The 56815-nt window shown below is 72.0% G+C and carries 52 protein-coding genes and 5 tRNA genes (1 of these 57 cut by a window edge); 28 read left to right on the forward strand and 29 right to left on the reverse strand.

The annotated features are described in order from the left end of the window. Positions 1–295: 295 nt before the first annotated feature. Positions 296–1384, reverse strand: a complete 1089-nt coding sequence (locus tag BLT36_RS15650) for a glycosyltransferase family 9 protein (protein WP_092096596.1) — start codon at positions 1382–1384, stop codon at positions 296–298. Positions 1385–1560: 176 nt separating this feature from the next. Between BLT36_RS15650 and BLT36_RS15655 the strand changes: the two genes are divergently transcribed. From BLT36_RS15655 to BLT36_RS15680, 6 genes are all read left to right on the forward strand, one after another. Beyond that, entirely contained in the window at positions 1561–3084 is a 1524-nt protein-coding gene (locus BLT36_RS15655) for an aldehyde dehydrogenase family protein (RefSeq protein WP_092096598.1), read from the forward strand. Next, positions 3081–4577, forward strand: a complete 1497-nt coding sequence (gene rfaE2 / locus BLT36_RS15660; protein ID WP_092096600.1) for a D-glycero-beta-D-manno-heptose 1-phosphate adenylyltransferase — start codon at positions 3081–3083, stop codon at positions 4575–4577. The genes BLT36_RS15655 and rfaE2 overlap by 4 nt, the downstream gene beginning before the upstream one ends. Beyond that, a complete protein-coding gene (locus BLT36_RS15665; RefSeq protein WP_092096602.1) occupies positions 4574–5461 on the forward strand; it encodes a glycosyltransferase family 2 protein in 888 nt (295 codons plus the stop codon). Before rfaE2 ends, BLT36_RS15665 begins: the two co-directional genes overlap by 4 nt. A 92-nt stretch (positions 5462–5553) precedes the next feature. Next, positions 5554–6306 carry a DedA family protein gene (locus tag BLT36_RS15670; RefSeq protein WP_092097257.1) on the forward strand — a complete coding sequence of 251 codons (753 nt, stop codon included), beginning with the start codon at positions 5554–5556 and terminating at the stop codon, positions 6304–6306. After that, positions 6303–7550, forward strand: a complete 1248-nt coding sequence (locus BLT36_RS15675; protein ID WP_092096603.1) for a sensor histidine kinase — start codon at positions 6303–6305, stop codon at positions 7548–7550. The genes BLT36_RS15670 and BLT36_RS15675 overlap by 4 nt, the downstream gene beginning before the upstream one ends. Then, on the forward strand, positions 7547–8206 hold the full coding sequence (locus BLT36_RS15680) for a response regulator (protein WP_092096605.1): 660 nt from the start codon (positions 7547–7549) through the stop codon (positions 8204–8206). Before BLT36_RS15675 ends, BLT36_RS15680 begins: the two co-directional genes overlap by 4 nt. A gap of 34 nt (positions 8207–8240) precedes the next feature. Here the strand turns inward: BLT36_RS15680 and phoA are convergent, their stop codons facing one another. The 9 genes from phoA to BLT36_RS15725 all read right to left on the reverse strand — a co-directional run bounded on the left by phoA (position 8241) and on the right by BLT36_RS15725 (position 19480). Then, a complete protein-coding gene (phoA, locus tag BLT36_RS15685; protein ID WP_092096606.1) occupies positions 8241–9926 on the reverse strand; it encodes an alkaline phosphatase in 1686 nt (561 codons plus the stop codon). Positions 9927–10313: 387 nt separating this feature from the next. After that, complete coding sequence (locus BLT36_RS15690; RefSeq protein WP_175529686.1) at positions 10314–10826, reverse strand: Dps family protein; 513 nt, start codon at positions 10824–10826, stop codon at positions 10314–10316. 161 nt (positions 10827–10987) lie between these two features. Then, entirely contained in the window at positions 10988–11401 is a 414-nt protein-coding gene (locus tag BLT36_RS15695) for an SIP domain-containing protein (protein WP_092096608.1), read from the reverse strand. Positions 11402–11430: 29 nt separating this feature from the next. Continuing rightward, positions 11431–12030 carry a TetR/AcrR family transcriptional regulator gene (locus tag BLT36_RS15700; RefSeq protein ID WP_092096609.1) on the reverse strand — a complete coding sequence of 200 codons (600 nt, stop codon included), beginning with the start codon at positions 12028–12030 and terminating at the stop codon, positions 11431–11433. 152 nt (positions 12031–12182) lie between these two features. Then, on the reverse strand, positions 12183–14222 hold the full coding sequence (locus BLT36_RS15705; protein ID WP_092096611.1) for a CocE/NonD family hydrolase: 2040 nt from the start codon (positions 14220–14222) through the stop codon (positions 12183–12185). Then, positions 14219–15955, reverse strand: coding sequence for a dipeptide ABC transporter ATP-binding protein (locus tag BLT36_RS15710; RefSeq protein ID WP_092096613.1), 1737 nt, complete (start codon positions 15953–15955; stop codon positions 14219–14221). Before BLT36_RS15710 ends, BLT36_RS15705 begins: the two co-directional genes overlap by 4 nt. Further along, complete coding sequence (locus tag BLT36_RS15715) at positions 15952–16830, reverse strand: ABC transporter permease (protein WP_092096615.1); 879 nt, start codon at positions 16828–16830, stop codon at positions 15952–15954. The genes BLT36_RS15710 and BLT36_RS15715 overlap by 4 nt, the downstream gene beginning before the upstream one ends. Further along, the gene (locus tag BLT36_RS15720) at positions 16827–17882 is read right to left on the reverse strand and encodes an ABC transporter permease (RefSeq protein ID WP_092096617.1); all 1056 of its coding nucleotides are present in this window, start codon (positions 17880–17882) and stop codon (positions 16827–16829) included. The genes BLT36_RS15715 and BLT36_RS15720 overlap by 4 nt, the downstream gene beginning before the upstream one ends. Further along, positions 17879–19480 (reverse strand): ABC transporter substrate-binding protein, encoded by a 1602-nt coding sequence (locus BLT36_RS15725; protein WP_092096618.1) that lies wholly within the window; start codon positions 19478–19480, stop codon positions 17879–17881. The genes BLT36_RS15720 and BLT36_RS15725 overlap by 4 nt, the downstream gene beginning before the upstream one ends. Positions 19481–19691: 211 nt before the next feature. Here BLT36_RS15725 and BLT36_RS15730 point away from each other — a divergent pair, with 211 nt between their 5' ends. The 3 genes from BLT36_RS15730 to BLT36_RS15740 are packed head-to-tail and all read left to right on the forward strand — an operon-like array spanning position 19692 to position 21324. After that, a complete protein-coding gene (locus BLT36_RS15730; RefSeq protein ID WP_092096620.1) occupies positions 19692–20285 on the forward strand; it encodes a molybdopterin-dependent oxidoreductase in 594 nt (197 codons plus the stop codon). Continuing rightward, the gene (locus BLT36_RS15735) at positions 20282–21067 is read left to right on the forward strand and encodes an FAD-binding oxidoreductase (protein WP_092096621.1); all 786 of its coding nucleotides are present in this window, start codon (positions 20282–20284) and stop codon (positions 21065–21067) included. Before BLT36_RS15730 ends, BLT36_RS15735 begins: the two co-directional genes overlap by 4 nt. After that, positions 21067–21324, forward strand: a complete 258-nt coding sequence (locus BLT36_RS15740) for a DUF6510 family protein (RefSeq protein WP_254787697.1) — start codon at positions 21067–21069, stop codon at positions 21322–21324. The genes BLT36_RS15735 and BLT36_RS15740 overlap by 1 nt, the downstream gene beginning before the upstream one ends. Positions 21325–21640: 316 nt before the next feature. Here BLT36_RS15740 and BLT36_RS15745 read toward each other — a convergent pair. After that, positions 21641–21712 (reverse strand) — tRNA-Gly (locus tag BLT36_RS15745). An 89-nt stretch (positions 21713–21801) separates the two neighbouring features. Between BLT36_RS15745 and BLT36_RS15750 the strand changes: the two genes are divergently transcribed. From BLT36_RS15750 to BLT36_RS15760, 3 genes are all read left to right on the forward strand, one after another. Continuing rightward, on the forward strand, positions 21802–22050 hold the full coding sequence (locus BLT36_RS15750; protein ID WP_092096623.1) for a hypothetical protein: 249 nt from the start codon (positions 21802–21804) through the stop codon (positions 22048–22050). Continuing rightward, a complete protein-coding gene (locus BLT36_RS15755) occupies positions 22047–22763 on the forward strand; it encodes a GAF and ANTAR domain-containing protein (RefSeq protein ID WP_092096624.1) in 717 nt (238 codons plus the stop codon). The genes BLT36_RS15750 and BLT36_RS15755 overlap by 4 nt, the downstream gene beginning before the upstream one ends. Positions 22764–22881: 118 nt before the next feature. Then, positions 22882–23994 carry a fatty acid desaturase family protein gene (locus tag BLT36_RS15760; protein ID WP_092096626.1) on the forward strand — a complete coding sequence of 371 codons (1113 nt, stop codon included), beginning with the start codon at positions 22882–22884 and terminating at the stop codon, positions 23992–23994. Here BLT36_RS15760 and BLT36_RS15765 read toward each other — a convergent pair. Beyond that, the gene (locus BLT36_RS15765; protein ID WP_092096627.1) at positions 23925–25748 is read right to left on the reverse strand and encodes a 2-isopropylmalate synthase; all 1824 of its coding nucleotides are present in this window, start codon (positions 25746–25748) and stop codon (positions 23925–23927) included. The two genes, BLT36_RS15760 and BLT36_RS15765, sit on opposite strands and share 70 nt — an antisense overlap. A gap of 65 nt (positions 25749–25813) precedes the next feature. On the opposite strand from BLT36_RS15765, the gene BLT36_RS15770 reads away from it, so the two are divergent. Next, positions 25814–26491, forward strand: coding sequence for a FadR/GntR family transcriptional regulator (locus BLT36_RS15770; RefSeq protein ID WP_092096629.1), 678 nt, complete (start codon positions 25814–25816; stop codon positions 26489–26491). Positions 26492–26640: 149 nt separating this feature from the next. On the opposite strand, the gene BLT36_RS15775 is transcribed toward BLT36_RS15770, so the two are convergent. Continuing rightward, on the reverse strand, positions 26641–27324 hold the full coding sequence (locus BLT36_RS15775; RefSeq protein ID WP_092096630.1) for an SDR family NAD(P)-dependent oxidoreductase: 684 nt from the start codon (positions 27322–27324) through the stop codon (positions 26641–26643). Between the two features lie 58 nt (positions 27325–27382). On the opposite strand from BLT36_RS15775, the gene BLT36_RS15780 reads away from it, so the two are divergent. Beyond that, positions 27383–28291: a helix-turn-helix domain-containing protein gene (locus BLT36_RS15780; RefSeq protein ID WP_092096632.1), complete on the forward strand. Its 909-nt coding sequence runs from the start codon at positions 27383–27385 to the stop codon at positions 28289–28291. Between the two features lie 113 nt (positions 28292–28404). Beyond that, the gene (locus BLT36_RS15785) at positions 28405–28644 is read left to right on the forward strand and encodes a hypothetical protein (RefSeq protein ID WP_092096633.1); all 240 of its coding nucleotides are present in this window, start codon (positions 28405–28407) and stop codon (positions 28642–28644) included. A gap of 10 nt (positions 28645–28654) precedes the next feature. Here the strand turns inward: BLT36_RS15785 and BLT36_RS15790 are convergent, their stop codons facing one another. Further along, positions 28655–29176 (reverse strand): hypothetical protein, encoded by a 522-nt coding sequence (locus tag BLT36_RS15790; protein ID WP_092096635.1) that lies wholly within the window; start codon positions 29174–29176, stop codon positions 28655–28657. A 151-nt stretch (positions 29177–29327) separates the two neighbouring features. On the opposite strand from BLT36_RS15790, the gene BLT36_RS15795 reads away from it, so the two are divergent. After that, positions 29328–29972, forward strand: a complete 645-nt coding sequence (locus tag BLT36_RS15795) for a hypothetical protein (protein ID WP_092096636.1) — start codon at positions 29328–29330, stop codon at positions 29970–29972. Here BLT36_RS15795 and BLT36_RS15800 read toward each other — a convergent pair. Further along, a complete protein-coding gene (locus BLT36_RS15800; protein WP_092096637.1) occupies positions 29909–30733 on the reverse strand; it encodes a helix-turn-helix domain-containing protein in 825 nt (274 codons plus the stop codon). The two genes, BLT36_RS15795 and BLT36_RS15800, sit on opposite strands and share 64 nt — an antisense overlap. A 132-nt stretch (positions 30734–30865) precedes the next feature. Between BLT36_RS15800 and melA the strand changes: the two genes are divergently transcribed. The 4 genes from melA to BLT36_RS15820 all read left to right on the forward strand — a co-directional run bounded on the left by melA (position 30866) and on the right by BLT36_RS15820 (position 35530). After that, positions 30866–32290 (forward strand): alpha-galactosidase, encoded by a 1425-nt coding sequence (melA, locus tag BLT36_RS15805; protein ID WP_092096639.1) that lies wholly within the window; start codon positions 30866–30868, stop codon positions 32288–32290. 126 nt (positions 32291–32416) lie between these two features. Beyond that, the gene (locus tag BLT36_RS15810; protein WP_254787698.1) at positions 32417–33721 is read left to right on the forward strand and encodes an ABC transporter substrate-binding protein; all 1305 of its coding nucleotides are present in this window, start codon (positions 32417–32419) and stop codon (positions 33719–33721) included. Then, positions 33705–34664 (forward strand): carbohydrate ABC transporter permease, encoded by a 960-nt coding sequence (locus BLT36_RS15815; protein WP_092096640.1) that lies wholly within the window; start codon positions 33705–33707, stop codon positions 34662–34664. Before BLT36_RS15810 ends, BLT36_RS15815 begins: the two co-directional genes overlap by 17 nt. Continuing rightward, the gene (locus tag BLT36_RS15820; RefSeq protein ID WP_254787699.1) at positions 34664–35530 is read left to right on the forward strand and encodes a carbohydrate ABC transporter permease; all 867 of its coding nucleotides are present in this window, start codon (positions 34664–34666) and stop codon (positions 35528–35530) included. Before BLT36_RS15815 ends, BLT36_RS15820 begins: the two co-directional genes overlap by 1 nt. 712 nt (positions 35531–36242) lie before the next feature. Here BLT36_RS15820 and BLT36_RS15830 read toward each other — a convergent pair. The 3 genes from BLT36_RS15830 to BLT36_RS15840 form a co-directional block, all read right to left on the reverse strand. Next, a tRNA-Val gene (locus tag BLT36_RS15830) sits at positions 36243–36317 on the reverse strand. Between the two features lie 40 nt (positions 36318–36357). Further along, positions 36358–36428 (reverse strand) — tRNA-Cys (locus tag BLT36_RS15835). 82 nt (positions 36429–36510) lie between these two features. After that, positions 36511–36582 (reverse strand) — tRNA-Gly (locus tag BLT36_RS15840). 226 nt (positions 36583–36808) lie between these two features. On the opposite strand from BLT36_RS15840, the gene BLT36_RS15845 reads away from it, so the two are divergent. From BLT36_RS15845 to BLT36_RS15865, 5 genes are all read left to right on the forward strand, one after another. Then, positions 36809–36881, forward strand: a tRNA-Val gene (locus tag BLT36_RS15845). A 165-nt stretch (positions 36882–37046) separates the two neighbouring features. After that, positions 37047–38585, forward strand: coding sequence for a DUF3375 family protein (locus tag BLT36_RS15850; protein WP_092096643.1), 1539 nt, complete (start codon positions 37047–37049; stop codon positions 38583–38585). After that, positions 38582–39385: a DUF4194 domain-containing protein gene (locus tag BLT36_RS15855; RefSeq protein WP_217638324.1), complete on the forward strand. Its 804-nt coding sequence runs from the start codon at positions 38582–38584 to the stop codon at positions 39383–39385. The genes BLT36_RS15850 and BLT36_RS15855 overlap by 4 nt, the downstream gene beginning before the upstream one ends. Then, complete coding sequence (locus tag BLT36_RS15860; RefSeq protein ID WP_092096645.1) at positions 39382–42747, forward strand: ATP-binding protein; 3366 nt, start codon at positions 39382–39384, stop codon at positions 42745–42747. Before BLT36_RS15855 ends, BLT36_RS15860 begins: the two co-directional genes overlap by 4 nt. 399 nt (positions 42748–43146) lie before the next feature. Next, a complete protein-coding gene (locus BLT36_RS15865) occupies positions 43147–43443 on the forward strand; it encodes a hypothetical protein (RefSeq protein ID WP_092096646.1) in 297 nt (98 codons plus the stop codon). A gap of 185 nt (positions 43444–43628) precedes the next feature. On the opposite strand, the gene BLT36_RS15870 is transcribed toward BLT36_RS15865, so the two are convergent. Continuing rightward, positions 43629–45083 (reverse strand): peptide MFS transporter, encoded by a 1455-nt coding sequence (locus BLT36_RS15870; RefSeq protein ID WP_092096648.1) that lies wholly within the window; start codon positions 45081–45083, stop codon positions 43629–43631. A 214-nt stretch (positions 45084–45297) separates the two neighbouring features. Here BLT36_RS15870 and BLT36_RS15875 point away from each other — a divergent pair, with 214 nt between their 5' ends. The 3 genes from BLT36_RS15875 (at position 45298) to BLT36_RS15885 (ending at position 48636) form a co-directional block, all read left to right on the forward strand. Beyond that, positions 45298–47403, forward strand: coding sequence for an acyl-CoA dehydrogenase family protein (locus tag BLT36_RS15875; RefSeq protein ID WP_092096649.1), 2106 nt, complete (start codon positions 45298–45300; stop codon positions 47401–47403). A gap of 70 nt (positions 47404–47473) precedes the next feature. After that, positions 47474–48067, forward strand: a complete 594-nt coding sequence (locus tag BLT36_RS15880; RefSeq protein WP_175529687.1) for a DNA-binding protein — start codon at positions 47474–47476, stop codon at positions 48065–48067. 74 nt (positions 48068–48141) lie between these two features. Then, the gene (locus BLT36_RS15885) at positions 48142–48636 is read left to right on the forward strand and encodes a hypothetical protein (protein ID WP_254787700.1); all 495 of its coding nucleotides are present in this window, start codon (positions 48142–48144) and stop codon (positions 48634–48636) included. 8 nt (positions 48637–48644) lie between these two features. On the opposite strand, the gene csrA is transcribed toward BLT36_RS15885, so the two are convergent. The 10 genes in view from csrA to BLT36_RS15935 are tightly spaced (at most 10 nt apart) and all read right to left on the reverse strand, a layout consistent with a single transcriptional unit that may run on beyond the window. After that, positions 48645–48941, reverse strand: coding sequence for a carbon storage regulator CsrA (gene csrA, locus BLT36_RS19065; protein WP_254787701.1), 297 nt, complete (start codon positions 48939–48941; stop codon positions 48645–48647). A gap of 4 nt (positions 48942–48945) precedes the next feature. After that, on the reverse strand, positions 48946–49875 hold the full coding sequence (locus BLT36_RS15895; RefSeq protein WP_139166491.1) for a hypothetical protein: 930 nt from the start codon (positions 49873–49875) through the stop codon (positions 48946–48948). Next, entirely contained in the window at positions 49850–51904 is a 2055-nt protein-coding gene (locus BLT36_RS15900; protein WP_092096655.1) for a flagellar biosynthesis protein FlhA, read from the reverse strand. The genes BLT36_RS15895 and BLT36_RS15900 overlap by 26 nt, the downstream gene beginning before the upstream one ends. Further along, positions 51901–53094 (reverse strand): EscU/YscU/HrcU family type III secretion system export apparatus switch protein, encoded by a 1194-nt coding sequence (locus BLT36_RS15905; protein WP_092096657.1) that lies wholly within the window; start codon positions 53092–53094, stop codon positions 51901–51903. Before BLT36_RS15905 ends, BLT36_RS15900 begins: the two co-directional genes overlap by 4 nt. A 5-nt stretch (positions 53095–53099) precedes the next feature. Continuing rightward, positions 53100–53858 (reverse strand): flagellar biosynthetic protein FliR, encoded by a 759-nt coding sequence (locus BLT36_RS15910; RefSeq protein WP_254787703.1) that lies wholly within the window; start codon positions 53856–53858, stop codon positions 53100–53102. Positions 53859–53862: 4 nt separating this feature from the next. Next, positions 53863–54135, reverse strand: a complete 273-nt coding sequence (fliQ, locus tag BLT36_RS15915) for a flagellar biosynthesis protein FliQ (RefSeq protein ID WP_092096658.1) — start codon at positions 54133–54135, stop codon at positions 53863–53865. 9 nt (positions 54136–54144) lie between these two features. Further along, the gene (gene fliP, locus BLT36_RS15920; RefSeq protein WP_092096660.1) at positions 54145–54981 is read right to left on the reverse strand and encodes a flagellar type III secretion system pore protein FliP; all 837 of its coding nucleotides are present in this window, start codon (positions 54979–54981) and stop codon (positions 54145–54147) included. Beyond that, positions 54978–55526: a FliO/MopB family protein gene (locus BLT36_RS15925; RefSeq protein WP_092096661.1), complete on the reverse strand. Its 549-nt coding sequence runs from the start codon at positions 55524–55526 to the stop codon at positions 54978–54980. The genes fliP and BLT36_RS15925 overlap by 4 nt, the downstream gene beginning before the upstream one ends. A 10-nt stretch (positions 55527–55536) precedes the next feature. Next, positions 55537–56247 (reverse strand): flagellar motor switch protein FliN, encoded by a 711-nt coding sequence (gene fliN, locus BLT36_RS15930; protein ID WP_092096663.1) that lies wholly within the window; start codon positions 56245–56247, stop codon positions 55537–55539. Then, positions 56244–56815, reverse strand: the 3' portion of a protein-coding gene (locus BLT36_RS15935; RefSeq protein ID WP_092096664.1) for a flagellar motor switch protein FliM. Its footprint extends 307 nt past the window's final position; the window shows 572 of its 879 coding nt (coding positions 308–879); its start codon lies beyond the right edge, outside the window; it ends in the stop codon at positions 56244–56246. The genes fliN and BLT36_RS15935 overlap by 4 nt, the downstream gene beginning before the upstream one ends.

The raw sequence follows: 56815 nt of genomic DNA on the forward strand, positions 1-56815 counted from the left end.
GGCGCGGTGCCCGACCGCCACGAGCCTCCAGGCCGTCAGGTGCTCGCGCCCACTGCTGGTGCCGCACGGTGCGCGGATGGTCGGGTGGTGCGGCGTTGTAGCGCCGCACCACCCGTGGAACCGCGCACGGGCTCGCGACGCGTGCACGGTGCGGCCGGGAGGCGCGGTGCCGGGCCGCCACGCGCCTCCAGGCCATCAGGTGCTCGCGCCCACTGCGACCCGGCGCGCTCCCGTGCAGGGTCGGGACCCTCGCACCGGGTACGGAACGTCGCACCGGAAACCGCCCCCGCGCGCGTCAGGTCGTCGCGAGCAGGTCCGCGACGTCCGCCAGGACGGCCTCGGGGGTCACCTCGTCGACGTAGGACGGGTCGTGCTCGCAGCGCTCGGCCGACCAGCCGACCTGCGTGACGTCGATCCCGCACACCGGGCAGTGCGTCACGAACGACAAGTGCACGCGGTGCCGACCGCGGTCGAACGGTCCGGCGTTGATGACGTTCCCGAACCAGAACACGCCCACGGTGGGGGTCCCGACCGCGACGGCGAGGTGTCGCGGCCCGGAGTCGTCGCCGACCATGACGTCGGCGGCGGCGAGGACGGCGGGGAGCTCGGCGAGCGGCAGTGACCCGGTGAGGTCGTGGACGCGCTCCCGAAGCTCCAGCGGCAGCGACGCGACGATGGCAGACGACGCCGGCACGTCCGAGTCGTCACCCACGAGCACCACGTCGTCCGCCGCGACGAGCCGGGCACGGGCGACCTCGGCGAAGCGCGAGGGGCTCCAGCGCCGACGCGGGTCCGTCGCGCCGGGGTGCATGGCGACGAGGCGGCCGGTGACGCCGAGGCGTGCACGGACGGCGACGCGCTCGTCTTCGTCGACGTGCAGCTGCGGGTCGAGCGTGACGGGTGCTGCGCCGGCGAGCGAGACCACCTCGAGCGCCCGGACGACCTCGTGTTGGTAGTAGACGTAGCGGACCCAGCGCTCCAGGACCTCGGCGTCCTCGGTGGCGGTGCCGACGGTGTGCCGGGCACCGAGCCGGAGCAGGAACGGGTTCGAGTTGCGCCCGCCGCCGTGCACCTGGACGGCCAGGTCGAAGCGGCCGGTGAGCCGGGCGAAGAAGTCGTCGACGTCGGGTGCGTCGTCGCCGGACTCACGGACGCCGGGCGCGACGGGGAGCTCCTCGAAGGCGTGCACGGCCTCCGTCCGCCCCCGCAGCACGGCGGGCGCCGACGGGCTGCCGAGCAGGGTGATCCGGGCGTCCGGGTAGGCGGCAGCGAGGGCCTCGAACGCGGGGACCGCGAACATCAGGTCCCCCAGTCCCCCACCGCGGAGCACCGCGATCTCCCGGACGTCGTCGAAGGGTTCTCCACCGTTGCCGATCAGTTGCACCCCTCCCGTCTACCGGTCGGCGGCCCGTTCGCCACTCAGCAGGACGACCGGTTGGACGAGGAGCGCAGCCGTCCGGGCGTCGATCGGGCGGGGAAGGACGAGAAGCGCGAGTCCGAGTCCGCACCCAGCGTCCGACGAGCAGCGTTCGACTCCCGCCCGCCTCCCGGAAGGACCCCATGACGATCGCACCTCCCTCCACCGACGCCGCACGCCCGGACGCGGACGCCCTGGTCGTGACCGATCCGGTGAACGGTTCGGTCGCGTCCACCGTCACCCGCGCCACCGAGGAGGACGTCCGGAACGCGGTCGCCCGCGCCCGCGCGGCCGCCGGTACCTGGGCTCGGACGGCGCCGGCGGAGCGGGGTGCGCTGCTGCACCGCGCGGCCGAGCACGTCCGCGCGCACGCCGAGGAGCTGGCGGCACTGAACACCCGCGAGACCGGCAAGGTCCCGAGCGACGCGCTCGGCGGTGTCGAGGCCGGCGTGGGGACGCTCGTCCAGTACGCCGAGCTGGGCCCGGTGCACCGCGGCGAAGCCCTCCGCGGGCAGTTCGGTGCCGCGGACTGGTCGGTGCCGCACCCCCGCGGCGTGGTCCTCGCGCTGACGCCGTGGAACGACCCGGTCGCCGTCGCGTGCGGGATCCTGGGCGCCGCGATCGTCACCGGCAACACCGTCGTGCACAAGGGCAGCGAGCGGTGCCCGGCAACCATCGCCCGGCTCAACGCCCTCCTCGCCGAGGTCCTGCCGGACGGCGTCCTGGTCGGCGTCGACGGCGACCGGACCACCGGCGAGCAGCTCCTCGCCCAAGAGGGCATCGACGTCTACGCCCACGTCGGCTCGACCGCGACGGGTGACCGGCTCGCCGAGGTCGCCGCGACCACCCGTGCCCACGTCATCCGCGAGAACGGCGGCAACGACGCCGTCGTGGTGGACGCCGACGTCGACCCGACCTGGGCCGCGGCGCAGGTCGCCCTGGGGGCGTTCGCCAACACCGGGCAGATCTGCACGAGCGTCGAGCGGGTCTACGTCCACCGCGCGGTCGCCGAGCCGTTCGTCGCCGCCCTCGTCGCCGAGGCCGAGCGTCGCACCGCAGCCCCGGCAACCGAGTTCGGCCCGCTCGTCGACGACCGACTCCGGCAGACCGTGCAGGCCCACGTGGACGATGCCCTGGAGCGGGGGGCTTCGGCCCGGACCGGTGGCGTGATCCCGGACGGTGCGGGCGCGTTCTACCCCGCGACGGTCCTGACGGGCTGCACGGACGACATGCTGGTGATGACCGAGGAGACGTTCGGGCCGGTCGCCCCCGTCCGCGTCGTCGACGACTTCGACGAGGGGCTCCGGCTCGCCGCCGCGGACCGGTACGGTCTGGCCGCCACGGTCCTGACGAACGACACCGGGCACGCCCTCCGTGCCGCGGCCGAACTGCCCGTCGGCACCGTCAAGGTCAACGCCGTGTTCGGTGGTGCTCCCGGTGGGAGTGCCCAGCCCCGTGGTGCGTCCGGTGCCGGGTTCGGGTACGGTCCGCACCTGCTCGACGAGATGACGACCACGACGGTCGTGCACCTCGAACCGGCACCGCCGGCTCGAGCACAGGCCACGTCGCCGTCGCAGGCACAGCCGCAGTCGCAGACGCCCGGCGCGGCTGCCGGGGAAGCACCGGCGACCGCCGGCAGCGCCGACACCGTCGGGGGCGCACGATGACCGCCGATGTGCGCCTCGTCCGCGACCTCGTCGCCACCGTCGACGACCGCGAACCGCTCGTCGTCGTCATCGGCGACTGCATCCTGGACCGCTGGACCGTCGGCGAGGCCGAACGCGTCTCCCGCGAAGCCCCCGCCCCGGTCGTCCGGGTCACCGAGACCGTCGCGGTCCCGGGCGGCGCCGCGAACACCGCGGTCAACGCCCGCGCACTCGGCGCCCGTGTCCGCATGGTCGGACTCATCGGTGACGACGAGGCCGGCCGGACGCTCCGCGAACGGCTCGACGCGGCCGGCGTGGACACCTCGTACCTGGTCGTCGTCGAGGGCACCCGCACCACGACCAAGTCCCGTGTCGTCGGCGGCGACCGTGTCGTCGTCCGGGTGGACGAGCTCGCGGCGACCCCCACCGCCGACCACGGGGACCGCCTGGCGAAGGCCGTCGCACGTGCCGTCCGCTGCGCCGACGCGGCCATTGTCTGCGACTACGGACTCGGCGTGCAGGCCTCCGACATCGTGCCGATGCTCGATCGGGACCGCCCGGACGCCGTGGTGGTCGACGCGCACGACCTGACACGCTGGGCTGCGCTCCGGCCGGACCTCGTCACGCCGAACGCCGGCGAGGCCGCGGCGCTGCTCGGCCGCGAACTCGGCTCCGGCTCGGCTCGTGTCCCTGCGATCGTGGACGCCCGGCAGCAGGTCCTCGAGCGCACCGGCGCGCGGGCAGCCGTCGTCACGCTCGACCGCGACGGCACGGTCCTGCTGGAGCGCGACTCCGCGGACAGCGCCTTCCGCACGCGCGCCACCCCGGCATCCGAGCAGCAGGCGTCCGGCGCCGGCGACACCTTCTGCGCCGCCGCCGCCGTCGCCCTCGCCGTGCACGCCCCGCTCCGCGACGCCGTGTCGGTCGCCCAGGCCGCCGCCGACGTGGTCGTCCGCGAAGCCGGCACGTCGGTGTGCACCGCCGCCGCGCTCCTCGAGTCGGTCACGGCCCCGTCCGCGACGGTCGTCGACCACGACGAACTCGCCGATGCCGTGGACCGCGCACGCCGGGCCGGGCGCCGCGTGGTGTTCACGAACGGTTGCTTCGACGTCGTCCACCGCGGGCACACGACCTACCTCCGGCAGGCCCGCGACCTGGGCGACCTGCTCGTCGTCGCGCTGAACGACGACGACTCGGTCCGCCGCCTGAAGGGTCCGGAGCGGCCGATCAACCCGGCCGAGGACCGCGCCGGCGTCCTCGCCGCGCTCGCCTGCGTCGACCTCGTGACCGTCTTCGCGACGGACACCCCGATCCCGCTCATCGAGCGGCTCCGGCCCGAGGTCTACGTGAAGGGCGGCGACTACTCCCCCGAGATGCTCCGCGAGACCGAGGTGGTCCGGGGCTACGGCGGCGAGGTCGTGATGGTCGACTACGTCCCCGAGCACTCCACGACGGCCGTGGTCCGTCGCATCCGCGAAGCCGCATCCCGCCCCGAGCCGGACCCCGCACCGTGACCGCCCGCTGGTCCGGCTCCTGGGCGGCGGCGCCCGAACCGGCGGAGACCACCACCCCTGCGGACGTCGACGTCCTCATCCCGACCGTCGGCCGTCCGGCCGAACTCGCGACCACCCTGGCCGGGCTCGCCGCGCAGACCGACGTCGACCTGCGGCTCGTGTTGAGCGACCAGTCCCGGGACGGCGACGCCGCCACCGAGCCGGCGGTCGCCGCCATGGTCCGGGTCCTGGAGGCGCAGGGCCGCCCCGTCACACTCCTCACCCACCCGGAACGGCGTGGCCTGGCAGAGCACCGGCAGTTCCTCCTCGACCACGCCACCGCGCCCGCGGTGCTGTTCCTCGACGACGACGTCTGGCTCGAACCGGGCTCGATCGCCCGGATGGCGGACGCGCTGCACTCCCTGCGCTGCGGTTTCGTCGGCAGTCCCGTGCAGGGCCTGTCCTACCTGGCCGACCGCCGGCCCCAGGAGACGAGCGTCTTCGAGCGGTGGGACGGCCCGGTCGTGCCCGAGGTCGTCCGCCGCGGCACGTCGGCGTTCGACCGGTGGTCGCTCCACAACGCCGCGAACCCGACGCACCTCGCGGCCGAGCTCGACGTCGAGCCCGGCGGGTGGGTGCCGTACCGGGTCGCCTGGGTCGGTGCCTGCGTCCTGTACGACCGAGAGGCCCTCGAGACCGTCGGCGGCTTCGGCTTCTGGGAGTCGCTCCCGCCCGAGCACGCCGGCGAGGACGTGGTGGCCCAGTGGCGGGTGATGGAGCGGTTCGGCGGGGTCGGCATCCTGCCCTCCGGCGCCGTCCACCTCGAAGCGCCGACGACGGTCACGGACCGCCGGGTGGACGCCCCCGACGTCCTCTTCGACCAGGGAGAAGTCATACCGCGGTAGGGGGTGGTCGAGACCCCGGCGGGATGGCACCGGCTCCGGCGCTCCGTAGCGTCGTCCCCGTCGACGAGCTCCGTCGGCGGAGGGAGTCACCCGTGTTCGACCAGATCACCCCGCTCGTCGTCGAGCTGGCCGCGAGCCCGCTCGTCTACGTCGTCCTCGTCGCCCTGTGCTTCGTCGACGGGTTCTTCCCGCCGGTGCCGAGCGAGTCCGCGCTGGTGGCGATCGCCGCCGTCGCCGCGACGTCCGGGCAGCCCGTGCTCGCGGGCGTCCTCGTCGCAGCGGCCCTCGGGGCGATCGCCGGCGACTCGGTCGCGTACTGGATCGGGCGGCGGATCGGCCTCGCCCGGCTCGCCCGGTCGAAGCGCCCGCGGATCGCGGCCGCGTTCGGGTTCGCCGAGCGGCAGATGCAGCGCCGCTCGGCCAGCCTCATCCTGATCGGCCGGTACATCCCCGTCGGCCGCGTCGCCGTCAACATGACCGCGGGGGCGACCCGGCTCCCCTACCGCCGCTTCCTCGCGATCAGCTCGCTCGCCGGGCTGGCCTGGTCGGCGACGTCGATCGGGATCGCCCTGGCGGCGTCGAGCGTGCTGCACGAGCCGATCGTCGCCGCGCTCGTGTCGATGGTCGTCGCGGCCGGCCTCGGCATCGCGGTCGACCGGGTGATCGGTAGCATCAGCCGCAGGCGCGACGCGCGCGCAGCAGCAGCCGCCACCGCCGAAGCAGCACCAGCAGTCGTCGCACCCGCCACCACCGCGCCGCCGGCAGCAGTACCGACCGCAGCCCCCTCGACCACGACCCGCCCCGCACCCCGCTTGGCCCACACCGGAGAGACCGCCCGCCCGTGACCGCCGTCCTGAGACCGCCCCGGCCGACCTGGCTCCCGCTGGCGGGCCGGATCGGCCTCGTCGTCGTCGCGGTCTCCCTGTTCGCCGTCGCCGCTCCGGTCACCGCGGTGTTCTACCGCGTCCCGGTCCCGCTCGCGATGCTCGTCACCGCCGTGCTCTCGCTGAGCATCGGTCTCGCCCCGCTGTTCCCGCGGGCATCGTCGATCGCGCACCTCGCCGGCCTCGCCGCACTCGGGCTCCTCACCGCTCCGGGCACCGCCGCGCCGTGGCCGGTCTCCGTGACGAGCATGATCGGGCTCTGCGTGCTCCTCGTCGTCCTCGGGGTCCGGAGCACCTGGCGGCTGACCGCCGCGGTCTGGACCGCCGCCACGGTCCTCAGCCTCGTGCTCGTCGCGGTGTCGCCCGCCCGCTGGGCCCACCCGGACGTCTGGGCCACGAGCTTCGTGGTGAGCGCCGGCGACTCCCTCGTCCTCGCGGCGGCGGCGATCGTGATCGGGCAACGCCGGACGATCCGCCAGGAGCTGGCCGAGGCGCGCCGGGACGCCGAGCTCGAGCAGGCCCGACGGCGCTCGGTCGAGGAACGGTCCCGGATCGCCCGCGAACTGCACGACGTCGTCGCGCACAGCATGTCCGTCGTGCACATGCAGGCCGAGTCCGCCCCGTACCGCGTCGCCGACCTCCCTCCCGACGCCCGTGCCGAGTTCGCCGCCATCGCCGAGACGTCCCGCACCGCCCTCCGCGAGATGCGTCAGCTGCTCGGCACCCTGCGCGGCGACAGCGAGGCGGAGCGTGCCCCGCAGCCGCGGCTCGCCGACCTGCCCGGGCTGGTGCAGGCCACGCGGGCGGCCGGCATCCCGGTCGAGCTGCGGCTCGACACGACCGGTGGCGGTGACGACGACGCCGACCGGCTCGCCCAGCTCACCGTCTACCGGGTCGTGCAGGAAGCGCTCGGCAACGTGGCCCGGCACGCGCCGGGCGCGTCCACCGTCGTGACGGTCGGGAGCCGCGGGTCGGCCCTCGCTGTCGAGGTCGCCAACGCCGCCCCGCCCGCTGGTACCGTCCCTGCCGCACCCCCGGACGACGGCGGCTTCGGTCTCGCGGGCATGCGCGAACGGGTCGCTGCGCTCGGCGGCACGATCGACCACGGGCCGGACCCGGACGGCGGCTACCGTGTGACCGTCCGCCTGCCCACCCAGCCGGCACCGTCCAGGTCGGGACCGGCGGCCGACGGAGGACGCCGATGACGCGGGTGATGGTGGTCGACGACCAGCAGATGTTCCGCATGGGACTGCGGGCGATCCTCCAGGCCCAGGACGACATCGAGGTCGTCGGCGAGGCGGTCGACGGTGCCGACGCCGTCGCGCAGGCGGTCCGGCTGCAGCCGGACGTCATCCTGATGGACGTGCGGATGCCGGAGCTCGACGGGATCGAGGCGACCCGGCGGATCACCCGGGCACCCTCGGAACGCCCCGTCCGCGTGGTGATGCTGACGACGTTCGACATCGACGACTACGTGTTCGACGCGCTGCGCGCCGGGGCGAGCGGGTTCCTGCTCAAGGACGCGAGCGCGGACGAGCTCGTGCAGGCGGTGCGGACGGTGGCCACGGGCGACTCGCTGCTCGCGCCGCGCGTGACGCGGCGCCTCGTCGAGGCGTTCGTCGCCGCTCCCGCGCCGACGGCGCCGCGGACCGAGGTGCTCGACGTGCTGACCGAGCGGGAACGCGACGTGTTCCTGCTGATGGCGCGCGGACGGTCGAACGGCGAGATCGCGGCCGAGCTCTTCATCGCCGAGCAGACCGTGAAGACCCACGTCGGCCGGATCCTCGCGAAGCTGCAGCTGCGGGACCGGGTGCACGCGGTCGTGCTGGCGTACGAGACCGGCCTGGTCACACCGTCCTGAGACGGGGTGACCAGGCCGGTCGGGCCGATCAGGGTCAGCGGACCCGGACCTGCTTGCTCGCCTGCTTGCCGGACTGCACGCCCGTGAACGTCACGGTGGCCTTGCCGGAGACGGCCTTCCACTGCACCGAGGCGGTGCCGTCGATGACGTCGACCGTGCCGAGGTCCGTCGAACCGACCTTCACCCGGACCTGCCGGTCACCGGCGAACTCCGAGCCGGTCAGCGTCACACGCTGCCCGGGGCGCGGAGCACCGACGGAGAGGTCGATGCGCGCGCTCCGGCTCAGCGCGGCGAGGTCGCCGTTGAGTCGCAGGGACTCGGACATCGTGAAGAACGTGTCCGTCTGGTCGGTGAGCCCGACGACGTTCGCGGCACCGGGACCGAAGGCCGCGATGCGGACCTGCGTACCGGTGTGCTGCTGCGACGAACCCGCGGCGGAGGTGCCGTAGGACACCTTCATCGTGGTGCCGTCGGCCGTCACGAGGGCCGTGGACAGCGCGGTCGGCGGGGTGTTGTCGACGATCTGGCTCGAGTGGGCGTGGTCCGCCGTCGCGATGACGAGGGTGTTGCCGTCCTTCTTGGCGAAGGCGAGCGCGGCCTGCACGGCCTCGTCGAAGTCGACCGTCTCACCGATCTGCCCGCAGGCGTCGGCCGCGTGGTCCTGCTTGTCGATGCTCGCGCCCTCGACCTGGAGGAAGAAGCCCTTGCCGTTCTTCCCGCGGTTGAGCAGGTCGATCGACTTGTTCGTCAGCGAGGCGAGCGACAGCCCGGTGTCGAGCCGTGCCGGGTTCGGCGTGCACGTCACCGCTGCCTGGTCGGCGCCGCCGACGGTCGCCGTGGTGGGCGCGTAGCGGGTGGGGAAGTTGCCCGGCGTGAAGAGGCCGAGGAGCGGCTGCTTCTGGTCGGCCTTCTTCACGGCCGCCAGACCGGCGGCGTCGTCCACGAGCTGGTAGCCGCGCTGCGACGCCTGGTCGAAGAGGGTGTCGCCCTGGTACTGGCCGGCCTTCGCGGTCTGCGTGAAGCTCGCCGAGCCGCCGCCGAGGGTGACGTCCGGGCGGGTGTTCAGCAGCTGCTCGCTGATCGACCCGAGGCCGCCGTTCTGCAGGGCGTCGGTACCGCACGCGGCCGTGTCCGGGCCGTAGCAGGAGCGCGATCCGACGTGGGCGACCTGGACGGCCGGGGTGGCGTCCTGGATCTCGGCGGTGGAGACGTCGCCGGTGCGGAGGCCGTTCGCCTTCGCGGTCTCGAGGAGCGTCTGCTGCGGCTTCACGTCGATGTCGACCGAGATCGCGCCGTCGTAGGTCTTCGTGCCGGTCGCCCAGGCGCTGCCCGAGGCCGCGGAGTCGGTCACGTAGTCGGGCTTGCCCTTGTTCGCGCCGTCCTTGTTCAGCGAGTACGTCGTGTACGAGCCGGTCAGCGGCAGTGCGTCGAGCCCGGGCAGCCGACCCGCGGCGCCGTACTGGTAGTTGCGGGCGATCGTGATCTCGGAGTCGCCCATCCCGTCGCCGATGAGCAGGATGACGTTCTTCGCGTTCGCGTTCTTGATCGCCTGGCGGACGGCCTGCGTCTGGTCGCCGGCTGCACGCTGCGCGCCACCGTGCTGGTTCAGCGCGAGCTGCCCGACGGCCGCGGCCGCTCCCGGCAGGGCGATGGCGCCGGCGATGAGCGCGGCCCCGAGTGCGAGCCCCGCGCGGCGGCGGCGCTTCGGATTGTGCTGCATGGTGTTCCCCTCGTCTGTGCCCCGTACGGGTGCCATCCGAGGATGGCTGTGCAGGGGTACAGGCGGGTGAACCGGCGGGGACCGTTCCGTGAACGGCCCGCGTCGGTGGGCGGCTGCGCGGTGCCGGCGGCTGCGGGCGGCCGCGGTATCGGCCTTCGTGTCGAAACATGCACACGGATCCGGCGACACCCCACGCGTCGATCGACTCGTGGATCGTCGAAACATGCACACGCAGCAGCTGCGTGCGCATGGGTCGACACCGCACGCGTCGATCGACAGGTGGAACGTCGAACGTTGCGTGTACATGTTTCGACGGACCGGGGGCAGACGGACGGGAGGCGCGGTGCCAGCTGGCACCGCGCCTCCCGTCCGTCAGTGGGTCGCGTCTCAGTCGGCGAGGTGCGCCTGCAGGAACCAGCGGTCCTTCGTCAGACCGCGCTCGATCTCGATGACGACGTCCTGGCTGTTGAGGTCGACCTCGTCGAGGCCCTCGACCGCGCGGCGCACCTGCAGCAGCGCGGCGTCGATCTCGGCGATGACCTCGGTGATGGTGACGTCGGAGTTCTGGAAGCCCTCGGACAGCGGCGGGATAGTGGTCTTCGCGGCGACGGTCGAGATGCGCGAGTCGACCGGCAGGCCGAGGGCGACGATGCGCTCCGCGGCGAGGTCGGCCCAGTCCTGGGCGTGCTCGACGATCTGGTCGAGGAGCTCGTGCACCCCGACGAAGTTGCGGCCACGGACGTGCCAGTGCGCCTGCTTGCCGTTGACGACCAGCGCCTCGAGGTCGATCACGACCGGAGCGAGGAACTGTGCCACCCCAGCGGCGAGCTCCGGCGTGGTCGAGAACGGGGACGTGGGGGTCGTGGTGCTCGTCTGCGTGGTGCTGCTCTGCGTGGTCATGGGCTTCCTCCTACCTCGTGGCTCCACCGGTCCGCTGGACGAGGTCCGCCCGGCTCGGTGGCGCCGATGTCGACAACACTGCCTGGTTCTTTTGTATGCCGCAAGGAAGCAGAGGCTGACCTAACCCGCGGTTGGGTCGATCGCCAGCGCAGCCGACTTCCTCAGCCGACGAGGGTGTCGAAGCCCGCGTCGGCGAGCTCGATCTGGACGACGGAGCGGGCGCGCTCGACCCAGGGGCTGTCCGTGCAGCCGATCCAGACGGTGGTGCGGGGCTCGCAGTCGGCGACGCACCACTCGGCGGCCCAACCGGTGACGGCGTGGGCGAGCGCTTCGCCGTGGTCGGCGAACACGAGCGGCGACACGGCGGACACCCGGGCGCTCCGGAGCAGCCAGATGACGGTCACGCGCGGCGGGGCGGGCAGGACGCGGATCTGCTCGGGCAGCGCCGCCTCGACGAAGACCTGCCCGTAGGCGTTCTCCGGCAGGCCCTCGAGCAGGCGGGTGATCTCGGGGAGGTCGTCGACGCCGCCGGCGAGGAGGATGCGTTCGCTGGGCTGTCGCCGGGTCCGTGCCATAGGGCAACGGTAAGGGAAGCCTTACCTCATCACAAGGGGTCCGGGCCGGTTCCCGCGATACGCGCAGACGGCACCCCGAGCTCGTGTCCGAGGAACGTCCACATCCAGCGCAGCGCCACCCGGTTCGTCAGGTCCGGGACACCCTGCGCGATCTGGGTGGCCACACCGTCGCTGTACGCCGCGAGCTTGAGCGCGACCACCTCCGGTGACTCCGCCGGGGTGAACACCCCCGCTGCCGTGCCACGGCGCACGAGCCGGACGAGGCACGCCTCCCACACGCGGATGCGCTCCGCGTACTCGGCGGCAACCTCGGGCCGTCGGACCACGGCGGTCCAGTAGTCCGACCAGATGCGCCAGTGCTCCCGGACCTCGACGGTGTCGCCGAAGAGCGGCTCCACGAGCATCCGGAGCCCGGTCACCACGTCGGGTTCGGCGTCGACGGCGGCGACGATCGCTCCGTAGAAGCGTTCGGTCTCGAGCACGACGACCTCGTTGAGGATCTCCGCGACGCTGCCGAAGTGGTACGTGACGGTGCCGACGGAGACGTCCGCCGCGGCGGCGATGTCGCGCAACCCGGTGGCGCCGGCGCCGCGCTGCGCGATGACGCCACGGGCCGCTTCGACGATCATCGCCCGTCGGACCTCCGGCCGTTGCCGGACGCGTGCGGACGGGACTCCCGCGCGGTCAGGCGCACCAGCGCCCGCGCCGCCGCGCGCACCGACGCCCGCGCCGCCAGGCGCACCGACGCCACCCGCACCGCCGCCACGCGCCCCACCGTCCGTCACGCCGACGTCCTCGGGACGTCGTCCACGAAGGTGTGCTCGGCGACGAGCACCTCCGGCACGTCCGCTCCACCCTCACGCGCCCAGGCCCGGACGGTGTTCACGACGGTGAAGACCTCGGCGGACGCCGTGACCTCGGAGGCCGTCTCGACCCGTGCGGCCCAGTCCGGCTGCGCCAGCCCGATCGCCCACCGGGACGTCGCCCGCGCGGACGTCGGGTCGTCGGACCGGATGCGGTAGGTCTCGCGCGCGTCCTCGGTGAACACCAGACCGTCCGGGTAGACCCGACCGCCGCCGTACCCGGGGTCGACGTCGAGCGTCCACTCCCCCGTCTCGACGTCGTGGGTGACCGTCCGCTGCGGCAGGACCTCGACGGGGGCGACCCGGTCGATCGCGAGCGGCTCGGAGCGGACGGGGGCCTCGAACCGCACGCCGTCGTCGGAGTCGCGAGTCCAGACGGGCAGCGACACCGACGACGCGGCGGGGTCGATCGCCACCGTGGCCGCGGTGCCGTGCGGCCACACCCACGGCCAGTACGACGACGACACCGCGAGGCGCAGGCGGTGCCCGGCGGCGAAGCGGTGTCCGGTGGCGACGAGCCGGACCGGCAGCACGGCGGGGACGCCGGGTTCCAGCGGGTCGTTCCGGTCCGTGCCGTTCCGTTTGGCCGCGTTGAGCACGCCCCGCGTGACGAGCGTCGACGAGCCGTCCGGGGCGACGTCGCACAGGCGGACGGTCAGGGTGGCACGGGGCTGGTCGCTCGTCACGGCGAGGTCGACGAGCACGTTGCCGAGCACGTCGAGCGGATCGTCGAGCGCCAGGTCGAAGCACACCGACCGACCGTCCTCGGCGCGCTGGTCCGGCGGCAGGTCGGTGGCGTTGCCGAACGGGAAGAACCGCCCGGCGTCGGCGCCGGTGTGCTGCGGCGACCGGACGACGACGGCGCCGTCGGACCCGCCGCGCATGGTGTCCAGGCCGAGCACCCGGGATGCGGTCGCGGACGACGGCCACGCCTCGGCCCCGACCCACCGGCCGCGGCGTGACTCGTAGTACGTCGACGGTGCCTCGCCCTCGTTGATCCAGGCCCGGAGCGCCGGGTCGTCCTCGACACACGTCTCGACGTCCCGCAGCCACCGGTCCCACCACCGCAGGGTCTCCTGCAGGAACCCGATGGAGGGGCCAGGGGCGAGCCCGCGGTCGGGGTACTGGTGCGACCACGGGCCGACGATCCCCTTCACCGGCGCGTCGACGTGCTCGACCAGCCGGAGCACCGCGTCGCGGTACGGGTCCGCCCAGCCGCCGACAGCGAGCACCGCCGCGCTGATGCCGGCGTAGTCCTCGGCGGCGCTGCCGTGCCGCCAGTAGTCGTCGCGCTCCTGGTGCGACAGCCACACCGGGGTCATCGGCCGGTTCGACTCCAGGCGGGCGCGCCACCTCGACACCCACCCCGGTCCGACCACCTCGGGCCGCGGCGGCCGCGAGTTGAACGCGAACATCGTCGCGCCCCACGCCGCCATGTCGATGCCGAGCACCGCGCCGCCGACGTAGTGCACGTCGTTGTCGTAGCGGTCGTCGGTCGAACAGACGGTGACGATCGCCTTGAGCGCGGCCGGGGCCCGGGCGGCGAGCTGCAGGGCGTTGAAGCCGCCCCACGAGATGCCGAACATGCCGACCGCGCCGGTCGACCACTCCTGGGCCGCGAGCCAGGCGATCACGGCCTCGCCGTCCCGGAGCTCCTGCTCGCTGTACTCGTCGTCGAAGAACCCGTCGGAGGATCCGGTCCCGCGGATGTCCACGCGCACCGAGGCGTACCCGTGCGCGGCGTACCAGGGGTGCCGCTCGGAGTCCCGCGGGGCGGTCCAGTCGTCGAGCCGGTACGGCAGGTACTCGAGCAGCACGGGCACCGGGCCGGACGCGGCCGTCGGGGACCAGATCCGGGTGTGCAGCCGGACGCCGTCCGGCATCGGGATCCACTCGTCCCGGACGCTGACGCCCGGTGGCAGGTGGTCCGGTTCGCCGATGGCGGTCAACGGGCTCATGCGTCCTCCCAGTTCCGGGTGTGGTGTCCGTCGCCGCGGTCGGTCCAGCCGTCGGCGTGCCGCCAGCGCGGGACACCGTCGCCGACGTCGGGCAGCACCGTGTTCCCCGGTTCGAGCGTCGCTGCGAGGAGCGTCGACGTGTACGGGTGGTTCGGTCCGCCGAACACCCGCTCGGTCGGTCCGATCTCGACGATCCGGCCGCCGGTCATCACGGCGACGCGGTCGGCGACGCCGCGGACCACGGCGAGGTCGTGACTGATGAACAGGCAGCTGAGCCCGCGCGAACGCTGCAGGTCGGCGAGGAGCGACAGGATCCCGGCCTGCACCTGCACGTCGAGCGCCGTGGTGATCTCGTCCGCGACGACCAGGCGCGGCTCGGCGGCGAGGGCACGGGCGATGCCGACCCGCTGCCGCTGTCCACCCGACAGCTGGGCGGGCAGGCGGTCGGCGAACTCCGGGCCGAGCCCGACCTGGGTGAGGAGCGCGTCGACCCGCTCGCGGGAGGTGCTGCCGGTGAAGAGCCGCAGCGGCCGGGCGATCGCGGCGCCGACGGTCCGCCGCGGGTTGAGCGAGGTGTCGGCGTTCTGGAACACGAGCTGCACCGCCCGGCGGAGGTCCGCGGACCGTCCGGCGATCGGCTCGCGCAGGTCCCCGCTCGTGGTGCCGTCGTCGAACGTGAACACCCCCGACTCCGCCGGCACCAGGCCGGCGAGTGCGGTGGCGAGCGTCGACTTGCCGCTCCCCGACTCGCCGACGACGGCGAGCGTCTCCCGCGGCGCGATCGTGAACGAGACGCCGTCCACCGCGGCCGGCAGGCCGCGTCCGTAGCGGATCACCAGGTCCCGTGCGGTCACCACGGGGCGGACGTGCGGGCCTGGAGGCGCGGTGCCGGCCGCCCTGGCGGTGAGCGTCTCCGAGACGGTCACGGTCTCGGGCACGTGCCCCGTTCCTCCAGGCCGACGCCCGTCCGGCACCGCGGCCAGCAGGGCCCGCGTGTACTCGTGCTGCGGAGCGGCGAAGAGCGCCGCCGTGGCGGCGTGCTCGACGACCTCGCCGTCCTGCATGACCGCGATCTCGTCGGCCATCGCCGACACGACGCCGAGGTCATGGCTGACGAGCAGCACGGCCATGCCGAGCTCGCGGCCGAGGTCGGCGATGAGGTCGAGGACGGCGGCCTGCGTGACGACGTCGAGCGCGGTGGTCGGTTCGTCGAGGACGAGCACCCGCGGTCTGGCCGCGACGGCCATCGCGATCGCGACCCGCTGCTGCTGGCCACCGGAGAGCTGGTGCGGGTAGCGGCGCACGATCCTCTCCGGCGCGGGCAAGCGGACGAGCCGGACGAGCTCGAGGACGCGTTCCGGACCGTCGGGTTCGCCGTGGGCGCGGAGGGCCTCGCGGATCTGCTCGCCGACGCGCATCGACGGGGTGAGCGCCTGGCCGGCGTTCTGCGCGACGACGCTCGCGGTCCCGCCCCGCAGGGCTCGACGGCCCGCCGGGTCGAGCGCGAAGACGTCCTGGCCCTCGACCCGCACCGACCCACGTTCGATGGAGGAACCCGCACGGAGGTGCGCGAGCAGCGTCCGCGCCACGGTGGACTTGCCGCTGCCGGACTCACCGACGAGCCCGAGGGTGCGGCCGGCGTCGATCGTGAAGGACACGCCCCGGACGACCGGGACGCTGCTGCGACCGGCGGCGTACGAGATGGCGAGGTCGTCGACCTGGACGGCGCTCATGCGCGCACTCCCTTCGTGGCGCGGTCGACGCCGAGCGACTTGCTCAGCCCGTCCGCGGCGAGGTTGAGACCGACGACGAGCGTCGCCAGGGCGACGATCGGTGCGAGCGTCCCGAGCGGGACGACGGTCAGCGCGGTCCGGTTCTCCTGGACCATGAGGCCCCAGTCCGGCGTCGGCGGGTTCGCGCCGAAGCCGAGGAACGACAGCGACGCCACGAGGAGGACGATCCAGGACGCCCGCATCGCGTACTCGACGAGCACGACGTCGAGGACGTTCGGCAGGATCTCGCGGAAGACGATCGACATGGCGCGCTCCCCGCGGGCCCGTGCCGCGGTGACGTAGTCCTGCGTGATCACGGTGCGGGCGGCGCCGCGGACGACCCGGGTGACCGCCGGCGCGTAGACGATCGTCACCGCGAGCACGATCACCCAGAGCCCGGCGTCGAACACCGTGACGACGACGAGCAGCGCCAGGATCGACGGCACGCTGAGCAGGGCGTCCACGATGCGCATGACGACCTCGTCGAACCAGTTGTCCGCGTACGCCGTGACGCAGCCGAGGACGGTCCCGACGCCCACGGCGATCGTCGTCGCGAGGAACGTGACGAGCAGGGCGTACCGGCCGCCGTTGAGCGTCCGGGACAGGACGTCGCGGCCGTACTGGTCGGTGCCGAGCCAGTGCGCCCACTGCGGGCCGGCCAGCACGTCGGCCGAGTCCGTGGCCACCGGGTCGTGCCCGGCGATGAGCGGTGCGAACACGGCGAGGACGAGGTGCAGCGCGATCAGGCCGAGGCCGATCCGGAGGGCCGTGGAGCTGCGGAGCGGGGCGATCGCCGCGCCGAGGAGGGCGCGGGAGCGCGGAGCGACGGCGGTCATGCGCTGGCCTTCCGGGTGGCGGTCGTGGTGGGGCGCTCGGCAGCGCGGGCGGCCGCGCGGGCGGCAGCCCGGCGCGACGGGGTCCTGGTGCGGGTCCGCCGCTGGCGGGTGCGCAGTTTCGGGTCGAGCGCGAGCGCGACGAGGTCCGCAGCGAGGTTGCACACGACGTAGACGACGGCGCTGAGGAGCGCGATCGCCTCGATCGTCGGCAGGTCGCGGTTGAACACCGACTCGAGCATGAGCTTCCCCATCCCCGGGTAGTTGAAGACGTTCTCGACGACGACCACGCCGCCGAGGAGCCACGCGACGTTGAGCGCGACGACGTTGAGCGTCGGCAGCAGCGCGCTCGGTACGGCGTGCTTCCACACCACGCGGCGCATCGTCAGCCCCTTCAGCTCGGCCGTCGTGACGAACTCGGACGCCATCACGTCGATCGTCGACGACCGTGCGGTCCGGACGATGTAGGCGGCCATCGCCAAGGTCAGGACGATGATCGGCAGCCAGATCGTCGGCAGGAGCTCGGCGACGGTGGCGTCGCTGCCGCGCAGGACCACCGCCGGGAAGAGCGGCAGCCCGATGGCGAACAGCAGGACGAGGACGGTCGCGACCATGAACTCCGGGACGCTCATCACGACGAGGCTGACGATCGAGATCACCCGGTCGGACGCCCGGCCCCGGCGGACACCGGCGATGACACCGAGCGTCAGGGAGAGCGTCACCCCGACGACCATCGCGGGGACGGCGATGAGCATGCTGTTCCGGAACGCCGTGAACAGTGTCGGAGCGACCGGTTCCCCGCTGACGAGCGAGGTGCCGAAGTCGCCGTGCACCGCACCACCGAGCCACTCGAGGTACCGGAGCCAGACGTTCTGGTCGAGCCCGAGCGACTCCCGGAGCTGCTTGACGGCCTCGGGCGTGGCGTTCTGACCGAGCAGCTGCTGCGCGACGTCGCCGGGCAGGGCCTGCACGGCGAGGAACACGAACAGCGACGCCAGCACCACGGTGAGCACGGCGATGCCGAGACGGCGGAGGACTGGGACGAGGACGTTCATCGGCGCAGTCCGATCCGGAGGTAGTCGAACTCGAAGCCGTACTCCGAGTAGTTCACGACGTCGCGGGAGAGCCCGACCAGCCGGTCCCCGAACATCGGGGTCATGTCCGCGCCGTCCTCGACCACGAGCCGCTGGGCGTCCTGGTAGAGCGTCAGGCGCTTGGCGTCGTCCATCTCGGCACGCGCGTCGTCGAGCAGCCCGTCGAAGGTCGGGTTCGACCAGGCGCTCTCGTTGTACGACGACCCGGAGCGGAAGATCTGGTTGAGGAGCTGGTCGATCGGCCGGCCGGTGAACCAGTAGCTCACCATCAGCGGCTTCTGCATCCAGATCTGCGTGTAGTACGAGTCCGAGCTCGCGTTGCGGACCGTCAGGCTGATGCCGGCGTCGGCGACGGCGTCCCGGTAAGCGACCGCCATCGGGGTGAACACGGACTCGTACGACGACGTGTAGATCGAAGTGCGGAAGCCCTCGTGCCCGGCGGCCTTCAGGAGCGCTCGGGCCTTGTCGGGATCGTGCTCGCGGTGGTCGTCCACGAAGGCGGCGAGCTGCGGCGGCACCGGGTTGTCCCAGCCCGGGGAACCGGTGCCCTGCAGCGCCGTGTCGACGATCGTCCGCGGGTCGTAGGCGAGCTTCATCGCCTGTCGGACCCGGGGGTCGCGGAACTCGTCGCTGGTGGCGAGCATCGGGATCGTGTACCACTGCGCGTTCTTCGACCGTGCGATGGTGGCCCGGCCGGACGCGGCGACCACCCGGGCCGTCGCGAAGTCCAGGTTCGTCTGCGAGATGAGGTCGATCTGGCCGGCGAGCAGGGCGTTCACCCGGGCCGTCGTGTCCTGGATCGAGAAGAAGTCGATGCCGTCGAGTGCCGGGCGACCGGCGAAGTGGTCGTCGAACGCCTCGACGCTGCCGGCACCCGCCGGCGTGAACGACGTCAACCGGAACGGGCCGGTGCCGATGCCGGTGCGGCCGATGTCGGCGATCGCCCCCGCCGGCACGATGTAGCACTGGTACGCGGTGAGGAGCGAGGGGAACTCGGCGTTCGGCTTCGTCAGCGCGAACCGCAGCGTGTACGGGTCCACCGCGGTCATCGATCCGGCATCCATCACCTCGCCGAGGACACCGGCCTGGGGACTGCCGGTCTTCTCGTCGAGGATGTGCCGGATGCTCGCGATGGCGTCGTCGGCGCTGAACCGGGAGCCGTCGTGGAACCGGACGCCCTTCCGCAGGTGGAAGGTCCACTCGGTGCCGTCGGCGTTCGCGGACCACTCCTCGGCGAGGTCGGGGATCGTCTTCCCCTGCTGGTCGAGCTTCACGAGCCGGTTGTAGAGCGCGCCGAGGTACTCGTACGCCGACAGCGAGCTGGCGGAGTCGAGCGTCTCGGCGGCCGATGCGGCGGGCCGGGCGATGCGCAGGCGCCCGCCCCTGCGGGCCGTTCCGGTGGCAGCGGCCTCGGGCAGCGAGACCGTGCCGGCCGAGGCGCCGGTGCTGCACCCGCTGAGGGTGAGCAGGCCGAGGCCGGCGAGTCCGGCGGCACCGGTCAGGAGCGCTCGACGGCTCGGGCCGCGGGCGTTCCGGGGTTCGGGGACGATGGGTTGCATTCGGGGTGACCCCTCCTGGTAATCGTTCCGGTGAACGATAGAGGGGTTCCGGCGCTCCCCCAAGTCCCGTGACGCGACCCGGCTGTCCCGAGAACGCGCTCCGATCGGCTGTCCTGCACCGATGCAGGGGTACCGACGCATCGACGGGCCGGGGGCAGAACGTTTACCAAGCCGTTACATCCGCACCCGCCGAGCACGGGATGATCGGACGATGGCGACCTTCACCCGCGGATTCGGCGGTCGACGCGACGACCGCGACGACTCCCGCATCCCACCCGGCCAGACCCTGGTCCGCGACTGGCCGGTCCTCTCGGCCGGCGCGACCCCCGAGATCGAGCCCGCCGAGTGGGCCTTCACGATCCGCACCGAAGCCGGCCTCCACACGTGGACGTGGGACGAGGTGCAGGCCCTCGGTGTCGAGGACGTCACCGTCGACATCCACTGCGTCACCCACTGGACCAAGCTCGACATGCCCTGGCGTGGGGTCCCCCTCGACCGCATGTTCGAGGACGTCGAGACGTCGCTCGACTACTGCATGGTGCACAGCTACGGCGGCTACACGACGAACGTCCCCCTCGACGAGCTGCTCGACGGGAAATCCTGGATCGCCTTCGAGGCCGACGGTGCACCGCTCGAGCCCGAGCACGGCGGACCGGCCCGCCTGCTCGTCCCGCACCTGTACTTCTGGAAGAGCGCCAAGTGGGTGCGCGGGATCGTCATGCAGTCCGACGACGAGCCCGGCTTCTGGGAGAACGCGGGCTACAACCTGCACGGCGACCCGTGGAAGGAAGAGCGGTACTGGTGACGCTCCCCGACACGGGCCTGGAGGCACGGATCACCCGGTCCCCCGGTCCCGCCGCGCGCAGGCGGCCGGCCTGGCACGCCGCGACGGTCGCGTCGGTCGCCGCCGAGACGCCGAACGCGCGCCGCATCGTCCTCGACGTCCCGACCTGGCCCGGCAACGACCCGGGCCAGCACCTCGACCTGCGGCTCACCGCCGAGGACGGCTACCAGGCATCTCGTTCCTACTCGATCGCCTCGTCCGGCGACGCCCCGTCAGTGCTGCTCGCGGTCGACCGGGTCGACGGCGGTGAGGTCTCGCCGTTCCTCGTGGACGCGGTCGAGGTCGGTGACGCGCTCGAGGTGCACGGTCCGCTCGGCGGGTGGTTCGTCTGGCATCCGGACACCACGGCCCGCCCGGTGCAGCTCATCGCCGGCGGATCCGGCATCGTGCCGCTCGCCGCCATCGCCACGGCACACGCCGACGCCGGCGACGCCGCACCGTTCCGGCTCCTCTACGCCGTGCGGACCCCGGAGGACGTGTTCTTCCGCGCAGAACTCGACCGTGCCTCCGACGCCGGCGTCGAGGTCACGCACGTGTACAGCCGCACCGCTCCCCCGGGATCCACGACCCCGGCCGGCCGGCTCACCCGCGATGCCCTGGCCGCCGCGGTGTTCCCGCCGGACGCCGGTGCCCTGGTCTACGTCTGCGGGTCGACGCCCTTCGTGGAGCAGGTGCTGCGCTGGCTCGGCGAACTCGGCCACGACACCACCGACGTCCGCGCCGAACGGTTCGGGGGCAGCTGATGCCGATCGTCGACGGCAACGCCCTCGCCGGGCCCCTCGCCTCGGTGCTCGGCGCCGACGCGACACTGGCCGTGCTGCGCTGCGCCGGGTGCGGCACCGCCGATCCGCTCGCGCTGACACGGGTGTACCGGACGCCGATGGGCTCGGTCGCACGCTGCCGCGGGTGCGACACCGTGCTCGTCACCGTGGTGGACGCGGGCGACCGCCGCTGGGTCGGGCTTCCCGGCACCCGGGCCGTCGCGACGTCCGACACCTGATCCCGTGGCACGCGCAACCTCTGGAACTGCCCGTGCGGGAACCTTGCGGAAAGCCGCACGGCCCAGAACCGGACCGATCCGATCTGCCGCGCGCTCCGGATACATCCTCGGAGACCACGCCGGGCCACCCACCCGGCGCTCTGAGTGGGCACGGTCGCCCGCGCGCCTGGTGGGCGCGGGGACCCGAATCCTGCGCCCGCCGGGCTCGACCAGCCCGCCGGGCTCGACCAGCCCGCTGCGCTCGAACGCCGCAGCAACGACGAAGGCCCCGGTCGTGGGGACCGGGGCCTTCGTGCGCTCCTGACCGGAGCAACCGAGCGGATGACGAGATTCGAACTCGCGACCCTCACCTTGGCAAGGTGATGCGCTACCACTGCGCCACATCCGCGTACCCGAGCACTCTACCCGCAACCGCCCGTCTCCATGCGATCCGGCCGGAACCGGGCGTGTCCCGGGTCCGGAGAGTTCGATCGGACCATGAGCTACGTGCACGACAACCCCGGCGGAACCGAAGCCCACGGAGTCGACCTGGTCGACGGTGACACCCCCGCGGTGCGCATCCTCGTGCACGGCGACCTCCCGACCACCATCGAGCACGAGGGCCGCACCTGGCTGTCGAACGGTGAGAGCCACGACGACGGCGACGACCAGGCACCGCCGATCGCCGTCTACCGTCCGGTCGGGGAAGCCACCCCGCCGGACGACGGTCCGGTCGAGGAACCGTGACCACCGTCACCCGGGAACACCGGCTCGTCGACGCGTTCGTCGCGCTGACGGACACGCTCGTCGCGGACTACGACGTGGTCGACCTCCTGCAGACCCTGGTCGACCGGGTCGTCGAGATCTTCGACGCGACGGCGGCCGGCATCCTCCTCGCCAGCCCGCAGGGCGAACTCGAGGTCCTCGCGTCGACCGACGAGGGGTCGGGGTTCCTCGGACTCCTGCAGCTGAGCGCCGGCGAGGGACCCTGCATCGAGTGCTTCGCCACCGGTCTTCCCGTGACGGCCGGGGACCGCGAGGAGATGCACCGGCGGTGGCCGACCTTCGCCGCGGCCTCGGAGACCTCGGGGCTCGCGTCGGTGCACGCCATCCCGATGCGTCTCCGTGAGACGACCATCGGGTCGCTCAACCTCTTCCGGGAGTCGGGCGGTGCGCTCGGCGCGGACGACGCCCTCGCCGCCCAGGCCCTCGCGGACGTGGCGACCATCAGCATCCTGCAGCACCGGAACCTCGAGCACTCGACGCTCGCGCAGCAGCAGCTCCAGCGTGCGCTCGACAGCCGGATCGTCATCGAGCAGGCGAAGGGCTTCGTGGCCCACACCCACCACGTGGGCACCGACGAGGCGTTCACCCTGCTCCGCGAGCACGCCCGCTCCCACCAGGAGCGGCTGGCCGACGTGGCCCTCGCCGTCATCGAACGCCGTCTGGTCCTCCCGTGAACCGGGGCGGGCAGAAACCGAGAGCGGATCCGGGTTCCGCGCGTACCGTCGCCGACAGCGGACGACGAGTAGCCCCGGCCCCCGGTTACAGCGCTGCAGCTGAACCCAGGAGGGCGTCATGAGCGACGACACCATCGTGCCGAGCGACGACACCATCGTGCCGAGCGGCTACCGGAAGACCGAACCGCGGACCGGTCGGAAGGACACCACGTCGACGTACTCGGCGCTGCTCGTCGAGGTCCGCGGCGCCGGACTCCTCCGGCCGCGCACGGGCTGGTACTGGGGGCTCGTCGGGGTCCTCACCGCCCTGCTCGCGGTGACCATCGCAGCGTTCACCGTGCTCGGTGGCAGCTGGTGGCAGCTCGTCGTCGCCGGGGTCCTCGGTCTGCTGTTCACCCAGTTCGCGTTCCTGTCGCACGAGGCCGCGCACCGCCAGGTCTTCGCGTCGCACCACTGGAACGACCGTGCCGCGCGGTACGTCGGCACCTTCCTCACCGGGGTGAGCTACGCCTGGTGGACGGCGAAGCACAACCGGCACCACGCGAACCCGAACACCGTCGGCAAGGACCCGGACATCTCGTTCGACGCGATCTCGTTCCGCCCGGAGGACGCCGTCCGGCGTACCGGGTTCCTGCACGTCCTCGTCCGGGTGCAGGGCTACGCGTTCTTCCCGATGCTGCTCGTCGAGGGCGCGAACCTGCACTGGCAGTCGATCCGCACCCTGACGAGCCGCGGAACCGTCAAGCACCGCTGGGCCGAGGCGTCGGTGTTCGTCGGTCGGTTCGTCCTCTACCTCGGTGCGGTGTTCTGGGTCCTGCCGCTCGGCATCGCGTTCGCGTTCCTCGGCGTCCAACTCGCGGTGTTCGGTTTCTGCATGGGCATCGCCTTCGCCCCGAACCACAAGGGCATGCGGATCATCGAGGCCGGCGAGCGTGTCGACTTCCTCTCCCGCCAGGTCCTGACGTCGCGCGACATCAGCGGCGGCCGCTGGGTGGAGTTCTTCATGGGCGGCCTGAACCACCAGGTCGAACACCACCTGTTCCCGAGCATGGCTCGCCCGAACCTCCGCGCGGCTCGGGTCATCGTCCGTCGCTACTGCGACGAACAGGGCGTGCCGTACACGGAGACGACGCTGGTGCGCTCGTACGCGATCGTCGTCCGCTACCTCAACGAGGTCGGACTGGCCGCGAGGGACCCGTTCGCCTGCCCGATGGTCGAGCGCTTCCGCTGACCGCGTGCCGCCGCCGCGAGCACGGCGAGCACGCTCGCGGTGAGCACCGAGCGGTCGCTGCCGGCTGCCCAGTGGGTCCCGTCCTCGTCCCGGTGCTCGATGAAGGTGACGGCGTCGCTGCCGCTGCCCGTCGTCCGCGACGACTGGTGCAGGGACACGACGTCCACCGTGATCCCGGTCTGGGCCAGGAGCTCGGTCACCGCCTCGACGGGGCCGATCCCCCGGAAGGTCCCCCGGTGCTCGACGCCCTCGGCACGGATCGCGACGTGCGTGACGTCCAGCCCGTCCTCGCCGCCCACCGTGAGGTCGAGGAGCTCCGGCGCGCCCTCGCCGGACCGGAGGTACGACCGCTCGAACAGGGCGAGCAGGCCCGCGCCGTCGACCTCGGTCCCTGACCCGTCGGTGTACTCCTGGACGCGACGAGCGAAGTCGATCTGGAGCCGGCGGGGCAGCTCGATGCCCGATGCTGCTTCGAGGAGATGGGCGATCCCGCCCTTGCCCGACTGCGAGTTCACCCGGATCACCGCGTCGTAGCTCCGGCCGAGGTCGGCGGGATCCACGGGCAGGTACGGCACGCGCCACGCGGTCTCCCGCTCGCTGCGGCCCTCTGCCTCGGACCGGCGGCGGTGCTCCGCGAACCCCTTCCGGATCGCGTCCTGGTGCGTCCCGCTGAACGCGGTGTGCACCAGGTCGCCGACGTACGGGTGCCGCGGGTGCAGTTCGATGCGGTTGGCGTCCTCGACGACTCGACGCACCGCGTCGATGTCCGAGAAGTCGATCATCGGGTCGACGCCCTGGGCATGCAGGTTGAGCGCGAGCGTCGCGATGTCGACGTTCCCGGTCCGTTCGCCGTTCCCGAAGATGCACCCCTCGACACGCTGCGCCCCCGCGAGCACCGCCAGTTCGGCGCAGGCGATCCCGGTCCCCCGGTCGTTGTGCGGGTGGACGGACAGGATCACCCCGTCGCGGCGCGCGAGGTTCCGGTGCATGTACTCGATCTGGTCCGCGTACACGTTGGGGGTCGCGATCTCGACGGTCGCCGGGAGGTTGAGGATCACCGGTCTCTCCGGCGTCGCTCCCCAGAGCTCGGTGACCGCATCGCACACCTCGAGCACGAAGTCCGGTTCGGTGAGGTTGAACACCTCCGGCGAGAACTCGAAGCGCACGTTGTCCAGGTCTCCGGCGAGGTCGAGGACGTCCTGGGCGCCGGCGAGGATCATCCGGCGGAGCTCGGCGCGGTCCTTGCGGAGCACGACGTCGCGCCACGCCGGGGCGGTCGCCGTGTACATGTGGATGACGACGGGGTTCCGGATCCCGCGGATCGACTCCACGGTCCGTTCGATGAGGTCCCTGCGAGCGGGTGTGAAGACGACGACCGTGACGTCCTCGGGTGCGAGTCCCGGCTCGGTCGCGAGCAACCGCACGAACGCCTCGTCCGTCTCCGAGGCGGACGGGTAGCCCACCTCGATCTCCTTGTAGCCCATCCGCACCATCAGCTCGAAGAACCGACGTTTGCGTGCCGGGTCCATCGGTTCGGCGAGGGCCTGGTTGCCGTCGCGCAGGTCGACGGGGACCCACAGGGGCGCGGTCGTGAGGTACCGGTCCGGCCACGTGCGTCCGGTGAGCGGGACCGCCACGCGTTCCCTGACGTCCTGGTACCGGTGCGACGGCATCTGCGAGGACCGCTGCCGGTTCCAGGAGGGTGCGCCGTCGGGGACCGGTCCGGCCGGGGTGGAGATGCCGTCGTTGCTCATGACCGAGCTCGCTACCATGACTCCTCAGACAAGTAGAGGAGTACTTGATGCAGCATGATGGAGCCGTGACTCCCGTGCGCCGCGAACCCCTCGCCGAACAGGCAGCCGTCGCGCTCCTCGACCGGATCCGGTCCGGCGAGTGGCCCCTCGGAGCCCGACTGCCCGGCGAGACCACGCTCGCGCCGCAGCTCGGCGTCGGGCGGTCCACGATCCGTGAGGCCGTCCGGCAGCTCGCCGGACGAGGGGTGCTGACCTCGCGGCAGGGCGCGGGTGTCTTCGTGACGTCACTCGACGTCCCCGAGGACTGGGAGCACGTACTCCGCCGAGCGGACATCACCGCGGTCATCGAGGCGCGCACCGCCATCGAGGTCGAGGCCGCCGCGCTGGCGGCCACCCGCCGGACACCCGCCGAGCTTCGCGGCCTGCGTCGCGCCGTCGAGCACCGCGGTGGGCACCGTGACGCGATCGAGGAGCACGTCGACGCCGACACCGCGCTGCACCGCGCTGTCGTCACCGCGGCCCACAACCCGATCCTCACCGAACTGTTCGACGGCTTCACCCCGCGGAGCCGCCAGGCGATGATCGAGTTGCTCCGCATCGGCGGCGAGTACGGCTCCGACGACGACCAGGCGGTGCACATCGGCATCGTCGATGCGATCGCCGACCGCGATCCGGTCGCCGCAGCGGAGCGCACCCGAACTCACCTGGCCACACTCACGGCCCGGCTCGGACCGGTCGGCTGACCACGGCATGAACGGGCTGCCGGACGGCGGGAGGGCTGCCAGGGTGGGCCGGTCTGACGGCCCGGTGTCGCGCCTCCAGGCGGTCACCACACTGTCGGACTGGAGGCGCGACCCGGCACCGCCACCACGCTGCGGATCGCGTGTGGGCGTCACCAGGGCAGCGGGCCTGCCTCGTCGGTGAGCGTGCCCGTCAGCCCGTCCGGACCCGTCGTCGCGAGCGCGACGACGACGCGCGCGCTGTCCGCCGCCGAGCGGCCGATGCCGAACGCCGCGGTCATGTCCGTCGCCGTCGGGCCCGGCTCGACCGCGTTGAAGCGGATGCCCGGGTGTGCCTTCGCGTACTGCAGCGTGAGCATCGTCGCGGCGGCCTTCGATGCGGAGTAGAGCGCGAGGGGCAGCCCGTACTCCGCCCGCTCCGGGTTCGTGACCGCCCAGAACGAGCCGGCGCTGCTCGACACCGTGACGACGTTCGGCGCTGCCGACGCGCGGAGGAGCGGCAGGGCTGCCTCGGTGACGCGGACGATGCCGACGGCGTTCGTGTCGAAGGACCGGAGGGCAGCGGGGCCGTCGAGGTCGGTCGTGAGGACGCCGGCGTTGTGCACGACGACGTCGAGCCCGGTGCCCGCCGCCGCGATCGTCGCGAGGGCCGCGCGGACGGAGTCGTCATCGGTGACGTCGAGCTGCACGGAGCGTGCCCCGACCTCGGCGGCGGCGGCAGCACCGCGGGCGGGGTCCCGGGAGCCGATCCAGACGTCGTGCCCGAGGGCGACGAGCTGACGGGCGGTCTCGCGGCCGATGCCCTTGTTGGCACCGGTGATGAGTGTGACGGTCATGGGTGGTCCTTCCGGACGGGTGGGAAATGGACGGGGCGAGCAGCCCGTTCGAGACCGTATGCACGATCTCCTCGCCCACCCAGAGCCCTCCCGTGACCAGGTCCTGACAGGACCCCCGCAGCACGCACGCGCCGGTCACGGTGTCGCCGGCGGCCGCGGGCACGGGCCCCTTGCGGCCTACCTGCGGGCGCGACGCGGGCTCGTCTCGCCAGAGGACGCCGGGCTGGCCGTCACGGGGACCCGGCGGGTGGCCGGGCTCCGGCGCGAGGAGGTCGCGATGCTCGCCGGGATCAGCGCCGACTACTACCTGCGACTCGAGCGCGGTCGCGACCGGAACCCATCGGCACAGGTGCTCGAGGCGCTCGGGCGGGTGCTCCGCCTCGACGACGAGCACCTCGCGCACATGCGGGACCTCGTGGCGCAGCCGTCGCGACGGCCCGGTGCGGCTGCGGAGCCGGGTTCGGAAGCCGCAGCCGTCCCGGCCGGGGTGCTGCGACTGCTCGAGGGCATGGTGCAGCCCGCCTTCGTCGAGGACACCGCGTTCGACGTGCTCGCCGCCAACGCGCTCGCCCAGCGGCTCTCCCCCAGGCTGGTGCCCGGCCGGAACCAGCTGCGCGACCTGCTCACCGAGGCGGACGACTGGGCGCTGCTCCCGGACCACGACGCGATGGCCCAGTGCCTCGTGGGCAACCTCCGACGGATCACCGCGCCCGGAGACGACGGCCGGCCGGCGCAGCTCGCCGCGGAGCTGGAGGAGGTCAGCGACCGGTTCCGGGAGCTCTGGGACCGACACGACGTGCAGGGGCAGTCCGGCGGGACCGTCCGGTTCCTCCACCCCGAGGTCGGGCCGCTGGTCCTCGACCGGGAGCGGCTCGCCGTCGAGGGCGCTGCGGGTATCCGGCTGGTGGTCCTGCACGCGATGCCGGGGTCGGACGCCGCAGCGAAGCTCGCGCGGCTCGCCGGCTGACGGGGGTTCCACCCGGGCGGGCGCGTCCAGCCGGTACGGACTACTGTCCGTCGTGGTGACCCGAGTCCCCGGCCGCCGGAACGATCTCATCGTCCGAAGCGACCGGAAGCGCCATGACCTCCCCCACCCAGACCGGCTTGTCCGCGATCGACCCCGTGTGGTGGTCCGAGGTGGACGCGTGGACCTGGCGAGCGATGTCGGGAGCCGCGCTCATCGGCACGGTGACGCTCGAGTCCCAGTACGTCCTGCGGCTCGCCGACGGAGACCTCGCCGGAGTGCACACGAGCCTCGAGAGCGCCAAGTCCCAGATGGACGCGTGGGTGCGCTGGCAGTTCCGGGCACCGCTTTCCTGAGCGGTAGGGGTCACTGACCGGCTCCCCGGGTGACGACGAAGGCGTCGAACAGCGTCTGCCCGGAACGGTCTGTCGTGGACGCGTCGAGCGTGATGCCGGCGCGGCCTTTCGGTACGTCGATTGGGATGCGGGAGGTGACCCCGCAGGTGATGTCAGCCTGTCCGAGGACGGACATCGACTCGAGACTCTCGCCTGGGCCGGCGGTCGCAGCGGTGTAGTCGCTGACGGTGAGGTGCACCTTCTTCGAGGAGCGGCAGACGGCGAGGACGTCGTACGGGCCGGCGAGGTCGTACTCGAGGGACACTGACGCGCCGGCTTTCTCGTCGCCGTTCTCAACGGTGAGACGGCCACCAGCTCCGCCGTGTTCGTCGTCACCGGCGACGTTCATCTGCGCTGACGTCTGACTCATCCACGCGGTGTAGTCCTCCGGGACAGCGTCACCGTGGCTCCCTCCGGTGCAGCCGGTGAGGATGACTCCTCCGGCGATTCCAGCGAGGAGCGCGGCGGCCGGCCGGCGGATGGCGGTGTTCACGTGCCGATCATGCCGCGTCCGTCCGGGGTTCGGCGACCCCGTCAACGCGGGTCGCGAGCTGCCACGGACCCCGCGTGGTCCGTGCGGATCGCGTCACGGACGTTGCCGCTGACCGCCGCATAAGGTGAGAGGTACGCAACAAGGGGGAGCGATGAGCGAGAGCATCAACACGTGGGGAGGCACGACGCCGAACGTGGCCGCGGAGCCGCAGTTCGTGGTTCGGCGGCCCAGGTACCAGTCGTTGATGTTCGAGGTACTCGGCGGGACCGTTGCCGTCATCGGCGTGATCGGTGGGTTGAGCGACCTCCTCACCGACGCTGAGAACGGCGCTTCGAGCTTCGGGTTCTTCCTGCTGTTCTTCGTCGGCGGCGGAGCCCTGTTCTTCCTCCTCGGCGCTGCCCTCGGCGCGGGACGCATCAACGTGTACGACCAGCACCTCGACGTGAAGTCCGGGTTCGGGAAGTACCGGCGGCGGAACATCGACGACCTCCACACCCTCCGGTACGGGTCCCAGTCGCAGGGCGGCGGGCCGACGTTCATCAGCCTCACCGGGTGGAACGACCGCCGGAAGAAGCAGTTCACGGTCTTCACCGGGTACCGCGGGTACCGGGACTTCACCACCTGGCTGCCGAACGTCGCCCGGAGCAGTGGGCTGACTGCGAACGCGCCGGCCTCCCCACCTGACCGGCCCAGCCGCTCCAGCTGCTCCCTCGTCGCCATCCCCACCCGGCGTCAGCGTGACCGAGCCCGGTACTCCCCCGGCGGCCCGCCGCATGCCCGGGCGAAGTGCGCGTAGAAGCTCGACTGCGACCCGAACCCGGCTGCGTGCGCGATCTCCGACGTCGTCATCGAGGTCGTCGCGAGCAACCGCTGCGCCTCGGCGACCCGGCACCGGGTGAGGTACTCGAGGATCGTCGTGCCGACGTCCTGCCGGAACACTGCCATCGCGTGGTGCGGGTGCAGGTGCGCCGCCGCGGCGACGTCGGCCACCTCGATCGGCTCACGGAACCGGTCGACCACGAACCGCACCATGTCGATCACCCGGTGCATGGCGTCCGCGGTGCCGTGCCCGCCGCCCGGGCGGAGGTCGACGGCATTCCGGTGGTGTCGCAGCAGCCGTCGGACGAGTGCCTGCGCCTCGAGGTTCGCGATGATCTCGGCGCCGTCGTCCGCGAAGTCCCGCTGCCACGAGCCGAGCATCGACTCGACGTCACGACCGGCGGCATCGGTCGGCACGACGACCGGGCGGTTGAGGAGCATCGCGCCGAGGTCGTGGTCCGGCAGCCTCCAAGCGAGCACCTCGCTGAGCGGGATGTGCACCCAGCGGAACTCGCCCGTGCCCGTCCCGTCACCCACGAGCTGATGCGGGGTCCAGCCCCAGAAGAGCGCGATCTCACCGGCGTGCACGCTGACCGGCGCACCGCCGAACCGGTAGTCGAGGTGCCCGTCGAGCACGAGGTTGATCTCGAGGTCGTCGTGCCGGTGGGACGACGGCATGAGCGGGGCCGGGCCACGGTGGCTCCAGTACGCCGCTTCCATCGTCTCCACGTCGAGCACACGGCGAGCCTACGACAGCGACCCACGAACCCGACGACGACCACAGCGCGGTCAGCACGCATCCGAGGATCCTGGAACCCCGCCGTCCGAAGCCGGAGGCTCGCACCCACCCCCGCTTCCTACCGTGGTCCCATGACCAAGATCACCATCATCGGCGCCGGCGGCTTCGTCTTCCCGTTCCGCCTCATCGGCGACCTCGTCTCGTTCCCGGCGCTCCAGGGTGCGACGCTGCACCTCATGGACCTCGACGCGGGCAGGGTCGCCCGCACGGCGAACGCCGCCCGCGAGCTCGTCGCGCACCACGGCCTCGGAACCGAGGTGCTGGAGACCACCGACCGCCGCGAGGCCCTCGCGGGCGCGGACGTCGTCATCATCACGTTCCAGGTCGGCGGCGTGGAGTCGTACAGGTGGGACGTCGAGATCCCCCGGAAGTACGGCATCGACCAGGCCGTCGGCGACACGGTCGGCCCCGGCGGCGTGTTCCGCTTCCTGCGATCGGTCCGCGCCTACGAGGACATCGCCCGCGACGCGCTCGAGCTCTGCCCGGACGCCCAGTTCATCAACTACGCGAACCCGATGGCCATGGCCACGGCGTTCCTCAACGCGAAGGGCCTGCGCACGGTCGGCCTCTGCCACAGCGTGCAGGGCACCACGCGCATGCTCGCCCGGACCCTCGACGTGCCGTACGACGAGGTCGAGTTCGTCAGCGCCGGCATCAACCACCAGGCGTGGATCCTCGAGTTCAAGCGTCGCAACGGCGAGGACCTCTACCCGCGCCTCCGCGAGGTGATGACCGCGAAGCACCGGCGTGGCGTCGCGGCGGCCGACCTGCACGACGACGACGGCTACCACAGCGAGGCAGCCGCGGCGGCGAGCAACTACGAGGGCGGCAACGAGCAGGTCCGCACGCAGCTGATGCGGTCGTTCGGGTACTTCGAGACGGAGTCGAGCCACCATGCGAGCGAGTACGTGCCGTACTTCCGCAAGGACCCGGAGACGGTGCTCGAGTACATCCCGGAGCGCTGGGACTACTACGAGATCTGCCTCGCCCACGACGAACAGGGCGACGTCGACCAGCAGCTCGAGAAGCTCAAGGCCGACCTCTCCCCGTCGGTCGAGTACGGCGCGAGCATCGTGAACGCGATCGTCACCGGCGTCCCGGCCGTGGTCTACGGGAACGTCCCGAACAGCACCGGCGTGATCGCGAACCTGCCGTCGGACGCCTGCGTCGAGGTCGCCTGCCTGGCCGACGGCAACGGCGTCACCCCGACGTCGTTCGGCGAACTGCCGCCGCAGCTCGCGGCGATCAACCGGACGAACACGAACGTGCAGACCCTCGCCGTCCGCGCGGCGCTCACCGGCAACGTCGAGCACGTCCACCACGCGGTCGCCCTCGACCCCCTCACGGCGGCGCACCTCACCCTCGACCGCATCGCCGAGATGACCGACGAGCTCCTGCACGCGCACGCGGCGCTGCTCCCGGAGTCGCTGCGTCCGGCGGACGCCGTCGCGAGTCGACAGGACGTCGGCCTGGAGGCCCGCCCCGCGTTCGTCTGAACCGTCCGGCCCGGCGTGGGGTCGGGTCGAGAACCAGACCCCGCGCCGGGCGCGCGGCGACGCGCGGACGCACCACGGGCCTCCCGGCCCGATCTGCACGGCACCACGACCTCGAAGGAGAGGACCATGCCGACCCGACCACCCACCCAGCTCGCCCGACGAGGGTTCCTCGCGCTCGCCGGCATCTCGATGGCCGGCGCACTCGCCGCCTGCGCCGGCCAGGGCACCGCTGCCCACGGCGGCACGAAGCACATCCGCCTGTCGACTTGGAACATCCCGACCGACATCACGAGCTACCAGACGATCGCCGACGAGTTCGTCGCGGCGCACCCCGGCACCAGCGTCGCCGTCGAGGTCACCACCGGACAGTTCCACCAGTGGTTCATCACCCGGCTCGCCGCCGACCTCGCGCCCGACGTCATCCGGATCACGCCGCAGCAGATCGGCAGGTACGCCGCGAACGGCAGCCTCGTCGACATCTCGGGCTCGATCCCGAAGGACTACCAGCAGGACTACAGCACGCCGTTCTGGGCGATCGGCGCCCGGGATGACGGCGTGTACGGCGTCTTCCAGCACACCGACAACTTCATCACCTACTACAACCGCGAGGTCATGGAGCGGATCGGCGTCACCCCACCGGAGACCCTCGCGGACGCGTGGACGTGGGACGAGTTCCTCGACGTCGCGAAGGAGGTCAAGCAGGTCACCGGCAAGTACGCGTTCGGGTACGGCTGGTCCGCGCCCGAGACCGCGTACCGGTGGCTGCCGTTCGTGTACCAGAACGGAGGCGCGTTCCTCGGTGAGGACGGCGCGACCCCCTCGATGGACACCCCCGAGGCCATCGACGCCCTGGCGTTCGGCCGGAAGTGGTACGCCGACGGCCTCGCCACCACCGGCAACCTCTCGAAGAGCGGCGGCGGGGACGTCTCGCGCAACCTGTTCCTGACCGGGCAGATCGGCATGATGCTGAACAACCCCGAGTCGATCGTGCAGCTCGACACCGACATGCGGGACAACTGGGGCACGGCGCCGATGATCCGGAACGAGGGTGAAGCGAGTGACCTGGGCGGCAACGCCCTGGCCGTCACGAAGTCGAGCAAGCACCCGGAGCTCGCGGCCGAACTCGTGGCGATGATCACCTCTCGGCCGAAGATGCAGCAGTTCTGCCACGACGGCAACTGGCTGCCGGCCCGCGAGTCCCTCGACGCGGCGGACATCGGGTACGCCGCGAACTCGGACACCATGCAGCGGTTCATCGACCAGGGGTCCACCATCCCGCTGTCGATGGTGAAGGCCGAGAGCGGGCAGTACTTCTCGTCGCTCAACGCGGTGTTCGCCGACTACCTCGACCTGTGCCTGCTCGGCCAGCTCAGCCCGAAGGAGGCCTCGAGCCAGATGATGGAGGCGATGCGCAGTGTCACTGCGAACTGAGACCGCGCCGGTCCGCACGACCGCGTCGACCGCACCACCCACCGGAGGGCTCCCCGCGGGCACCGCCGCCCGTCGACGCCGAGGCCGCTTCGTCCCCTGGGTGTTCGTCGGCCCCGCCGCGCTGCTGTTCCTCGGCTTCTCACTCATCCCGATCGTGACCGCGATCGCCCTGAGCTTCCAGGACTCGAGCACCTCGCTCGGCGACGGCACCTGGGTCGGCGGGAAGAACTTCGTCGACATGGGCTCCGACCCGCTCATCGGGACGGCGCTCCGGAACACCCTCGTCTTCACGATCGGGACCGTCCCGACCGCGATGGCGATCGGCCTCGCGCTGGCGGTTGCCCTGAACCGACCGTTGCCCGGGCGTTCGGTGTTCCGTGCGCTCTTCTTCGTGCCGATGGTCGCCGCCGGCGTCGTCGTCGGCGTCATCATGTCGTGGATCTTCAACGGGGACTACGGCGTCGTGAACAACCTGCTCGAAGCGCTCGGACTCGGCCGCGTGCCGTGGCTGACCGCACCGGGATGGGCGATGGCGACCCTGATCATCGTCGTCGTGTGGACCCGGATCGGGTTCTGCATGGTGATCTACCTCGGCGCGTTGCAGTCCGTGCCCGCCGAGCTGAAGGAGGCCGCCGCGATCGACGGCGCCTCACGGTGGGTGCGCTTCCGGACGATCACCTGGCCGCTCCTCCGCCCGACGACGTCGATCCTGCTCATCCTCAACGTGGTGTTCTCCCTGCAGGCGTTCGACGTCATCTACGTGATGACCGGCGGCGGCCCCGGGTTCTCCACCACAGTGCTCATCCAGTACGTGTTCCGATCCGCGTTCATCGACGCGCGGATGGGGTACGCCGCGGCGCTCGGGCTGGTGCTCGTCGCGATCCTGCTCGTGTTCACGCTGCTCCGGCAGCGCGCCAGCCGCAAGGCGGAGGAGATGCTCTGATGGCCGTACTCACGACGTCGGGACCGCAACCGGTCCGCGCTCGCCGACCGCGCCCGGGCCGATGGGTGCTCGTCGCCGGACTCACCGCGCTGGCGATCCTCATGGTGTTCCCGCTGTACTGGATGGTCGTCTCGGCGCTCACTCCCGGCGGCCAGTCGCAGAGCGGGACGTTCTCACTATTCCCGACCCGGCCGACGTTCGAGAACTACACGCAGGTGTTCAGCACGCAGCCGGTCTGGCGGTGGCTGGGGAACTCCGCGCTCATCACCAGCGTCGGCACCGCGCTGAGCGTCGTCGTGTCGCTGATGGCGGGGTACGCCCTGGCGAAGTTCCGGTTCGTCGGACGGGGACTGCTCTACTCGGCATTCCTCGTCACCATCATGATCCCGATCCAGGTCACCCTCGTGCCGAGCTTCCTGGTCGTCGCGAAGATCGGCCTCGTCGACTCCCCCTGGGCGGTCATCCTCCCGACGGTGTTCGACGTCGTCGGGATCTTCATCGCCCGGCAGTTCATGCTCGGGGTTCCCGACGCCCTGATGGAGGCCGCACGGCTCGACGGTGCCGGCGAGTTCCAGACCTTCTTCCGGGTCGTGCTGCCGACCTGCGGTCCCCTCGTCGGGGTGCTCGTGATCCTCGGGTTCATGACCCGGTGGAACGACTTCCTCTGGCCGCTCGTCGTGCTGCAGGGCAACGAGAACCTCACCGTGCCGGTCGCCCTGTCGACGCTGACGAACAACCCCGCGTTCAGTTCGCCGTGGGGTGCGGTGATGGCGATCGCCACAGTCACGGTGCTGCCGCTGCTCGTGGTGTTCCTGGCGTTCCAGCGGCAGTTCGTGCAGGGGATCGCTTCGACGGGGATCAAGTAGCCCGCGCTGCGGCTCGGAGTGCGGCTCGGAGTGCGGGTCACGGCGGCGGAGGCTGCCTGCACTCCGAGTGCGACCCTCGCCGGCTGCTCCGGTACCGGCTGGTGCAGCCCGTCGGAACCCGGTCCGTCGGACCTGGGCCGCACTCTCATCACCGCCATCACCCCGACCGCGCGGCAGGCGGAGCAGGTCGTCGCAGCGTTCGAACCGATACGAGCAGAGGGCAGGGAGCAGAAGGTCGCCGCGTGGTGGCCCGACGGCAACGGGACGAGAGTGTCCGGCGTCGTCGGGGCCGGCCGGTGAGTGTCGGCTGGACGTGGCGCGCTGAGGAAGACTGGCTCTACCACCTCGAGCGGCACAACCAACGGAGCTTCGTCCGCTGCTGACTCACCTGCTGGGCGCCGACGCTATTCGTCCTCCGGACGTCGGCGCTTCCGCAGTACCGGGAGGCACGCGACCCACGCGACCGAAGCAATTGCAGCGCCCATGATCATCGACGGGATGTCCATGCAACGAACGTACAGATGACTCCGCTGAGACTCCCGTTCGGCCCGTCTGACACTTGTCGTCCCCTCCCACGGCTCGGTCATCTCGGAGGAGGCCCCACACGTCGGACCGCTCGGGGTGGAGAGCCTCGCACGGGCTCTGCCGAGGGATCGTCGGGAACGACGAAAGCCCCCGACCGGACCTGGTGGTCCTGCCGGGGGCTTCGTGGTGGTGGGCGATACTGGGATCGAACCAGTGACCTCTTCCGTGTCAGGGAAGCGCGCTACCGCTGCGCCAATCGCCCAGAGCATCCCTGCGTGGACCGGGGCCCGTGCAGAGTGTTGAGGTGGGGACGGGATTCGAACCCGCGTGGACGGCTTTGCAGGCCGCTGCCTAGCCTCTCGGCCACCCCACCATCGAGGTTCACGTCTCCGTGAGTACCCGAACGGTGGGATACCCTCTGGTGAGTCGTGGAACTCCGAGGAGACCCACACTCGAGCGGATGACGAGATTCGAACTCGCGACCCTCACCTTGGCAAGGTGATGCGCTACCACTGCGCCACATCCGCATTTGTCTGACCCGCTGTTCCGGCGACGACGTAAACTCTATACGAACGCGGGCGCTTCCACCAAAATCGTTCCCGTTCACCGGGCGTGTCCCCCGTGTTCATGCGGATCGAGGCCCTCCGGCGACGTGCGGAAACGGGACCGGACGGCGCCGCCACACCCGGGCGACACGTCGTGTTCAGCGGACCGCCCCACATCCGCTACTATCGACTGGCACGCAAGTGCGAGGGGCGATTGGCGCAGTTGGTAGCGCGCTTCGTTCACACCGAAGAGGTCATCAGTTCGAGTCTGGTATCGCCCACGAGCCCATCCAGGGCCAGCAGAACACCGAGAAGAGCCCGACGCAACCGCGTCGGGCTCTTCTCATCTCACGGTGTCGACGCCATCTCGCGGTGCAGGCGTCATCTCACGATGCAGCCGCGACTCACGATCCAGAACAGACCAGGACGACCGGACGAAGGGGCACATGACCGACGTCGACCTCGAGTTCGCCAGGGTCCGAGCGGTCCTCGACCGTCCGACCCTGCGGCTGATGTCCCGCCCGACCAGCGCCGCCGTCCTCGCGGTGTTCCGCACGGTGTTCGACCGCGACGTGCAGTACGTCCCCGCGGACCGCATGCACCTGCAGGTCGAGGAGCACGTCGCCCGACTGCAGGCCACGGGCGCGCGCGTGCCCGCGAGCGAACAGCACGAGCACACCGGCCGCGCGCTCTGCCGCGAGTGGGTGGCCGCCCAGTGGCTCGTCCGCTCCAACTCCCCCGACGGCGACGAGCAGTACTCCCTGACGAGCCACGCCCTCGAGGCACTCTCCCTGATGGACGCACTGTCCTCCGACCGGGCACTCATCAGCGAGAGCCGCCTGGCGATGATCGTCGACGCCGTGCACCGGTGGGCGGCCCGTGCCGAACCGGACCCGGACGTGCAGATCCGCCGGATCGACGCGCAGATCGCCGAGCTCCGGGCCGAGCGGGAGCGCCTCGAGCAGGGCGACGTCGCGACGGTGGACGACGCCCGGATGCGTGACGGGTACACGAACATCTCCGACCTCATCCGTCAGCTGCCGAGCGACTTCAAGCGCGTCGAGGAGGCGGTGGCGACGATGCACCGGTCGATCGTCGAGGACTTCCGACAAGAGGTGCGCCCGATCGGTGAGATCCTCGACGACTACCTGGCCCGGACCGACGCCCTGATGGAGGCGACGCCCGAGGGCCGAGCGTTCGAGGGTGCGTTCGAGCTCCTCCGCGACGACGCCCTGCTGCTGCGGCTCCGGGACGACATCGCGACGATCCTGTCCCATCCGTTCGCCGACTCCCTCGGTGCGGCGGAGCGTCGGGCGTTCCGCAACACGGTGAGCATCCTCCGCCAGGGCATCGAGGACGTCCTCGCCCAGCGTCGGCAGCTCACGGCGACGCTCCGCGACCAGATCGTGGCGCACGACGTCGTCCGCGATCGCGAGCTGGACGCGGTGATCCGGTCGATCAACCGCGGGCTCGCGACGTGGATGGACCAGGGGTCGGCCCGGGACCGCCTGCCGATCGGGCTCCTGCCCGAGACGGCCGAGGTCGGCACCCTGCGCGAGCGCTTCTACGACCCGGACAACGAGTCCGTGCCGCCGCCGATCGAGGAGCCCGACGACGACGTCTTCGACGACCTCGACGTCGAGACGCTCCGGCGCCACGGCGGCCCGCTCCTCACCGAGCTGCGCGCGGCCCTCCGCTTCGCCGAGGCCGACTCCAGCGACGCCGCGTTCCACGGGCTCCCGCCGGAGCAGCGCCGCCCGGTCGAGCTGTTCGGCCTGGCGCACCTGCTGACCGGCCACCAGGACTTCGAGGCCGCCGCGCACGTCGCGGAGCACCGCACGGTCCGGCCCGACGGCAGCCCGGTCACCTTCCGGATGCCGACCGCGGCGCTCACCCCGGGTACCCCAGCGGACCGGCAAGACGCCGCTGGCGCACCGGACACGACACCCACGACAGACGACCAGGACGGACAGGAGGCACGGTGAGCGACACGACGCCGGCACCGGTGGACGAGACGGTCCCCTTCGAGGACCCCACGACCGTCCTGCAGGACGAGGAACGCGACGAGACGAGCTTCGCCCTCTTCGAGGGCGACGAGGGCCGGCTCGACGACCGCCAGCGCCGCGCGCTCGTGGCGCTCCTCCGGAACTCGTACGTGAGCGCCCGCACGCACGCCGACGAGTGGCGGGCCGTGCTGGACGCGGAGTACCAGCTCCGCTCCCGGCTGAACGACCTGTTCCTCGAGCTCCACGTCGACCGCGACCGCGAGGTGGCCTGGAAGCGTCAGGCCCGCTCGGAGAGCCAGCGCCGCGGCTTCCCGACCCTCCTCCGCGACGTGCCGTACACGCGTGAGGAGACCATCGTCCTGGTCTACCTGCGGATGCGCCTGCGGGCGGACACCCGGCCGGGCCCGGACCAGGTCGTCGTCGACCGCTCCGAGATCCTCGGACACGTCGCCGGGTTCCGTCCGGCGACGGCGACCGACCGGACGCGCGACGAGGGCCGGGTCGCGAAGGCGATCGAGCGCCTCGTGACCGCGCGGATCCTGCTGAAGACCACCGACCCGGACCGCTTCCGCGTCGCGAGCGTGGTCGAGGTCCTGCTCCCGCTGGAGCGCCTGCTGGAACTCGACACGTGGCTCCGGAACGCGGCCGCCCAGGGCGGCGAGCCGACCAACGGGGACGACCCGCGCCTCCCGGCCGACGACGCCGACCCTGAGACCAACGACACCGACCAGACCGACACCGACGAGACCGACACCGACGAGGACGGAGCGAGCGCATGACGGACACGCAGACCGACGCCTTCGGGATGGCCGCGCTGTTCGACACGGTCGCGCAGTGGCGCGCCGAGTCGATGCAGGTCGTGAACTGGGGTGGCTTCCACGGCCACCGCCAGGTGGAGCTCTCCGGCACCGCGACCCTCATCTCCGGTGCGTCCGGCACCGGCAAGTCGACGCTCATGGACGCGTACCTCGCCGTGATGATGCCGTCCGACGTGCCGTTCAACGGCGCCTCGAACGACGCCACCACCGGGCGGGCGCGGAGCGCCGACCAGCGCAACCTGCTGACCTACCTGCGCGGCAAGGTGGACACCCGTCGCGACCCGGAGTCCGGCGCGCTGCGCGACGTGAACCTCCGTGGCGACGACCAGACGACCTGGGGTGCGGTCGCGGTCACGTTCCGGAACGACGACGAACGCCGGTTCACGGTGCTCCGCGCGTACCTCGTGCCGAAGCGGGCACGTGGTGTCGGCGACATCCAGATGACCATGGCGACGGTGGACGACACGTTCGACCTGCGCCGGCTCGAGGAGTTCGTGCCGAGCCGGTTCCACCACCTCGAGCTGACCGGACGAGTGCCGGGGCTCGTCATCCGCGACACCTACCAGGAGCTCGCGTACACGCTGCAGACCAGGCTGGGCATCGGTGACTCCGGCGGCGGCAACCGGGCGATGCGCCTGCTCGCCCGCATCCAGGCCGGTCAGCACCTGCCGACGGTGGACGCGCTCTACAAGTCGCTCGTGCTCGAGACACCGGGCACGTACGAGGCCGCCGACCGCGCGCTCGCGCACTTCTCGGCGCTCGACGAGGCGTACGAGGCGATGGACACCGAGGAGCGGAAGGTCAGCATCCTCTCCCCCATCGTCGAGCTGCACGCCGAGATCGAACGGTCCCGGGCGGCGGCCGAGGCGCTGGACGGCATCGCCACCGGTGCCGAGGTGTCCCCGTTCGCGCACTGGACCGCCTCGCGGAAGCGTGCGCTGCTCGACGCCGAGGTGGACCGCAACGGTCGGGAGCGCACCGCGTCCCGAGCCGAGGTGGCCGCGGCCGAGGCCCGGCACGCGGCCGTCGAGATCGAACTCCGCGACGCCGAGGCCCGGCTCCGCGACCAGGGCGGCAACGCGCTCGCGCAGCTCGAGGACCGCATCGAGCGCCGCAGCCGCGAGCGCGACGCGGTCGTCCGGACGCGGACCACGTTCGACGAGCGGACCGCCGTCCTCGGCACACCCGTCGCGAGCGAGGCCGAATTCACCGCGGCGCAGCGCGTCTCGCACGAGTTCCTCGGCACCTACGCCGTGCAGCGCGCCTCGCTCGACGAACGACGCGACGCCCTGACCCGCGAGGAGTACCCGCTCCTCGACCGCGAACGCTCCCTCCGCCAGGAACGGCAGTCGCTCGAGCACCGGCAGGGCGCGATGCCGCTGCCGATGCACGAGGCCCGGCTCCAGATGGCCCGGGCGGCCGGCATCGACCCGTCGGAGCTGCCCTTCGTCGCCGAACTCCTCGACGTCCTGCCCGGCGAGGAGCGCTGGCGGACCGCGATCGAGTCCGTCCTGGCGCCCGTCGCCCGCACGCTCCTGGTCGACCAGGACCGCCTCGCCTCCTTCAGCGAGGCCATCGACGCGCTCCGGCTGCCGGTCCGCATCCAGTTCGAGGGCGTGCCGACCGGTCCGCACATCGACCTCGACGGCGACCCGTCGATGGTGTCCGGCAAGCTCGCGATCAAGTCGTCGCCGTTCAGCACCTGGGTCCGCGAGCGGATCGAGTCCGACCGCACGGACGCCCGCTGCGTGTCGGACGCCTCGGAGCTCGGCGGTGGCGGTCGTCGCGTCACCGAGTCCGGGCAGCTCCGCGACGGCCGACGCGGCGCGCACGGCGACCGCCGGCAGGCGAACGTCATCGGCTTCACGAACGAGGCCCGGGTGGCCTCGGTCGAGCAGGAGCTCGCGTCCATCGCCGAGGACCTCACCACGCTCGAGGCCCGCCGCACCGACGTCGCACAGGACATCGCGGCCCTCGACACGCTCCGGGCCGCGCACCAGCACGTGGTCGACGTCACGTGGGAGGCCATCGACGTCGAGGGACTCGAGTCCTCCCTCGCCCGGCTCGACGCGGAACGCCACGCGCTGCTCGCCGCGGACGACGGCCTCCGCACGCTGCGCGAATCGGTCGCACGGCTCCGCAAGTCCCTCGACGAGGCCGCCGACCGACGTGCCGGCGCCCGTCTGTCCGTCACCCGCCTCGAGGAGCGCCACGCCGTGCTCGTCGACGGGCAGGACGCCGCCGCCGAGATCCTCGAGCGCTTCGAGGAGGCACCGGACAGCGTCCCCGACGAGCGCCAGGAGCAGCTGCTGGCCGAGACGTTCGAGGAGATCGGCGCGCCCGACGGTGTGGACGGCTTCGACGACGCCACCCGCCGCCTGCGACGCCGCCTCGAGGAACGCCTGTCCCAGGCCCTCGACGGCGCCGCGTCGGCCGGGAACGCGCTGACCCTGACGTTCCAGCGGTACCAGGACGCCTGGCCGGACCCGAACCTCGGCACCGGCGTCGCCTCGTACCCGGACTACCACGCGATCCTCGACCAGATCGTCGCCACCGGGCTGCACGCCCGGCGCACCGAGTGGCGTCGTCGCCTGTCCCAGTGGAGCGGCGAGGACCTCGTCCCGCTCGCCGGGGCCTTCGACCGGGCCGTCGTCGAGATCGAGGAGCGCCTCGAACCCGTCAACGAGATCCTCCGCGAGCTGCCCTTCGGCGCGAACGGGGACCGTCTCAAGATCCAGATCCGCCGGGTCACCCGCGAGGACGTGTCCCAGTTCCGCCGCGAGCTCCGGGCACTGTCCGCCTCGACCTCGACCGAACTCACCGACGACGTGCTCGAGACGCGGTTCCGCCGGCTCCGTCGTTTCATGGCCGTCATCCGCCCGGACACCGACAGCCCGCGCGGCCGCACCACGCAGCGCGACGCCGTGCTCGACGTGCGACGGCACATGGAGATCACCGCGGTCCGGTACGACACCGACGGCAACGACCTCGGCGTGTACTCGTCCCTCGGCGACAAGTCCGGCGGCGAGACGCAGGAGCTCGTCGCGTTCATCGTCGGCGCCGCCCTGCGGTACCAGCTCGGTGACGAGACCCGTCCTCGGCCCCGGTTCGCTCCGGTGTTCCTCGACGAGGCGTTCATCAAGGCGGACTCCGAGTTCGCCGGTCGCGCGGTCACCGCGTGGCTGCGGCTCGGGTTCCAGCTGGTGGTGAGCGCGCCGCTCGACAAGGTCACGGCGCTCGAGCCGTCGATGGAGCGCCTGCTGTCGATGCGGAAGCACCCGGAGACCGGGCACTCGTCGATCACCGAGATCGCGCGGGTCTGACGCCGGGCTCCGCTCGCCCGAGCGGGCGGTATTCGTCACGTTCGCCGTCGCTCGGCGGCGCGTCCCGCCCCCTCGCCGGCATGCGCACGGCGCGTCCTGCCCGCTCGGCCCGGCCCGGCCCGGCCACCCGGCCCCGGCACCCACGGCACTGGAGGCGCGGTGCCAGCCGGCCACGCGCCTCCAGTCCGTCGGTCTCCCCGCACCAACCCGTCACCCGAGCGTGCCGCTTTCGTCACCTTCGCCGTCGCTCGGCGGCGCGTCCTGCCCGCTCGCCGACATGCGCGCGGCGCGTCCCGCCCGCTCGGCCCAGCCGCAGGCAGGCAGGCAGGCAGGCAGGCGCCAGGTACACGCCGAGCACGCGCCAGGCGCGCGCAAGGCCGCGCACGCTACGGTGAGGGCGTGTTCGGACGCCGCCGCTCCCCCAGCCCCCAGCCCGACGACCGCCCCGGCCTCGGCATCGGAGCCCTCGTGCAGGTGGTCGACACCGAGCGCGGCGGGGAACGGTGGGCGGGCGAGCCGATCGGCGTCATCGTGGCGCCGGGCGGCAACCAGCTCGTCGGGTACCCCGGCGTCGGCGAGCCGCTGTCGTGGACCGTCGCGTTCGAGGACCCCGTGTACACAGAGGACGGCCGCGGCCCCTTCGAGCGCGCGACCGTCCTGAGTCGTCAGTTGGTGCCGGTCGACCCGGCAGCGTGAGTCGGCGCGCACCGAGCGGTGCGGCCGGCCCGGGGCCTAATACTCTTCCGAGCCGCTCTTCATCATGGCGGCGACGGCCATACAGAGCCCCACGCCGCCGAGCACGCCGATGCCGATGATGACGCCTGCGATGAGTTCGAGCATTGTGACTCCTTGGTTCCGGGGCCGGTGTGGCTGCACTCAGGTTAGCGGATGCCGCGCATGAGCTTCAGCACCGGCTTGACGAGCAGGAGCAGGACGACGCCGACCGCCACGGCGACGAGTCCGAGGATCGCGAAGTACGGGGCCTCGTTCGCGGGGTCGTAGTAGCGCGAGAGCACGCCGGTCACCGCGGTGCCGAGCGACACCGACAGGAAGAACAGCGCGACCATCTGCGTCTGGAACTTCGGCGGCGCGAGCTTCGTGGCGACGGACTGGCCCACCGGCGAGAGCAGCAGCTCCGCCAGGGTGAAGACGAGCAGGATCCCGACGAGGGCGAGGAGCGGCGTGCCGTTCTGGCCGCTGTTCACGAACGGTAGGAAGAGCAGGAACGCGATGCCCATGATGCCGGTGCCGAGGGCGAACTTGGTCGGCGTGGAGGGCTGGCGCGGGCCGAGCTTCGTCCACATCGCCGCGAACACGCCGGACAGCACGATGATGAACACCGGGTTGATCGACTGCACCCACGAGACCGGCATCTCCCAGCCGAAGAGGGACCGGTCGAGGCGCTCGTCCGAGTACACGGTCACGACGGTGAACTGCTGCTGGTAGAGCGACCAGAACACCGCGCTGCCGATGAACAGCGGGATGAAGGCGAGCACACGCGACCGCTCTTCAGGGGTGATCCCGCTCGTCAGGATCACCACGAAGTAGCTGATCGTCGCGAGGACGACGATCGAGACGACCACCGTGGGCAGGTTGCTGACGTTCAGGAGCCTGGTCAGGACCGCGACGACGATGACGACGAGCGCGACCACGACGAGCACGCCGATGAGCGGCAGGCGGCGACGGTCGACCGGGTTGGTGACGTGCCGCACCGACTCCGGCAGCTTGCGGCGGCGGATGGCGTACTGCACGAGGCCCGCGGCCATGCCGACCGCGGCGAGGCCGAAGCCGTAGTGGAACCCGAGCTCGCTCTGCAGCAGGCCGGTCAGGAGCGGACCGAAGAACGCGCCCAGGTTGACGCCGAGGTAGTACAGCGAGAACCCGGCGTCGCGGCGCGGGTCGTCTCGGCTGTAGAGGCCGCCGACGATGGTGGTCGCCGTCGCCTTGAGGCCACCGGAGCCGAGCGCGATGAGCACCAGGCCGACACCGACGCCCGCGACGCCCGGGATGAGCGCGAGGGCGATGTGCCCGAGCATCACGACCACCGCGCTGCCGAACAGGGTGCGGTCGGCGCCGATGAGCCGGTCGGCGATCCACGCGCCGATGATGGTGAACAGGTACACGGCACCGCCGTAGGCGCCCATGATCCCGCTGGCGATGCCCTTGTCGATCCCCAGGCCGCCCTGCGAGAGCGTGTAGTACATGTAGATGAGGACGATGCCCTGCATCCCGTAGAACGAGAACCGCTCCCAGAGCTCGACCGCGAACGGGGTGGACAGCTCGAACGGCTGCCCGAAGAATGTGCGTTTGCGTTCTGGTGCGGTGGTGCCTGACATGCCCGACAGTCTGCCCCTCGGCGCAGAACCGTGCCCAATCGGCGAGATCTCCTCATGAAGTCGCGATGCGCGCCTTTGGAGGGTTCCCACGACCGCGTGGCAGACGACGGCACGCCGCGTTGTGCGGGCCGGACGGCGTTCATGCGGCTCGCGGGTGGGGTGCATAGCGTGTGTTCTGCAACACCGGACAGAGCAGTTCAGGAGGGCTCCGACCATGGTCGACACCGCACCCGTCCCCAGCACCCACACGCCGAGTACCCGCACGCCCAAGGCCGACGCCTCGGGTGACCCCGCCGCGGGCACGCCGACGGGCAGCACGGACACCGACGTCCGCATCGACGTCGACCTGCTCGCCGAGCTGCTGCTCGGCCGCTGGGCCGAGGACCGCCGCATCTCCCGCCGGCTGTCGCTGGACCCGGCGATGCACAAGATCGAGGGGCTCCCCGTCCCCGAGCACCGTGCGCGGACCCTCGACCAGCTGCGCCTCCTCGTCGAGGCCGGGGCGATCCAGCGCCCGTACCCCACCGAGTTCGGCGGTCGGGACAACCACGGCGGCAACCTCGCCGCGTTCGAGGAGCTCGTCACGGCGGACCCGTCGATGCAGATCAAGGCCGGCGTGCAGTGGGGGCTCTTCGGCTCCGCCGTGCACCACCTCGGCACCGAGCGGAACCACCGCGAGTTCCTGCCCGGCATCATCTCCTTCGACGTCCCCGGCTGCTTCGCGATGACGGAGACCGGCCACGGTTCCGACGTGCAGAGCATCGCGACCACGGCGACCTACGACCCCGCCAAACAGGAGTTCGTCGTCCACACGCCCTTCCGCGGCGCGTGGAAGGACTACATCGGCAACGCCGCCCTGCACGGCAAGGCGGCGGTCGTGTTCGCGAAGCTCGTCACCGCGGGCGTCGACCACGGCGTGCACGCCTTCTACGTCCCCCTCCGCGACGACGAGGGCGCCTTCCTGCCCGGCGTCGGCGGCGAGGACGACGGCGTCAAGGGCGGCCTGAACGGCATCGACAACGGCCGGCTGCACTTCGACCACGTCCGGATCCCGCGCACGAACCTCCTGAACCGGTACGGCGACGTCGCCGAGGACGGCACGTACTCCTCGCCGATCGCGTCGCCCGGCCGCCGGTTCTTCACCATGCTCGGCACGCTCGTGCAGGGCCGGGTGTCGCTCGACGGCGCCGCCGTGGTCGCGCAGAAGATCGGACTGCAGATCGCACTGACCTACGCCGCGCAGCGCCGCCAGTTCCCCACCGGGGACGGCACCGAGGGCGTCCTGCTCGACTACGGCCGCCACCAGCGCCGTCTGATCCCCCGGCTGGCGACCGTGTTCGCGCAGTCGTTCGCGCACGAGAAGCTCCTCCGCACCTTCGACGACGTGTTCAGCGGGCGTGAGGACACCCCGGAGCGCCGCGAGGACCTCGAGACCCAGGCCGCCGCGTTCAAGTCGCTGTCGACGTGGGCTGCGCTCGACACGCTGCAGGAGGCCCGCGAGGCCTGCGGCGGCGCCGGTTTCCTCGCCGAGAACCGGCTGACCGGCCTCCGCGCCGACCTCGACGTCTACGTCACGTTCGAGGGCGACAACACCGTGCTGCTCCAGCTCGTCGGGAAGCGCCTGCTCACCGACTTCCGCGCCAAGGCACCGAAGGACGCGGCATCGACCGCGAAGTTCGTCGCGGCCCAGGCTGCCACGAAGCTCGCCGACGCCACCGGCATCCGCCGCATCGGGCAGACCGTCGCCGACCGCGGCTCGCTCGCGGCCTCGGTGACGGACCTGCAGGACGCCCGGACCCAGCGCGACCTGCTCGCCGGCCGCGTCGAGACGATGGTGACCGAGATCGGCATGCGCCTGGCGTCGGCCGGCAAGGACCGCGCGCGCGGTGCACGCCTGCTGAACCGCTCGCAGCACGAGCTCATCGAGGCGGCGAAGGCCCACGCCGAACTCATGCAGTGGGACGCCTTCACCGAGGCCATCGAGGAGGTCCCCGAGGGCGACACCCGACGCGTGCTCGTCTGGCTGCGGGACCTCTTCGCGCTGGGGCTCCTCGAGCAGCACCTCGACTGGTACCTCATGCACGGGCGCCTCACCGCGCAGCGTGCCCGGGCCGTCTCGGCGTACATCGACCGCCTCGTCGCGCGGGTCCGGCCGATCATCCCGCAGCTGCTCGACTCGTTCGGGTACGAGCCGGGCCACGTCCGCGCGCCGATCGCCCTCGGCGCCGAGCAGGCACGTCAGGACGAGGCCCGCGCGTGGTTCGCCGCCGAGGCCGCCGCCGGCCGTCTGCCCGAGCAGGAGAAGAAGCCCCGACCGTGATCAACCCCGCAGGGTTGATTCTTGGTGAATCAACCCTGTAGGGTTGATTTCGGGAGGAATCATGTTCGCAGTGACCGTCGACCAGATCGACAGTCGGAACGACCACGACCGAGTCGACGCGGCAATCCGTACGCTCGAGCAGGCCGTCGGCGACCGAGCCGTGCTCGCCCCCGAACGGACAGCCGGCGACGAGTTCCAGTTGCTGCTGGACGACGCCGACGCTGCCCTCGATGTCGTCCTCGACCTGACGCGCGAGGGCGAGTGGAGCGTCGGGGTCGGCGTCGGGGACGTCGACAGTCCGCTGCCGTCTTCCACACGCGCGGCTCGCGGTTCCGCCTTCTTCCGCGCCCGCGACGCAGTGGAGCGTGCGAAGCACCTCCCGGAACACTTCGCTCTGGACGTGGCACCGGGTCGCCGTCTGCAGACCGGAGACGTCGAGCCGCTGATCGCCCAGGCGATCCGCGCGAGGGCACGCCGTTCACCCGAAGGATGGGAGCTCGCAGACCTCCTCCGCGCAGGACACTCGCGGGTGGACGCCGCGAACCTGCTCGGGATCTCGCCCCAGGCGGTCGCGAAGCGGTACCTCTCGGCGGACCTCCGAGCAGAGGACGCACTCCGCGCGGCCCTCGCGCGACTCCTCGCCGAAGCGGATCTCCCCCGGTGATCCCCTCGTCCGCTCTCTGGATCGTCGGGTCGTTGGTGCTCCTGTCCGCATCCGGCCTGAGCCTCGCACCACGCGTGCCCGCGATCGTGCGTGCGATCACCGCAGCGAGCCTGGTCGGCGCGCTGGTGGTCCTCCAGGCTCTCGAGCTCGTGCCGAGCGCTCCGGACCTCGCACTCCGCACCCTCGGCGTGGTGGCCGTGGGATGCGTGGCCGTCGTCGGCGGGAGTGCCGTCACGAGTGCCGTCCTCGGACTCGCGATGCGCGACGGCGTCGTGGGCGGACAGCACGGCGGGATCCTCATCGCGAGTGCGGACGATCCGATCCCGCGCCGCGACCGCCCAGAGGTGCTCCGGGGCGGAACAGCGATCGGGTACCTGGAACGCTTCGCGATCGTCGGGGCCGCACTCGTCGGACACCTCGAGATCGTCGCGGCCGTCGTGGCGATCAAGGGGCTCGGTCGGTTCACCGAGCTCGACACCGCCGCCGCGCGGGAGCGGTTCATCGTGGGCACGCTCACGAGCAGCTGCTGGGCCGGACTCTGCTCAGCTGGAGCGCTCGCACTGGTGTAGAGGCGGACTCAGTCCCCTCGGCCAGCCCCACTGTCGGTCGACCCAGCGCCGAGCTCCCCGAGCGCCTGCCGCAGCCGCGCCTCGGCGCTCGCCGCCTCGGCCGCGTCCGACGCGGACCCGGCGGCAGCAGCGGCCTCGGCGTTCGCCTCGGTGACCGCCCGCACGACCTCTTCACGCTGGATCTTCACCCCGCGGGGTGCGTCGATGCCGATGCGGACGCCGTCGCCGCGACTGTCGAGCACCGTGATGACGATGTCGTCACCGACGAGGATCCGCTCGCCGACCTTTCGCGTGAGTACCAGCACCCGTTCAGCCTAGCGACAGGACGGGCACCCCCAGCAGGTGGACCGACTCCGGCGTGGCGGTCTCCCCCGCGCCGATCGCGACGACCCCCGCCACGCGGGTCCGTCCGGCCACGGCCGACAGCATCGCCGCGGAGTCCGACGGCTTCCGTCCGACGTCGACGACCACCCACACCTGGTCCGGTGCGAGCCCCTCGACCGTCGCGGCGTCGTCCCACGCGGCGACGCCGAGCAGCGCCCGCCCGTCGCGGACGCCCTCGGCACGGGCCAGGATCCCGCTCCGCCGGTCGGCGGCGTCGGTCGCGCGGAGCGCGTACCGGGTCGCGAAGATGCCCGCGGCCGCGTCGACGTCGTTCGGTCGGCCGACCAGCAGCACCAGGTCGCCGTCGGCGGACCGCACGGCGGGCGTGGCGGGCCGGACGGGCGGCGCACTGGTCCGGGCCACGCTGGGAGCGTCGGCTGCGTCGAGGAGCAGCCCCGCGCCTCCCGGCAGCTCGGTGACGGCCTGGAGGCGCGCCCCGCCCTGCTCGGGTGCGCCCGCGTCCGCCGGTGCGCCGGTCGGGCGCGGGGCGCGCCCCGTGATCCCGTCGGCGACGAAGCCGTCGAGGACGGACGCGAAGGCGTCGGCGCGGGTGGTCGACGTGCCGTCGCCGCCGGCGATGCGCGCCTCGGCCGCCTCGGCGTCGGCGAGGAGCGCGGCGATCCCGACGCGCTTGACGACGCCGTCGGCGATGGCGACCCGGGCGGTGGGGACCTCGTCGGGTGCGGGGACCTCGACGGTCGCCTCAACGTGCGCCTTCCGGAACAGGCCGCCGATGCCGGGCGTGGTGACGCGTTCGGCGGCGACGATCCTGGCGCCCGCGCCGAACTCGGCCCGGACGGCGTCCCGGACCTCGTCGAGCGTCGCGCCGTTACGCTGCAATCGGGTCGGCGGCACGGACCACTCCCACGGTCTCGATGGTGGACCCCGCGGCGGTGGCCTCCTGGTAGGAGAGCACGGGCAGGCCGTTCGACTGGGCCGAGACCATGCGGTGCACGGCCGGGCGCAGCTGCGGTGCGCAGACGAGGACGGCGGAGATGCCCTGGTCCTCGACCGAGCGGACGGCGTCCCGGAGCGAGCCGAGCACCTGCTCGATGCGGTGCGCGTCGAGGACGATCTGGCTGCCCTGTTCGGACGGCCGCAGCCCCTCGAGCATCGACTGTTCGAGCAGCGGGTCGATCATGATGACCCGGAGGGTGCCGGCGTCGAGGTACCGGGCGGGCAGTGCGGGACCGAGCGACGCACGGGCGGCCTCGACGAGCCCCTCGGGGTCGGTGGAGACCTTCGCGCGGAGGGTGAGGGCCTCGCAGATCCGGCCGAGGTCGTTGATCGGCACGCGCTCGGCGAGGAGCCCCTGCAGGACGCGCTGCACCTCGGCGAGGGAGAGCATCCCGGGCACGAGCTCCTCGACGGCGGCGGGGTTGACCTGCTTGACGCCCTCGGTGAGGACCTTGACGTCCTCGCGGGTGAGCAGGCGCGCCGCGTTGTCGCCGATGATCGCCTGCAGGTGTGTGACGAGCACGGACACGCGGTCGATCACGGTCGCGCCGGTCATCTCGGCGGCGTGCCGGAGCTCGGCGGGCACCCACTTGCCGGCCAGACCGAAGACCGGCTCGACGGTGGTGTCCCCGGGCAGCCCCTCCAGGTGGTCGCCGAGGGCCAGGACGCTGCGGGACGGCGCGGTGCCCCGGCCGGCCTCGACCCCGGCGATCCGGATGGCGTAGGTCGCCGGGGGCAGCTCGATGCTGTCCCGGGTGCGGACCGGCGGCACGACGATGCCCATGTCCATCGCGATCTTGCGGCGGAGGGCGCGGACGCGGCCGAGCAGGTCGTCGCTCGAGCCGGACACCATGTCGACGAGGTCCGGGGCGAGGAGGATCTCGAGGGCGTGCACGCGCATCTGCTCGATGAGGTCCTCGGGGGTGTCCGCGCTCGGTGCGGCGGCCTGCAGTGCCTGCTGCTCAGCGGCGGTCCGTTCGGCGCGTGCCGCGTTCTGGCCGATGCGCCACCCGGTGAAGAGCAGCGTCCCGCCGACGAGCAGGAACGGCAGGATCGGCATGCCGGGGATGAAGCCCATCGCGATCGCGGCGACACCGGCGATCATCAGCGCGTTGCGGGACTGGCCGAGCTGGTTCGCGGCGGACGAACCCATCTCGCTCTCGGCGCCCGACCGGGTGACGATCATGCCGGTGGACACCGCCATCAGGAGCGCCGGGATCTGGGTGACGAGGCCGTCGCCGATCGTCAGGATGCCGTACTTCGACAGGGCGTCGGTGACGGAGAGCCCGTTCTGGAGCATCCCGATCGCGATGCCGCCGATGAGGTTGATGACGATGATGAGGATGCCGGCGATCGCGTCGCCCTTGACGAACTTCGACGCGCCGTCCATCGCGCCGTAGAAGTCGGCCTCGGCGGACACGGACGCGCGGCGTTCCTTCGCCTGCTCGTCGGTGATGAGCCCCGCGTTGAGGTCGGCGTCGATCGCCATCTGCTTGCCGGGCATCGCGTCGAGGGTGAACCGGGCACCGACCTCGGCGACCCGCTCGGCGCCCTTCGTCACGACGACGAACTGGATGACGATGAGGATGAGGAAGATGACCGCGCCGATGATGATCGACCCGGAGACCGCGACGTGCCCGAACGCCTGGATGACGTCGCCGGCGAAGCCCTCGCCGAGCACCAGCCGGGTCGAGGCGACGTTGAGGCCGAGCCGGAACAGCGTCGCGACGAGCAGCAGCGACGGGAACACCGAGAAGTCGAGCGGCTTCTTCACGAACAGCGTCGTGAGGAGGATCACCAGCGCCAACAGGATGTTGCAGATGATCAGGAAGTCGAGCAGGAACGACGGCACCGGCAGGATCAGCAGCAGGATGATGCCGACGATGAAGATCGGGACGGCGAGCTTCGGCAGGTCCTTGCGGTTCATGCGGGGACTCCCTCGGTGGCGGGCTGGTCGGGTCGTGGGGTGCGGAGCCTCCGCGGACGGAGGTCCCCGCTGAGCGTCGCCGGGTCGATGACGGCAGCGACCTCGTCGGGCGTGGTGGGCCGTGGCGCCGCGTGCGTGCCGGCCGCCGCCCCGCGGGCCTTGAGCGCCATCACGAACGACAGCACCCGCGCGACCGGCGTGTAGAGGTCGACGGGGACCTCCTGCCCGAGCTCGCACGCGGCGTGCAGGGCACGGGTCAGCGGGACGTCGCGGACGATCGGCACCCGTTCCTGCTCGGCTCGGTCGCGGATCATCGTGGCGACCGGGCCGGCGCCCTTCGCGACGACCTTCGGCGCCGACTTCCCCGGCTCGTACTTGAGCGCGACGGCGTAGTGCGTCGGGTTCGTCATGACGACGTCGGCCGTACCGATGGCCTGCACCATCCGGTTCCGGCTCATCGCGAGCTGCCGGGAGCGGCGCTGGGACTTCACGAGCGGGTCGCCCTCGCTGTGCTTGTTCTCGTCCTTGACCTCGCGCTTGGTCATCATCGTGCGTTTCCGGTTCCGCCGGATCACCACGAAGACGTCAAGCGCGGCGAGGACGATGCCGGCGGCGATCGCGGCGCGCATCAGGGTGCCGGTCCCGGCGGCTGCGGCGTCGAGCACGGCGGACAGCGGCAGCGAGCCGCTCGTCATGAGCACGGGCACGAGCGCCTGGACCGCGAACCAGAGCACGAGCCCGACGACGGCGGTCTTGAGGAGGGCCTTCAGGCCGTTCCACATCGCCTGGCTGCCGAAGACGCGCTTGAGCCCCGCGACCGGGTCGAAGTGGTCCGGCTGCGGCGCCATCTTCCGGAAGTGCACGCCGCCCTGCGCCACCGCGGCGGCGACCACCGCGACGAGGACCACGCCGAGCATCGGCCCGAGGGTCGCCCCGATCGAGCCGAGCGCGTCGTGGAACACCGCGTTCATCGTGCCGATGGTCGGGTCGCCGATGACGCGCTGCACGGCGCGGAGCTGGTCGGACCCGGCGGCGGCGGCGTTGCCGATCGCCGCGGGCATCATCACCGCGGCCGCGGCGATGCCGATCCACGCGCCGAGGTCCTGCGACCGCCCGATCTGGCCCTTCTGGTGGACCTCGCGCATCCGCTTCTGTGTGGCCTGTTCGGACCGTTCCCCGCTGTCGGACACTCAGATCACCCCTGTCCCGTGATCGCGGCGACGGCGTCGCCGGTGAGGGACGACACGACGGAGGGCAGGGCCATGAACAGCGCGCCGGCGAAGACGACGGTCAGCCCGATCTTGATCGGGAAGCCCATCTGGAAGGCGTTGAGCGCGGGAGCGACGCGGGTGAGGAGCCCGAGTCCGACGTCGGCGAGGAACAGCACGACGACGAGCGGTCCGGCGATCTGCAGCGTCGCGAGGAACATCTGCGACAGCGCGGTCACCATGAGGGACGCCATCCCGCTCAGCTCGAACGTGCCGGTGAGGGGCACGGCGTCGAACGAGCGCACGAGTCCGCCGACGATGAGCTGGTAGCCGCCGGAGGCGAACAGGAGCGCGAGCGCCGCCATCTGGAACAGGCGGGTGAACTGGGCGCCGTTCACCTGGGACTGCGGGTCGAAGGCCTGCGCGAGCGTGAACCCGCCGAACAGGTCGATGAGCGCGCCGGCGGACTGCACGGCGGCGAAGACCAGGAACACGAGGAACCCGAGGGCGAGCCCGACGACGAGCTGGGTGAGGAGCGCGAGGAGGAACGGGCCGGTGTCGAGCGAGTGGTACCCCTCGGCGACCCGGGGTGCGACACCGATCGCCAGCCCGATGCCGAGGATCACCTTCACGGTGCCGGGGAACGCCCGGTACGAGAACGGCGGCGCGATGACGAAGAACGCCACGAGCCGGACGCCGGCGAGCATCGTCGCCTCGAGGCGGTCGCCGTTGATCACGAGTTCCACGGGGCTACGTCCCGAGCAGCTTCGGGATCATGTCGAAGGCGACGTGGGTGAACGACACCATCTCCGAGATCATCCAGTTGCCGCAGACGACCAGGGCGATCGCCACCGCGACGGCCTTCGGCACGAAGGAGAGCGTGACCTCCTGGATCTGCGTGACCGACTGGAACAGCGAGATCGCGAAGCCCACGACGAGCGACGTCACGAGCACGGGCGCGGCGAGCTTCCCCGCGACGAGGAGCGCCTGGAGCGTGAGGTCGATGACGGCCTGCTGGTTCATGCCTGCCCCCTAGACAACGTGGTAGCTCTCGATGAGCGACTTGATGATGAGTCCCCAGCCGTCGACGAGGACGAACAGCAGGATCTTGAAGGGCAGCGAGATCATGACCGGCGGGAGCATCATCATGCCCATCGACATGAGCGCCGCCGAGACGACGAGGTCGATGACGAGGAACGGGATGAAGATGACGAACCCGATGATGAACGCGCTGCGGAGCTCGGAGATCACGAACGCCGGGATCACCGTGGTCATCGGCACGTCGGCCATCGACTCCGGGTTGTCCTGACCCGCCGCCCGGGTGATGAGGGCGACGTCTTCCTCGCGCGTCTGGTGCAGCATGAAGGTCCGGAGCGGCTTCGTGCCGATCTCGACGGCCTGGGTGAAGTCGATGTGCCCCGCCAGGTACGGCTGCAGGGCGTCGTCGTTGATGTGCCCGAGGACCGGCGCCATCACGAACAGCGACAGGAACAGCGCGAGGCCGGCGAGCACCTGGTTCGGCGGGATGGACTGCAGCGCGAGGGCGTTCCGCGTCATCGCGAGCACCACGAAGATCTTCGTGAACGACGTCATCATGAGCATCAGCGCCGGCGCGACGCTGAGGAGCGTGATGCCGATGAGCGTCACGACGGCCGACGACGGCGTGCCGTCCGGGCCGTTCACGCTGACGCTGAAGTCGCCGGTCGAGGGGGCGGTCGGTGTCGCGGGGGCGGTCGGCTGGACGACGCCGACGGCGTGTGCACCCGTGGCGGTGAGCATGAGGAACCCGGCGACGACGGCCAGCCCCAGCAGGACGAGGGCGACGACCCGGCCGGACAGCGCCAGCCGGTGCGCCCGCGCCGCGGTCACCCGGCCCGCCGGTTCCGGAGCGCTGCGGCGGCCTGCCGCCAGGTCTCGCCGGACAGGATCGATCCCTGCAGCTGCGCCGAGGTGGGGATCGCGGTCCGCCGCGCGCGGTTGCGCGGACGCATCGGCAGCGGCTCGGCCTGGCCGACGGACGGCGCGGGCTCGGCCTGGAGGCGCGGTGCGGCCCCGGTCTGCTGCTCGAGTTCCTGACGGAACTGCTCCGCCGACGGGGTCGGACGCACGGGCAGCGTGACGGGTCCCGTCACGATGGTGAGTTCGGGGGCGGGCGCCTGCCCGCTGGTGAGCAGGGACACGCCGTGTTCGGAGACCCCGAGGACGAGCCGCTCCCCCTCGACGTCCACGACGACGACGCTCGCCTTGCCGCCGATGCCCTGGCGGGCGACGACCTCGACCGAGGCCGAGCGACGGCCTCGGCCCTTGCCCGCGCCGAACGGGCCCTTCGCCATGCGTCGGTGCAGCACCCACATGAGGGCGAGCACGACGCCGAGCGAGAGCGCGACGCGGAGGGCGATGACGAGCGTGTCCACGGGGCGGGGCTCAGACGCTCTCGGCGACGTCGAGGATCTTCGTGATCCGGACGGCGTAGTCCTGGTCGACGACGACGACCTCGCCGTGCGCGATCAGCCGGCCGTTGAGCAGGACGTCCGCGGGGGCGCCGGCGCTGCGGTCGAGCTCGACGACGGCGCCGGGCTCCATGCCGAGGACGTCGCGCACCGACATCCGGGTGCGGCCGATCTCCACCGTCAGGGTCATCTCGACGTTGTTGATCCGCCCGAGGTTCCCGGTCGGGACGGTGATCGTCGGCGCCGCCGGGGCGGACACGGTGCCGTTCTCGCGGACACGCAGTGCGAACCAGCCACCGGGCACACCGCCGGCGGTGAGCTCGAAGACCACCGTCTCGGGGTCGGCCAGGAGCGCCGATGCCGACTCGCGCCGCGCGTCCCCGAGGACGCCGACACCGAGCAGGGCCGCGGCCGCCTCGAGCGAGGGACGGAGGACGTCGGTGACGTCCACGATCCCGTGCTCGGTCCCGCCCGCGGCGGTGACCGTCTCGAGGTCGGTCAGCACGAGCACCAGGTCGGCCGACAGGCCACCGACGAACGACGCGACCACGGCGTCACGCGCCGCGTCGAGCGCGACCGGTGTCGCGCCTCCAGGCTGGAGCACCGCTGCCAGCGGAGCCGTCGTCGGGAGCTGCGCCGCGAGGGCCTCGGCCGCCTGCGTGTGGAGGGTGGTGGTGACGGTCATGCGGTGGGCTCCGATGTGGTGGTGACGACGATGCCGGCGAGGCGCGAGCCGTTCGCGCCGACGGCGGCCGTGCCGACGGGCTCGCCGTCGACCGCGATGGTGAGGGGACGGTGCTGCGGGTGCGGCAGCGGCAGGACGTCGCCGACCGCGAGCCGGAGCACCTGCGACGGCAGGACCGTCGCCGGGGCGAAGCGCAGGCTGACGCCGACCGGCACGCCCGCGAGCTGTGCGTCGAGCAGGGCGTGCGCGTCGGCGGGCGAGACGTGCGCGGCCTCCTCGCCGAGCTGGGGCAGCACGGCGTCGGCCGGCAGCGCGAGCGTGCCGGGCGCGACGCGGTCTCCCACGCGGATGGAGAACGAGGCGACGATCATCAGGTCGCCCTTCTGGGCCGCCTGCGCGAACTGCGAGTTGAACTGGAAGCCACCGACCGTGACGTCGTGCGCGAGCAGCCCGCCGAACGAGTACCGGAGGTCGTCGAGGGCGTCCTCGACGATCTTCCGGACGAGCGCCTGCTCGATCGGGGTGAACGTGCGGTCCGGGGTCGGCAGCGGCTTCGAGGCGCCGAGCG

This window comes from Curtobacterium sp. UNCCL20 (genome assembly GCF_900101675.1).
Classification (GTDB): Bacteria; Actinomycetota; Actinomycetes; order Actinomycetales; family Microbacteriaceae; genus Curtobacterium.

What these genes read in the sequence shown, in the direction of transcription:
- BLT36_RS15740 (WP_254787697.1), top strand. Translation starts at nt 21,067, where the DNA reads ATGCCGATCGTCGACGGCAACGCCCTCGCCGGGCCCCTCGCCTCGGTG.
- BLT36_RS15900 (WP_092096655.1), bottom strand. Translation starts at nt 51,904, where the DNA reads ATGAACCGCAAGGACCTGCCGAAGCTCGCCGTCCCGATCTTCATCGTC.
- fliQ (WP_092096658.1), bottom strand. Translation starts at nt 54,135, where the DNA reads ATGAACCAGCAGGCCGTCATCGACCTCACGCTCCAGGCGCTCCTCGTC.
- BLT36_RS15705 (WP_092096611.1), bottom strand. Translation starts at nt 14,222, where the DNA reads ATGAGCCCGTTGACCGCCATCGGCGAACCGGACCACCTGCCACCGGGC.
- BLT36_RS15750 (WP_092096623.1), top strand. Translation starts at nt 21,802, where the DNA reads ATGAGCTACGTGCACGACAACCCCGGCGGAACCGAAGCCCACGGAGTC.
- BLT36_RS15795 (WP_092096636.1), top strand. Translation starts at nt 29,328, where the DNA reads ATGAGCGAGAGCATCAACACGTGGGGAGGCACGACGCCGAACGTGGCC.
- BLT36_RS15680 (WP_092096605.1), top strand. Translation starts at nt 7,547, where the DNA reads ATGACGCGGGTGATGGTGGTCGACGACCAGCAGATGTTCCGCATGGGA.
- BLT36_RS15655 (WP_092096598.1), top strand. Translation starts at nt 1,561, where the DNA reads ATGACGATCGCACCTCCCTCCACCGACGCCGCACGCCCGGACGCGGAC.
- BLT36_RS15700 (WP_092096609.1), bottom strand. Translation starts at nt 12,030, where the DNA reads ATGATCGTCGAAGCGGCCCGTGGCGTCATCGCGCAGCGCGGCGCCGGC.
- BLT36_RS15725 (WP_092096618.1), bottom strand. Translation starts at nt 19,480, where the DNA reads ATGCAACCCATCGTCCCCGAACCCCGGAACGCCCGCGGCCCGAGCCGT.
- BLT36_RS15690 (WP_175529686.1), bottom strand. Translation starts at nt 10,826, where the DNA reads ATGACCACGCAGAGCAGCACCACGCAGACGAGCACCACGACCCCCACG.
- fliN (WP_092096663.1), bottom strand. Translation starts at nt 56,247, where the DNA reads ATGACCGTCACCACCACCCTCCACACGCAGGCGGCCGAGGCCCTCGCG.
- BLT36_RS15730 (WP_092096620.1), top strand. Translation starts at nt 19,692, where the DNA reads ATGGCGACCTTCACCCGCGGATTCGGCGGTCGACGCGACGACCGCGAC.
- BLT36_RS15820 (WP_254787699.1), top strand. Translation starts at nt 34,664, where the DNA reads ATGGCCGTACTCACGACGTCGGGACCGCAACCGGTCCGCGCTCGCCGA.
- BLT36_RS15715 (WP_092096615.1), bottom strand. Translation starts at nt 16,830, where the DNA reads ATGACCGCCGTCGCTCCGCGCTCCCGCGCCCTCCTCGGCGCGGCGATC.
- BLT36_RS15760 (WP_092096626.1), top strand. Translation starts at nt 22,882, where the DNA reads ATGAGCGACGACACCATCGTGCCGAGCGACGACACCATCGTGCCGAGC.
- BLT36_RS15785 (WP_092096633.1), top strand. Translation starts at nt 28,405, where the DNA reads ATGACCTCCCCCACCCAGACCGGCTTGTCCGCGATCGACCCCGTGTGG.
- melA (WP_092096639.1), top strand. Translation starts at nt 30,866, where the DNA reads ATGACCAAGATCACCATCATCGGCGCCGGCGGCTTCGTCTTCCCGTTC.
- BLT36_RS15710 (WP_092096613.1), bottom strand. Translation starts at nt 15,955, where the DNA reads ATGAGCGCCGTCCAGGTCGACGACCTCGCCATCTCGTACGCCGCCGGT.
- BLT36_RS15870 (WP_092096648.1), bottom strand. Translation starts at nt 45,083, where the DNA reads ATGTCAGGCACCACCGCACCAGAACGCAAACGCACATTCTTCGGGCAG.
- rfaE2 (WP_092096600.1), top strand. Translation starts at nt 3,081, where the DNA reads ATGACCGCCGATGTGCGCCTCGTCCGCGACCTCGTCGCCACCGTCGAC.
- BLT36_RS15850 (WP_092096643.1), top strand. Translation starts at nt 37,047, where the DNA reads ATGACCGACGTCGACCTCGAGTTCGCCAGGGTCCGAGCGGTCCTCGAC.
- BLT36_RS15810 (WP_254787698.1), top strand. Translation starts at nt 32,417, where the DNA reads ATGCCGACCCGACCACCCACCCAGCTCGCCCGACGAGGGTTCCTCGCG.
- BLT36_RS15720 (WP_092096617.1), bottom strand. Translation starts at nt 17,882, where the DNA reads ATGAACGTCCTCGTCCCAGTCCTCCGCCGTCTCGGCATCGCCGTGCTC.
- BLT36_RS15765 (WP_092096627.1), bottom strand. Translation starts at nt 25,748, where the DNA reads ATGAGCAACGACGGCATCTCCACCCCGGCCGGACCGGTCCCCGACGGC.
- BLT36_RS15875 (WP_092096649.1), top strand. Translation starts at nt 45,298, where the DNA reads ATGGTCGACACCGCACCCGTCCCCAGCACCCACACGCCGAGTACCCGC.
- BLT36_RS15695 (WP_092096608.1), bottom strand. Translation starts at nt 11,401, where the DNA reads ATGGCACGGACCCGGCGACAGCCCAGCGAACGCATCCTCCTCGCCGGC.
- BLT36_RS15775 (WP_092096630.1), bottom strand. Translation starts at nt 27,324, where the DNA reads ATGACCGTCACACTCATCACCGGTGCCAACAAGGGCATCGGCCGCGAG.
- phoA (WP_092096606.1), bottom strand. Translation starts at nt 9,926, where the DNA reads ATGCAGCACAATCCGAAGCGCCGCCGCCGCGCGGGGCTCGCACTCGGG.
- BLT36_RS15780 (WP_092096632.1), top strand. Translation starts at nt 27,383, where the DNA reads ATGCACGATCTCCTCGCCCACCCAGAGCCCTCCCGTGACCAGGTCCTG.
- BLT36_RS15860 (WP_092096645.1), top strand. Translation starts at nt 39,382, where the DNA reads ATGACGGACACGCAGACCGACGCCTTCGGGATGGCCGCGCTGTTCGAC.